The following is a 56338-nucleotide window of genomic DNA, read 5'->3' on the forward strand; positions in this document are numbered from 1 at the left end:
CCCATGGCCACCACCATCACGGCACCACCCAACCCCGCGGCCGAGGCTGCCACTGCCGCGCCACCCGCGGATGCACTGGCCCGGAATCCGGCGCTGACAGTGAAGATCTGTGACTTGAGGTGCGGCGGGCTAAGCCGGTTCCGCATGAACAGCATGGCGGCAGTCGAGGGTGCGGTGAACGCGCCGGACAAGCCGATGGCCAAGACCGTCCAGAGCGTGCCGAAGTTCAACGCGGCCACCGCAGTCAACAGTCCGGTGGCCAGGAAACCCGCCAGCATCACGAATTCCGGCGAGCGCCGCGTGGGCCGCGCCGTCTCGTAAAGCGCCCCGAGAAGACTGCCCACGGCAAAGGACGTCACCACTGCTGCGCCTTCGCTGGGCGATCCGACGCGTTCCACGGACAACGCGATGGCCGCAACGGCCAAACCGCCTTGCCCCAACTGGGTCAGGGTGGACGACGCCGTCATCACAGCCAGCGGACGATGCGAGAAGATCATGCGCAGTCCCCCTTTGACGGCCTGCCAGGGCGAGCCACCCGATCGGCCATGGGGCCGGAGCCGCACGGCCCGTATCGCCAAGGAACCGAGGGCCGCCGCAACAGCCAACACCCACAGGGCAGCCTGCGCCGGGAGTAATACGGAAATGATCGCTACCAAGGCAGGACCGGCCACGGCGGACACGTTGTAGGACAGCGCGTCATAGGCGAAGGCCCGGCGGCCATCCGGGATGGCACCGGACACAAAACTGGAGAGCCCGCCCATATAGAAGGGCGACACGGCACCGGCCAGAACCAGGAGGACGAACACTACCGCCAGCGGAACCTGTCCGATGAACGCTGCAGCGGCAAACCCGATGGCCGTCAGGACACCGGATCCCGCCACCAACAAGCGCGGGCGGCGGGTCCGGTCCAGGGCAGTGCCCACCAAGGGTGCGGCCAGCACGCTGGGACCCAGCGAAGCCGCCACCAACAAGCCCCCGACGGCGACGTCCCCCAATTGCTGGACGGCCAGGATGGGCAGGGCTACTGCGGCACCGGCACTCGCCATGCGTGGCGGAACTGAAGCGGCGAGATATCCGAGCGCGCCCATGTGTGATGGAACCCCTTGTGAGCCTGGGAAGTGAGTCTTTCCAGCACCTTAGCCCACGCTTGACAGGACCCGTTGCGCGCACGACTCTTGGCGTCGTGAGATGCTTGAAGCGGTCATGGGGGCCTGCGCATCTGACAAAAATGTAGCGGTCGTGGTCGTTTCTACTATTTGGAGTTGTCATGGGTCCGCTGCTTGCCGATGTTGAAACACCGCGCCTCGCGGCCGCGGAGATCGGCAACGATGTTGGTCTCTTGCTGGGGAAGCTCCACGACGCCGGCTCCGCCCTCAACAAGCACACCCTGGGCGACTTCCGCCTCCGCGAGCGCACCTTCTCGGTACTGACACTTGCCTGCAGTGGTTTGGACGCCACGCAACGCGAGATTGCCGAATTCCTCAGCCTCGACCTCAACCAGGTGGCGGGCCTGGTGGATGATCTGGAACACCGCGGGCTGGTGGAACGCGCCCCCGGACAACGGAACAGGCGCTCCAGGGCCATCGTCTCCACGGGTGAGGGACGCCGGATCCACAACAAGATCCGCTCGGAGCTGGACGCTTGCGAACAACAGCAGCTCGCCCACTTGAGCGAGGACGAAGTGACGCAACTGAAGACCCTGCTCCGCAAAGCCCTCTGGGGCTAGGTATCTGTCGGAACTTAGTGCTCACAAAGATGACCACTAAAGCAGTTAATGGTCGTAATTCTGATCATTAGGGTCTAAGCTGAAATCATGGCTATGTCGCGGACCTCCAGCAGAACCCAGCGGACGGCCACCACCATCGGCGAACAGTTGCTTACGTGGCGGAGGCTCTTGGGGCTCACCGCGGCGCAAGTCGCAGATCGGGCCGGTATAAGCCGCAATACACTCCGAAAGATTGAACACGGGGAGTTGGGCGTGGGCTTGGAAGCCTTTCTCGACGTAGCCAGAGTACTCGGCCTAAGCGAGCAACTTAATAAGGCCCTGGATCCCTACGAAACCGATTTTGGCCGTGCCCGCGCCGACCAGATACTCCCTGAGCGCGTACGGCGATGACGAATCCCGTCGAGGTAGACCTTGAGCTGGCCACTGGCCCAATCAACGTCGGCAGGGCCTACATAGTTGCTCGGCGGGGTGTCACCACTACGAGCTTCACGTACTCACCCACCTTTCTGGCCAATGCTGAGTCGTACGCCATCGATCCGGCGCTCCCTGTCACCCGTGGAAGCCACACGGTCAAGGGTCTGCCCGGAGCGTTCGCCGACGCCTCGCCTGATCGTTGGGGCCGGCACATAGTCACCAAGAGAGTCCAAACTGAAGCCAGGAGCCTTGGAAAAAATCCGGGTACGCTAACCGACCGGGACTTCCTGCTAGGGGTATCGGATGTCACGCGACAAGGAGCTCTTCGGTTCCGCCTCGTGGACGGTCCGCATCTGAGCGATGGCACCGACGTGCCCAAGCTCGTCCAACTCCCGGAACTCCGGGCAGCCGCTCATGAAGCCGAGTTGGACACCGGGAACCTCGCTGCACTAAAGAAGCTACTGGACGCCGGAACGGCGAGCCTTGGAGGCGCGAGGCCAAAAGCATCAGTCCAGGACGGCTCCGAGCTTGCCATAGCCAAGTTCGCGCATCAAGGAGATCAATGGAAAGTCATCGCATGGGAAGCGGCGACCCTCAAGTTGGCCCGTGACGCGGGGATCAAGACTCCTGCCTTTAGCCTTCACCATGTGGGCACAAACGACCCGGTTCTTGTGCTGGATCGCTTTGACAGGCTCAAGAGTCAGCGGATCAACTACGTATCGGCCATGACCATGCTTCAGCAGGAAGACGGCACACACGGAGACTATCTTGATCTTCTGGATGTCATCGACGAACATTCGGAAGCTCCTTCCGAGGATCGCGAAGAACTATTCCGGCGAATAGCTTTCAATTACGCCGTCAACAACACAGATGATCACCTTAAAAACCACGGCTTAATCCGAGGAAGCAATGGGTGGCGCCTGTCCCCGGCCTTCGATGTCAACCCCAATCCGGACGTCAATTCCGAACACGCCACTTCAATCGATGGCGCTACGAAACGGGAGTCCGGGCTGCGGGCATTGATGGGCGTTTCGGAATACTTCGTCAGTGCCGACAAACGGGATGCCATTCTGTCGGCCATTCTCCGGTCCGTCACCCAGTGGCGGGAAGCAGCGGTTAGCTGCAGGATTCCTGCAGCCGAAGTTGAATTGTTCACACCGCTCTTGGATGCACGCCCGCATATCTGGTAGACGTCCGGAGAACGCTCTCCCTCACAGCAGCCGCAAGGCTGCGAGGGATTTGGCCTGACATGGATTCTCCAGCGGCACAGCTTGAAGTGCCGACCAGGCCCCCAAAACCCGTGGACAAGTGCACAAGCAAATGCCAGTCCGATATGCATCCGTCCATATCACCGGGTTTTCAGTTATGCAAGGATCAGAGTTCATATCCCTTTAAGCGTTCCAAGGCTGCACCCGTGCGGCCCGCACTTTCCGGAATGGACCCATGAATCTCCCTCTCTTCCACGATCCCCTGCAGAGCTCCGTCACCGTCGACGCGCCCCTGCGTGAACCGAGGACGGCACGCGACGCCGCGTTCCGCCGCAACACGCAGCCGCGGACTTCCCAACCGCGACAGGTCTCGAAGCCCAAGCACCGTTCAGGCGTTCTGACGCGCAGCGCCCGCCAGGACAAGGTTGCCGAAGACCTTCAGGCCCTCATCGCGCGCACTGCAGACCGGCACTGACGGCACGCAACGAGGTTATCCACAGTTCCGCCAACCGCAATTTGCCTGCCCGCCGGAAGCCATGCCTAGGGTGGCCGCATGACTGTGCCCAGCTTCCAAAACGTCGTCGATGACGCCGCCGTCCTGTTCCTCGAAACCCACCAGATGCAGGACAACCGCTTCGAGGAGTGGGAGTACCAGCGCTGGGATACTGCGGACCAATTCGCAAGCCTCGAGTTCCATTTCGCGGGGCACAGCTCCAAGCATTCGGACACCGCCTTCCTGGGAACCGCGGCTCCCGGACCGCAAAGCTTCCTCTGGGCTTGGGCCAATCCGCACGTTGAGGCATCACCCGCCCAGCAGGCCGTCTTGGACCAGATCCTCGATTTCGGCAAGCACCACGGGATTCCGGAGCTGACCACGGGCGAAGTCCCGTTCACTGCGATCGTGCCGGCGTATGCCGATGACGAGGTCCGCCACAACGGAGCGAAGGGCGGGGCCACGCTGGTTGCGTTCAAGATCGCTGCCGCCGCACTTCTGATTACCGGCAGGCCGAACCATTTCACGGCGGACATCGGCCGCGGTTCCATGGCCATAGTCACCTACAACCATGGCAGCCTGCAGTTGGGTCCCGCGTCTGCCTTGACGTTCCAGATGCGCCTGATGGAGGGCATCTCCGGCTTGATGATCGAAAACCATCGGCGCGCCGTCGAGAGTTACGCCAGGTTTCGGTTGGGGAGGCCGGTTACGGACGTCCAGCCGGGCGTCGTTGAACTGACGTTCGACGACGGCAAAGTCACCATCGATTTCGACGAGGCGAACCGCGTGGCCAACCTCCATGCATCCTTGGGTGGCGGGAAGTAGGCCAGTGAATGAAAGCCATGTGACAAGACCCATGTCCGCCGGCCCCGCTAGGATCTCTGGTTGGGGCGTCGCCTTGGCGCCGTATGGAATATCGAAGGGTGCAGCGATGGAATTGGGGGCCACACGCGTTGAAGTGTTCGCCGACGGCCGGGTAACAGTCGGTGGAGAATCCATTTCAACCACCGAGGGAACGGATCCGTATTCGGCGGCCATCACCGTCCTTGCGGGCTATGCCCAGGCGTCCGGCGCTCCGGTCCTCGCTGAGGCCATCGACCACGTCAAGGGACAGGAAGGCCGCTTTCACGTCCACCCGGATGGCAGGGCGGAGGCTCTGGGAAGTTTCCCCGTCGCCGAAAAGACCATCCAGGCGCCGTCCGTCCCCGTGGCAACCCCTTCGGCCCACTTGGAGACCCAGTTCGTGCGGCCTGACAAGCCGCGTCCCAGCACCGGGTTCCGCAGCGTCCTGTACTCGGCAACGGGCGGCTTCGTGAACCTTGGCCCCAGCGCGAAGGACCAGGACGAGGCCGAACTGGAACGCCGGATTGCCCGCCCGCTGTCAGGGAGCTTCAACACAGCGATCCTGAGTTTGAAGGGCGGCATCGGAAAGACCTCCACCACCGTAGGCGTCGGCATGATCCTGGCCGAGTACCGGGGAGACCATCCCTGCGCCATTGATGCGAATCCTGACAGCGGCGATCTGGCAGAACGCGCACTCGGGGAGATGCTTTACCAGAAGGTCAAACCGCGCACCATCACGGATATTGTCCGCGACATCGACCACATCAACTCCCTGACCATGCTCACCGACTACATGCACCACGCCAACAGGCTCCACCTGGTGGCCGGCGAGCAGGACCCGGCCTTGTCGGATGCGCTGACTGCTGGGGAATACCTCCGGATCAAGCAGCTCGTTTCGCAGTATTACTCGGTGACGCTCACCGACTGTGGCACCGGCGTCTCACACCCGGCCATGGCAGGCGTCCTGCCCGAGGCAACCAACCTGGTCATAGCTTCCGGGTACGCCGTGAGCGGCGCCAAGCGGGCACGGAACACCTTGCAGTGGCTTGCGGACCACGGCTATGAAAACCTGGCCCGCAACGCAATCGTCGTCGTGACGGACAAGGACCAGGTTTCCAGCCGCGTCAACAAGCGCGCCATTGAGGAACACCTCGCGGGGTTCTGCCGGCAGCTCATCACGGTGCCGCACGATCGCGGGGTAGCCGATGGCGACCGCATCTCCCTGGATAAGATCGCTGCGGGAACCCGGCGGGCCTACAAGGAGATCGCAGCGGCAATCGTGGATGGCTACGTCTGAGCAACGGCTCCAGGGAAGGCAGCAACCAAGTGCTGGAACGGGGCCCGGCCGCGCAGCTCGACGTCCGCGTCCAGCTTTTCCGGTAAGCCACGGTGCAGTGAGGGACCCAATACCCTGAGCCGGGGTTCCCTGAACCGTTCTCCCCCGACTCGTACAAACCCGTCCACCAGCCCGTAATGACCGTCGATGCCGATTTCCTGGGCGTTCGCTTCCACGGCCGCGTCTGCCAATGCCGGTGCCGAATCTGCTTCCGGTAGCCCGGCAGGCAGCAGGACATCGAAGTTTTCCACCACGCCGGCCTCAGTGCGGTACGCGCTCACGGTGCCGGAAAACCCGTCGCCGGACACCAAGGCGACCCCTTTCGGTGCCTGCCTCTTCAGCTCAGCGGTCAAGGCATCCATGTCCCACGCTTGGTGCAGTGGCTCCGTGAGTCCCATGTACTCCGGACTCAGGGAGCACGCCCCAAGCATCCGCGTCGTAAAGGCGCCCACGGGAAGGTCGCCTCCTTCGGCGTGGAGCACACTGCCGAAAAGCACGGCGGCGGTACTCGCCGCTGGAGCCTGGTCCCAGCCGGCGACGGGGTCCAGCAGCCCATTCCTGATTTTTCCGTGAGGCCCTTCCACCAGCCACAGGATTGCGCTCGCTCTAAGGAAAGACACCAGCGAATAGCTCAGGCACGCCTCGGAAGATGTCTGAAGAGCCAGGGCATAGCGTTCCGGGGCGTTGGCCACGGCTTCGGCCAATTGCCTCCGCAGCCCGGTCCCCACTGAAGGCCGTGGGCCGTGTACTGCGACTGTAAGCAGCGGCGCCGGTTTCACGATCCCCAGTCCGCGTTGATCACCTGCTGGGATTGGGGATCGATCAGCACGCCCTTGGTGCCGATCACGGCGATCATCAGAAAGGCCCGGACCGACTCGGCATCTTCCTTGTCAAGTGGAATATTGACGTCGGAAACCCAGCCCTGCCCACCCAACTGCGTGGCTACGTCGTCGCCGAAGAGCCGACGGAGCTCGCTCTGCGGAACCGGGATGGGCTCGGTGATGAGGCCCAAGGCTTCTCCAGCGAGGCTCAGGATCAAGTCTTGGGAATCCTTGGCTTTCTCATAGGTGAACTTGTTCTCGAACTCCCCCGCGGCATAAGCGAAGCGCTCTTTCCGCGGATCTTCTTCGCAGATCAGGTGGAAGTCATAGCTCATGGGTTTGCGCCTCGTTGTGGTGGAAGGACTGGATGGTGGTTGGTGGGCGACCAGTCCGGACAACCCTTGCCCGGCCGGTTGGCAGGGGCACGGGCCGGATGCCGCTGGCCACCGCGCCTTCGCTGCGGTCCCCGGAGAACATGATCACGGGAGCACCGGACGCCCTGGTTCCGGCGATGAAGGTGTCATGGATCAGCAGGCTGCTCCCGCTGGTCCTGGTGGTGACCATGGCGTGGTAACCAATATCAGCTCCGGACGGCAAGTAGCTGGCCAACGCGTGGAGCGGTTGGTTGCCGGTGGCTACGAGGATGTCGTAGTCGTCCACCAGCAGCACGATCCTGGGTTTGCGCAGGGGTTCCTTGGAGCCGTCGCCCAACCGTTCCTTTGCCTGGTCCGAGAGGTACACGGCCAGTTCGGAGGCCCGGTGGCTGTTGGCCGCGTATTCGCCCAGGTAGTCGTCCGGGATGAACCCCTGCAACTGCTGGCGCGGGTCGAAGACGGCAAACACCAAGTCACTGGGCTCGTGGGTGGCCATTAATTGGGCTGCGGCACTCCGCAGGAGGTTGGTGCGGCCGGTCTCCGGATCACCCACCACAATGGCTCCCCTGTCCGTGCCGAACAGCTCAAGGTTTTCCGTACCGCCGTCGTGCTCCCTGAGCCCCAGCGCGATGGTGCCTGGCGCAGCGTCGTGGTTCCCGGGCAGACCCACCAGGCGGGGCAGGACCCGCACAGGCGCAGCGCTCGTGGAGGCGTACTTCCGAAGCGTGCCAGCGAGGGCAGCCAGTTCCTGCCCGGCATTGTCGCGGTCAGGTTCGGTCTCCAACGACGGCAGTGCGAAGTGGCCGATCTTCTTTTCCCTGGTCAGTGCCCGGCCGGGGCGATCCGCACCGATACTGCCCGCAAGCCGGCGGTCCATCGAGTCGGCCGGATCGGTCAGGTGCAGTTCAATCCTGTTTCCGAGCAGCGACTGCCGGTTCATCTTGATGTCGGACCAGTTCCGGGCGCTGACAACCACGTGGACGCCCAAGGTGCTGCCGCGCATCATGACGTCGTCCACGGCTTCTTCAAGCTCGGGAAACTCCGAACCCAGGCTGCCGAACCCGTCGATGAAGAGGAAAGCGTCGGTGCAGCTCAGTTCCGGCAATGCTCCCCTGTTCCGCATGGTCCGCATGGCGTGGAGCGAGTCGAGTTTGTACCGGTCGAAAACCGTTTGCCGGGCGTTGAGCAGGCTTTGGACTTCTTCCACGGTCCGCCGCAGCAGTTCCCGGTTCCCTCTGCCTGCAACACCGCTGCAGTGCGGCAACTCCGCCAGCCCCGCCAGGGAGTTACCGAGCAAGTCCACCGCGTAAAGGTTGACCTCAGCCACGCTGTGGCTCAGCGCCAACGACGCCGCGATGGTACGCAGCGCCGTCGACTTCCCGCTTTGCAGGGCGCCGAGGACGGCCAGGTTGCCGCCGCGGCCGGCCAGGTCCAAGTGCCACGGCCCCTGCCACTGGCGGGCGGGGTCGTCCAGGATCCCAACGGCGGGGCTCAGGTACCGGGGCTGGGCCAGCCGTGGTCCCGTGGACGTGAGGTCCAAGGAAGCACCGGTTTCGGAGAAGGAGACAGCAAAGGGCAACGGCGGCAGCCATACAGGCTGGGTCAGGCGCGGCTGCCCGGCCGCGAAACCCACGACGGCGGAAAGGATGGTTGCGCTGTCGGCGTCACGGGGCTCGGAGTGGCCAGGCGACGATGGCACGGGGGTAGCCTCCGCCGGCACGGAAAGTACCGGGGTTGAGTCACCCGACAAGCGAAAGGTACGGACGGGGACGGCCTCGGGAACCAAGCTGCCGGCGTCGTCGTCACCCGAAGGCAAGGGACCGGAAACGTAAGCTGCGCGGAACCGTTTGAACACCGAGGTATCCACCTTGAGGATGCCATGGCCGGGGGTGCTGGGAAGGTGGTAGGCGTCCGGGACGTCGATGATGGTTCGGCTTTCCATCTCCGAGTTGGTGTGCAGGGCGATCCGGTAGGCGAGGTAGGTGTCCAGACCCCGCAGCATGCCCTGTTCCACTTTCTGCGACGCCAGGAGCAGGTGGATTCCGATGGACCGCCCAATCCTGCCGATGGACAGCAAGAGGTCGATGAAGTCGGCTCGGGCGGTGAGGAGTTCGCCAAACTCGTCGATGCACACGAACAGGTAGGGCATGGGCTCCGCGAGCGCGGGGTCTTCCGGACGCCGTTTCCGGGCCTCGCGGTAATCGTTGATGTGTGCGAAGTCGCCGCCGTTCTTCAGCAGCTCCTGCCGCCGCTTCACTTCTCCGGCCAGGCTGGAGTAGATCCTGTCGATGAGGCCCGCGTCGCTGACCAGGTTGGTCACCAGCCCGGAGACATGCGGCGCCTGCTCGAAAGGCGCAAAAGTAGCTCCGCCTTTGTAGTCCACCAGGACCATGGTCAGGTCTTCCGGCGGATGCGTCGCGACGAGGGAGAGCACTATGGTTCGCAGCAGCTCCGACTTTCCCGAGCCCGTGGCACCCACGCACAATCCATGTGGTCCCATGCCCTGCCGGGCCGGTTCCTTCAGGTCGAGGTGGACGGGCGTGCCGTCCTCGTCCTCGCCGATGGCCACTCGGAGGAAGTCAGCACCCCGAGGTGTCTTCCACAGGTTCAGCATCTCCTCAACGGTGTAATCGGCCAAGCCCAGGGCTTCGGCGTAGCTCCGCGAAGACCTGTGCTCCCCGAATTCGTGGGACAGTTCGGACAGCCGGAGCGGAGCGAGCGCCCGGGCCACGGAGTCGGCCACCACCGCCGGGACTTTGTCCGCTGTGCCACGGATGGTTTGGCCCGTAGCCGTCCATTCAAGGGTGACCTCGTCCGGAGCGGCCCGGAGCCGCAGATCCACCCGTTCCGGCTCCTGCTGTTGTTCGGCCAACAGATGGATCCGGGTGACGGCCAGCCTCGCCGCAGGCATGTCCGACGGCATTCCGGGAAGGGAGGCGGCGTTGTGCCCCGGACGATCCGAGATAACGATCAAGCGGGGAAGGGCGTCGGGAGCCACCTGTTGGAAATTGCGTGCTGCGCTGTTCATGACGGCCAAGCGGGCGGCCAAGGGACCTTCCAGGAGAAGGGCCAATTCTGCTGGAGTGGACGCCCGGCGCAGCGATCCGCGGTCCTGCAGATGGGGCAGCCACTTGGCCCACTCCCAATCCTCGGCCTCGTGGTTCCCGGCCAGGATGGCCAGCTCAACGTCCTCCGGTGATTGCGCTGACGCGAGGTGGCACAGCAGGCTGCGGCAGATGTCGAGGGCCGTTGCCCTGTCCCCCACGATCGATATTTCAGAGGCCGCGGCCAGTGGCAAGGTGAGGGGCATGTCCGGATTGGCCGCGAACCGCCCGCGGAGCTGCTCAGCTTCGGACAGCATGAAGGCATCGGGCCGTTCGACGGCGTCTCCGCTGTCCTGGACGGTGATCCTGCGGCGGGGCACGCTGCCCGTTCCAAAGCGGGTCACGAGGAAATCCGGACTTGTCCGTCGCCGTTCCCACAGCCGGTGCGGGTGGTTCACCACGGCCTGGACAAGCACGTCGGCCCGTGGGTGGGCCGCGTTTGCCTTGGTCCGGGCAGCTTGTTCATCTGCCTCGAAGTCGCTGCGGCGGCGTCGAAGGTAGTCCATGTACAGCCTGCGCTTGGAGGCCCGTTGCCGGGTGGCCTTGCCGCGCTGCGAGAACATGAGGACCACGGAAGCCAGCACAGTGGCAACCATCATGAGCGCACCGATCCCGGCCAAGGACGAACCACGGAACAACATCATCACTGTCACTGAGGTAGCCGCGCCGAGCATGGGCACCAGGGCCAGCAGGTTCATTCCTCCGGCACCGCTGGCCAGCTGGGGAGGTGCATCAATGACCGCGGCTTCGGGCGGCTGTTCCGGGAGCGTGGTGCGGGCAGGGCGGTGAACCAGGCGGGTGGTCATGGGGTCACGCCCCGTTCGCGGCCATGAGTGCCTTGCCGGCGAGTTCGGTGGCTGCGATCCTGGTCCGCGCTCCGAGTTTGCCAAGCTGCAGGGTTCCTGCTGAGGCGAGGTGCCGGTCAAAGGGCAGCACGCCGTCGGCGAGCGCACCACCGTGGCCTTGCCGCGAGTGCACGGTGACGTGCACCTGTTGCACGTCGGGATAGGAGCCCATCAGGTCTTCCCTCATCTCCTGCAGCTTGGCCGGGTCCGCGCCCACCGGCGAAACAAGGACCGCTGCGTGCGCGCTGTCCAGCAGGGCCGCGGCGTGCCGTGAGAAAGGTGAGGCACCGCCGTCGACGATCGTGACGGCCATGAATCGCGAGAGCGTGGCCGAGACGTCGGTCCATTCCTGCAGGCCAATCGGCGCATCCGCTGCGGCTGGCACGTCGCCGCGTCCCACCGCGAAAACCCTGTTTCCACTAGTGCCGGCGGCAGCAACGGCATCCGGCAATGTCCTGACGGGTTGGGCCGTGTATTGCCGCATCAAGTCAGACAGCAGGGCCGTTTCCTCCACACCGAGGTATTTCAAGAGACGGCCGTGGAGGTCTGTGGCATCCACGGCCATGACCGGTTCCTGGCGAATGCTTCCCAGGAGCTTTGCGAGCAACGCCGTCACGGTGGATGTGGCGGCTCCCCCGGCCGTTCCCAGGACCACCACCCGGCGCCCGGTGGTGATGGGAGCTTCCACGGCCGAACTGGCCCGGATCAACCGTTCGGACAATGATCCGGAGGTCACGGCATCGGTGACCTCGAAACGAACGCGTTCCCACCAGGTATCGCCGCCTTTCCTGGATGCCTTCGCCATGGTGGCTGGCTCGGAAGGAGCAACGCCCGACGGCGGCAGCGAACCGGACGCTGTGAGCGGCGGCAATGATGGGGCTGCTGTCGTCACGGGCGCTTGCGGCGGCGAAGCCGGGGCGGCTGTTGAGGGGCCGGGTGCGTCGTCTACCGCGAGCCGGCTCGCAGGAGAGCCGGCCATACCCGGAAAGCCGCCCGCCGTCGTCGTGCGTGTTCTTTTGCCGCCCGGTTCCTGGAACGGGAAGCCGGTGCGTGGTTGTTCAGCCAAAGGTATGTCCCAACTGTGTGTAGGCGCCTGAGAGACCCAGGACCAGCGGCACGGCGGCGAGGATGCAGATCAGTTCAAGACGCGACGCCACGACGCGAAGGCTGGCGGCAGTCTGTTCGCGGACCGTGAGCATCGAGGCAAGCAACACGAGGAGGGCCACCGCCGCCGCAGCGGCCAGCACGAAGGGTTGTTTGGCAGCCACAGCCAGAACATACGTGGTGCCCCAGCAACCTCCTGCGGCCGCGAGGTAAACACCGGCACGCTGGGCAAACAGCGGGAGCGCCAGGCCGCGGAGCGTCAAAGCCCCGAGCAGCGACACCGAGAGGAGGACGGCCCACACGGACCTGTCCCGCGCCGTCGCCACAACCAGTGCGGCAGTTCCTGCGACCACCGCCGCCGTCAGCGTCCAGCCGGTCAGCGTGGCGTGGGCAGCGTGGATGGCATCGAGGGTGGTGTTCCGGGTGATTCGCTTGCCTTGGCGCTGGTCGTCGTCCAGGGCCCCGAGTCCCGTGAGCACTGTTGCCAGCCGGGGCGCAATGCCCAGCGCGAAGATTGCCAGGATCCCCACGATCCCTGCGGAAAGGGGTTGGTCCCGCGTCACGAGGCCCAGGACGGCCCACAAGCCACCCAGGCCAAGGAGCAATCCCGCGCTGGAGAGGAGCGGAGTATATTTTCCTGTCGCCAACGCCCCTGTTGCCATGGCAAGCACCAAGGCCGCTGCGAAGAGCAGCGAACCGGTCGCGAACGGAACCACGATTGAGCTCGTGGCGGCTGCGGTGGCCAAACCGGCCGTCAGCAGGGACAGGCCTCCCGGGGTGGAGCGTGTCCGCCCAAGCACAGCGCCGGCCACCATGAGTGCGGCGGCAATGGCGATGCCGGTCAGTGCTGCCGTGCTATTTCCGATGGAACGAAGCAGCAGTACAAACGAACTGGCCGCCGCCGCCAAGAGCAGGGCGGAGACCGCCGACAAGCCGACGGTCCTCAGCCGCCCCTTCCACAACGCCTGCATGCGTTCCAGCGATTCCGCGGCAAACGAAGGAACGTCGTACACGTCGGGGGCGGCCGGCACGTCACGCTCATCGCGAAGGTAGAGCACCGAGCCGTCCTGGATTCCAGCCTCGCGAAGAGAGCCGGAGCTTTCCAACGTGGAGCCGAGGCTGGTAGTGAGGACGGACGTGGTCACCACCTGCAGGCTTCCGGGCGAATGCTGGCTTTCGCCGTCACCGGGGTCCGCCATCATGGTGATGATCTGCGGCAGCAGGGTTGCAATGGGTTCATCCGACGGAAGTCGCAGGTCCAGGTGACGGTGCGCGGCCATCACCGTCACCCTGCTGAGGGCGGTGCTCATACGGTTCCTTCGGTCATGGTCACGGCTGTAGCTGAGGACGCCGGGGGCTGCTTGGCTGCTTGCTCGCTGAGGAGGTGCTGGACGAAGCTGAAGCCGACGCAAACGGCCGCGACCAGCGCGGCAATCAGGAGCGACTGCATCAGCCTGGCGGTAGCGGACTTGTAGGTGCGTTCCTGCGGATTCTGCCCGAACAACAGCGCATCATCGAGCCTGTGCTTACGCACGCGTGCGGACTCCAGCAGACGGGAATCGTAGTCTTCAGCCAAGTACACTCCCCCATTCGGGCATCGTCGTGGCTACCGCTCAGCTGCGGTGCCACAGCCCTTAAACCTATCCCGCCATTGATCCGCCAGCGCAAGTCATGGCAACCCGCCCTGTGGAAATCCAGCCGTATGACTATTAAGTCATCATGTTTATGGATCATGTTTACTTCATCGACTGGACATAACCAACGCTTGTCACCATGCTGGTTAAGGTCGTCCGCTGGTTCAGCGGAACAGAACTGTCTTCAATTGGGGGACCTCATGGCTATTTTCGATATGGGTGCGCAGACGCTCGCCACCCTGGGTAAGCAAACGGATGCTTCGCATCAGGACCTCGGTGCGTTGGTGCGCCGCTTCGTGGACGCCGTGACCCCGCTGGAAGGAAAGTTCAGCGGCGCAGGCAAGGCCGCGTTCGACTCCTTCAAGAACCGCTCCGACCTGGTCGCCTCGGAGTTGAACACCGCACTGGGCGCGATCGTGCAGGGCCAGTCCGGGATGGACACCGCCTTCACCCAAGGCGACATCGCCGCCTCCGACACGGCCCGCCGCTCAGAGGGGTCCGCGAACTTCGACGCCGCACGCTTCCAGGGAAGGGCCTAACCCATCATGAGCCGCATTGCCTACGACACGAACGTCTCCGCCCAGGTCCAATCCGACATCCAAGCCCTGGCTGCGCAGTTGGAGAACCTCATCACCGCCCGGCAGCAGGATGTCAACCACGCCATGGCCGACTTCCGCGCCGACGGCGTCGACGCCGAATACCAGGCAGTCGAAGCCCGCTGGACCTCCGCCGCCTCCGAAGTCCGGTCCATCGTCGCACTGGTCCGCTCCACCCTCGCCCAAACCGACGAGACCGCCACCACCGCTGCGACCGCCGCACGGAACGCCGTGCAAGGCATCGGCTGATCCACCGGATTTCTGATGGCTGTCTGGAACATCGACATGGCCGGCGCCGCCTCAACACTGAAGGCCGCCGCCTCCCACGTCGAAGCTTCACAACCCTCCCTGGAGGGGATGGGCAAAGCACTCGAGCAGGCCGCTGCGTCGATCCCTGGTGACGCCGCTGTGGTCCTCAATGCACTCAACGACGTGGTGGTCCTCGGGCTCACACCGTCCGCCGGAGAAGTGGCGGCCCGCTCCGAGACCATCCTCACGTCCACCGCCAAGGCCCTGGCCTTCTACCAGCAAGGCGACTTCTCCATGGCCAGCGCTGCACAACGCAACGCCGCCTTGGCCGAGACCACCGCACCCGCTCCCGTGCACGGCGGTCCGGCGCAAGCCTTGAAGGAATAGGACAGATGGCTCTAACCCCTGAAGTGTGCGTCCAGACGGGCTCGTCCGGGCTGGATCCTTCCGGAGGCTTTCGTCTCCCGGATGTTGATACTCTCGACACCGAGTCCAAGTCACTGCGCCAGCACGCAGAGGACTACCTTGTCAGTTTCACCAACACCACGGGAGCGTGGCGGGGCCTCTCGGCCCACTACACCGCCGACGAATCCGCCACTGTGCTGTCCGCTTTTGACCACCTGATGCCGACCGCGCAGCGGGTACAAAGCACGGCGAGCTCCACAGCCGCAGCACTCGAGACCTTCTCCGGTGTCTGCAGGGATTTGAAGCTGCGTTTGGAGGCCTACGGCCGGGCCGTACACGCTCTGGACGCCGACATCGACGCGTTCCCAACGTCGGTTGAAAAAACGACCATCACCCAGGGTGGTCAGCAAATCACCACTCACGAGCAGCGACACTGGACTGGTGACTCAGACCTCACGGCGCGACGAAATCGGTTGTCTTCCGACGTTGAGGCCATCCGCTCTGAGTACTTCGCCGCCCAGAACACTTGCGCAGCGTCCTTGGCTGAAGTCTCGGGCGGACAGGTTCACCGGGTGGACCTCCCCGAGGAGTCCGACCTTCGGTCCGGAAGCGTGGTGGATGAAATCCTCTACGACGCAGGTTCGTTTTTTGGAATCCAGCATGACGAGCAACGTCCCTGGGGAAATAAAACCGTTGTGTACCGGCCTCACGATGTCCTGGGATTGATGCAGGGCATCGGTGCAGGCGCAGTCGAACTGGTCGACGGCATCTGGTCGTTCAATCCATGGACCAACGAAGACAAACGTGATGCTACCTATGGCGGCATCAATGCCATGGCTGGCGCAGCGGGGACCCTGATCGCCTCGCTCTGGCACTTGGACGATAAGGAATACCAGAAGCGCGAGGGTCAAAAGATCCGGGAAGCACAAGACCTTTTTGGTTCCCTTCCTTCCGCGTTCATCCATCTCAAGGATGGTGAAACCAACGTCGGTTGGGCCATCGGCGGTGCCACTTTCAACATCGGCAGCACGGTTATCGGCGTCGGGGCCGGCGCAGCGGTGAAGGGCGGAACTTTGGCCAGCAAGGCAGGGCTCGCCGCCGAGCACCTGAGCATCGCAACGATGGACAGTGCACGCTTGGCGGCCTTTTCTGCCAGGCTGAGTGCCACGTCCAGTGTGCTCCTCAAGACCGGCCAATTCCTTGACAAGCCCGGCTCCCTGGCTCTGAAAGTCTCCGACATCCTGGCCCCCAACACCACGGCGAAGGTCCAGGGAGCGCTTACCAAGGCCAGCGTGGGTAGCTGGAACCTTGTCACCAAGGCGCAGGACGGATTGGTCTCCGGGGTGAAGAACACGGCCGCCAACAGCCTTTCTGGCGCTGCCCACGGTTTCCGGAGAATGGACGAGGCCTTCTCCCGAGCCGTGATTGCCAATCCCGACGGCGTCCTGATGCGCACCGGAGGCCACACCGCAATGGCCGACAAGCTGGATAGCATCGCGGGTTCAATCAAGGAGAACAACCAGCCCGCGTTCACCCCGCCAAGGACATCCGGGAGCCACGCACCCGCAAGTACATTCACCTCCACCATGGAGACGAAGTTCCCCAAACCAGAGCACATCACCGACACCGTGACCTTGCGGCACGGCGATATCGAATTTCCCATCCACCGCAAGGAAAACTTCGCTGCTCGCACCAACCTCAAGCCGAACACCGAGTACGTCATTGAAAACCGGCGTTTGATGAAGGACAACACCGGCGAAGTCAACGCCGCAACCATCGAGAAGTACTACACCGACGAAACAGGCAAAGTGACCAGGGTGGACACCTACGCGGGCGTGAAACGCGCGTGGTCACCGGAACTGATGAAGCCCTTGCCCAACGTGACCTACAACGTTGTTGCCGAAGTCGACGGCGGCTTACAAAACACCTTCACACTCGTCATGGATCAAAACGCCCATCTTGCATCGGCAAAGGGCCACATCGTCTCCACGCTCGCCGGAAACTCCAACCGCAACGGCTACCAGCAACTCAAGGCCGGGCGGTTGGGCGGCCAAGGCTACGACGGCGGCCACGCCAGCCCCTCGGCCCTCGGCTTCATCGGCGAGAAAGCCGGGCTGTTCCCCCAGCATGAGTGGCAGAACCGCGGCAAAGGCACACCCAATGAGGTCAACGAGAGCAACAACTTCCATAAGGCCGAGATGAAGGTCATCACCGAAGTGAAACGCCAACTGCTGTCCGGCGAGCCAGTGGACCTCACATGGGAACTGAAACTCGAACCGGGCCCTAGGAGGGGCGTACCAGGACGCACACGGTTGCAATACACCTTCGCCGGACAACGATCCATCTCCGGTAGATTCAACAACCAATCTGAGCCGGAAGTAGGCTAAAGTGGTGGATTCTTTGAGAATTAATTCTGATCCGTTTGTCGTTGCGGGCCTTGAGCGCTTGGCAGATGAAGCTTACGGTTCCTCAGGTTTTGCCCTCGGGACGGATGAGGTAGTCCACGTTTTGGTTCATTACCGGACACACACGTTTGGTTACGGTCATGTGGTTACTGAAGGTAAGACGACGTACAAAAACAACAGCTTCGACGAGGATTTTTCGACTCCAGCACTCGACGATTGGCTGGACGAGTGTCGAACGAGGGCCTACTTTCCCGGTATTGGAACTTGGACAACAGCAGAAGTTCATGTGTTCCCGAGTCAACCCGGACGACTGCACATCTTCGATGAGGAACATCTTGAGAGGATGACCAACGGACGCTGGTATCCGGGTGGTGAACCGGCAGATGCCGCCACTTGGGCCCAACAACTCCTCGCCTACCCGCGAACCGTGGACAACATCCCGGCGTGGATGTGGGACATATTCAGGGCAGAAGGCGTGACGCCGCCGATCTACAACCCGGAATTCAAGTCCGTAGACTGGAAGAACCGGCGCCGCCCTGTCACTGACCGCGGCACGGACTTCTCCGTCGAAGCAACAGTCATCGACCCGACTTTGGAACCCGGTGTCTTGTCAAGGATCGGCAAGAAACTCTTCGGCAGCCGCTCCTGAGGGGCTAAACCCGACACGTACAAGCTCTGCACTTGTCGGCATCCTGGGCGGATGCGAGTCCACTTGGAGTAAGAGTTAGTGCAGGAAAGTGACCAGGATCGACTCCTACGCGTGCGTGATACGCGCATCGTCACCGGAACTGATGAAACCCCTGCCGACGGCGACCTACAACGTTGTTGCTGAAGTAGACGGCGGCTTACAAAACACCTTCACACTCGTCATGGATCAAAAGGCCCATCTTGCATCGGCAAAGGGCCACATCGTCTCCACCCTCGCCGGAAACTCCAACCGCAACGGCTACCAGCAACTCAAGGCCGGGCGGCTGGGCGGCCCAGGCTACGACGGCGGCCACGCGAGCCCCTCAGCCCTCGGCTTCATCGGAGAAAAGGCGGGCCTCTTCCCCCACCACGAGTGGCAAAACCGGGGCAAGGGCACACCCAACGAAATCGACGAGAACAACAACTTTCACAAAGCCGAAATGGATGTCATTGATAGAGTGAAGTCGGACTTGCGTACCGGCGACCCAGTCGACCTCCAATGGATTATGGACCTATCACCGGGAAAAAGCGCAGGTCTACCAAGCGATGTTCGCCTCCAGCACACGTTTGGAGATGACGACTGGCAAAAGTTTGTCTTCAACAACCTGGCCAGGAGGGAAGGCTTACAAAATTGACGACTTATGATCTCGAATCCCGGCCCATTATCATCGAAGGCCTGAGGGCGCTCCACCAAGAGGCGTTCGGACCATCCGGCTTCGCTTCAGGAATTGACGAGGTGGTCGACATCGTCATTAAGCGGCCAACGTCTACATATCGACGAGGCCACATGAAGGCGGGGCAGAAACGGATCAGGCGTGAACAGAACGCCGAATATGCGGAGAGTTCCTTGGACCCGTGGCTCGACGAATGCCGAAACGCAGCCTACGTACCCGGGTACGGTACATGGACGACAGCACAGGTACACGTATTGGCCAAAGGGCAGAGCCACGTCGATTTTTCCGACGAGGAAGTTCTGGACCGAATGCCAAATGGAAATTGGTACCCAGGTGCCCACCCTTCCGGAGCGCAGACTTGGGCGCAGCAACTTCTTGCCTATCCTCGTACTGCAGACAATATCCCTTCCTGGATGTGGAACATCTTCCGCGCGGAGGGGGTGACTCCCCCGATCTACAACCCGGAATTCAAGTCTGTTGACTGGAAGAACCGGCGCCGCCCCGTCACTGACCGCGGCACCGACTTCTCCGTCGAACCAACAATCATCGACCCGTCCCTGGAATCCGGTGTCTTGTCACGGATCGGCAAGAAGCTCTTCGGCAGCCGCTCCTGAGGGGCGAAACCCGTCGCATACAAACTCTGCACGTTTCGGCATCCTTGGCGGATGCGAAATGTGGATAGCCGCAGGGTCGGCGATCCCATCTATCAGGTCCGTTTCGGAAAGATCGAAGCTGACATCTTCAAACAAGCGAAGCAGCGCCTAGCTGCTGGCAAACGGTAGATTTGGACTGGGAAATGGGAGTGACTCCAAGTCCAACGCCGGGTCTACCACCTCGATTGACGCTTGACCATCGCTTCGATGGCGGTCCGCTAAAGACGCAAAGATTCAACAATCTTCCGAGGGATTAGTGACAACGTGAGAAGCAGTGTGGTGGTTGATAGCCCCTTTGTTGCCGAAGGCTTATAGCGTTTACAGTCTGAGGCTTTCAGGGAAGGCGGCCCTGGCGATAAGGCCCAGGAACTCGTGAGCACCTCGGTGATCCAGCAGAGTATGTCGCGGAGGTGCGAAGACGTTCGGCGCGGCTCACAATGGGGTTTCTTGGACTTCTCCAACCGTTTCTCCACAGAAACGATTGATGACTGGCTGCTTGAAGTCCGGTCGCGTTGCTACTCCCCGGGCGTCGGCACATGGGTGAGCTATAGAGTCTTTCTCTATCCGGACGCCCCTGGTCGTCTTGAAGTCTTTGACGAAGAGATACTCACGGATGGACTCTTTTCTGCGTCGGGATGGAATGATCCATCGGACGCTGACACGCTGAGATCCGAGCTAATTGCATTCCCAAGGACGGTAGACAACATCCCTGAGTGGATGTGGACCGTATTCAGGGCGGAAGGTGTCACCCCGCCGATCTACAACCCCGAACTCAAGACCGTGGACTACGACAACAGGCGACGCCCCGTCACTGACCGCGGCACCGTTTTCTCCGTCGAACCCACCGTCATTGATCCGTCCTTGGAATCCGGAGTCCTGTCACGAATCGGCAAGAAGCTCTTCCGCACCCGCTCCTGAGGGGCGAAACCCGACACATACGAACTCTGCACGTGTCGGCATCCCGGGTGCATGCGAGTCCTTTTGGTGACCAGGATCGACACCTACGCGGGCGTGAAACGCCTGCAACGTCGTCGCCGAAGTCATTGGCAAGAAAGCCGGGCTGTTTCCCCCAACATGAGCGGCATAACCGAATTAAAGGCACACCCATTGAGGTCAACGAGGCCAATAACTTTCATAAGGCCGAAATGGATGTCATTGGTCGCGTGAAGCGCGACTTGAAAGCTGGCAAGCCTGTAGATCTGGGGTGGGAGATGAGCCTGGCATCTGGAGATCGCGCTACACCTGATTCGCTGGATTTGGTCTACACGTTCGGAGACGAGCTTCCTGTGCGAAGGGAATTTGATAATCTCTCCGAACCGACAGATAGGCTGACACAGTGAGTGCCCTCGAACTAAATGAAGACCCCTTCGTGCTTGCTGGCTTGGAGAAACTAGCCAAGGAAGCTTTTAATCCCACGGGATTTGCACACGGCATGGATGAGGTCGTTCACGTCCTTGTAACCATGGCATCCGGGTCATTTGGGTACGGGCACAAACTCTCCCGCGACAAAGTGATCTACAAGGGACGAACCTTCGAGGACGACTTTTCGCGCGACGCTTTAGACAAATGGCTGAAGGAAGTCAGGGGGCTCGCATATAGTCCCGGACGAGGAACTTGGACCTCAGCAGAGGTGCATGTACTGCCCGACCGGCCTGGGTACATTCGTTTTTCCGACGAAGAGCAACTACCACGGATGAGCGACGGTAGTTGGTTCCCGGGCGGTGAGCCGGCCAACGCAACCGCGTGGGCCCAACAACTCCTCGCCTACCCGCGAACCGTGGACAACATCCCTTCGTGGATGTGGGACATCTTCCGCGCGGAGGGCGTGGCTCCCCCGATCTACAACCCGGAATTCAAGTCTGTTGACTGGAAGAACCGGCGACGGCCTGTCACTGACCGCGGCACTGACTTCTCCGTCGAACCAACAGTCATCGATCCCGCCCTGGAGCCCGGTGTCTTGTCACGGATCGGCAAGAAACTCTTCGGCAGCCGCTCCTGAAGGCGAGACCCGACGCATAGCAACAATGACCTTTAGAAAGCTGGGTAACTGCAGAAGTGACGGATTCAGGATTGCAAGGGAATTCCTACGTCAACGCGGGTCTTGAGAGGCTGCGTGAACAAGCATTCGGTGAGTCAGGTTTTGCTCACGGCGTCGACGAACTCTACTACCTGCTGATACATCGGGGCTCGAACACTATCGGATTTAGGTATGCAGTCGTAAACGGCCAAACTCGAACGCGGGGCATGACCGAGCCGGAGAGCGAATTCACCTATGGGGCCTACGATGAATGGCTGGACGAGTATCGGAACGCAGCCTATGCTCCGGGCCTCGGTACCTGGACTACAGCGGAAACGCGTATTTTTCCGCACAAGCCAGGCATCCTCCATGTCTCAGACAACGAGCACCTCAGACGAATGAGTGATGGAAGCTGGCACCCGGGAGCGGAGCCAGCGGACGCGTCCACGTGGGCCCAACAACTCCTCGCCTACCCGCGAACCGTAGACAACATCCCTCCCTGGATGTGGGACATTTTCCGGGAAGAAGGCGTGACTCCCCCGATCTACAACCCGGAATTCAAATCCGTGGATTGGAAAAACCGGCGACGCCCCGTCACTGACCGCGGCACCGACTTCTCCGTCGAACCAACAATCATCGACCCGTCCCTTGAACCCGGCATCTTGTCACGGATCGGCAAGAGACTCTTCGGTGGCCGGTATTGAGGGACAGAACCCCGCTCGAGTAAGCAACACACGGCGACCTGGGGGCAGCAGCGAGTGCAAGTTTGCGCGAGCCGAGTATGGGGTCGCAGCTAGCTGGCCGTGGCCATCTTGTGCAGGAACCACACGGGAAGCTCCGTGCGGTCGGCCATGCGTTCGGTTTCCACCAAGTAGTCCCCGGCTTCGGGCCGATTCATCCACCCGGGTTCCCGGTAAATAAACTCCGTTTCGTAGTGACCCGGTTTCGCAGGGTTGAGCTCGGCTTTGCATTCGAACCACGTGCTGCCGCCGGGACCCCGCGTCAATTGCCGGACTTCCGATAGCTGGTCCATCAACTGCGCGGGAACGTCGTTGGTGTAGCGCCCACCGTCCACCTCAAAAACGAAGAGGCCTTCCCGGTGGGTACCGATCTCCCTGAACTCCAACCACGCGGCAGACCACTGTGGCTGCAGCATGGGGAAGAGCTCCGCGAGCACTTCACCCACCTGGCCAACGGCCGCAATGGAGTTTTCACTCACTACTGCGGAACCCCCAGGTTGAGCCACTGCCACGACTTTCGGAGCGTGCTGCCTGAAGCACCAGGCGGAGAAAATGGCCACCAGCGGACCAAGCACTTGCGTCAATAGTGGGAAGACTCTTTCCGGGCTTCGGGCGCAGCGGCATTGTCTTGAGTATCCATGGATCCCCCATCGTCTGGATTGGCCGTTCCAGCCTAGGAGGCACCACCACCCGAACCAAACGGGCAGAGCCGAGCTGTGGATAAACCACGAAGAGCAACTACCATCCAAACCATGGCCATCCACATCGGCACTTCCGGCTGGAGCTACGACCATTGGACCAACGTGCTCTACCCGCCGGGCCTGCCCACAGCCAAGCGGCTGCAAGCCTACGTGGAGCGGTTCAGCACGGTGGAGCTCAATGCCAGCTTCTATCGCTGGCCGAGGGACACCACGTTTGCAGGTTGGCGCGACCGGCTTCCACCCGGCTTCGCCATGTCCGTGAAGGCACCCAGGGGCCTCACCCACGGCAAGAAGCTCTACGCCCCGGAGGTCTGGCTGGAACGGATCGCCCGGTGCTGGCACGAACTGGGAGACAAGAGGGCCGTCCTTTTGGTTCAGCTCCCGCCTGACTTTGCCCGCGACGACGCGCGGCTCGACTACTTCCTCACAGCCGTTCCCCACTGGATCCGGGTGTCCGCGGAATTCAGGCATGAGTCCTGGGACCATCCTGACGTTTATGCGATCCTGGAGCGCCATAAGGCCGCCTACTGCATCATGAGCGGCGCAAAACTGCCGTGCATCCTGAAGGCCACGGCGCCGTTCGTCTACATCCGCCTGCACGGACCGGACCATCAGCACCTCTATGGCGGCTCCTATTCGGATGACGACATGCACTGGTGGGCAGACCGGATCCTTGAGTGGACCGGTACCGGCAGGGATGTGTTCGCGTACTTCAATAACGACGGCAGTGGGAACGCCGTGCGGAATGCTGACACGCTGCGGGGGCTGCTTGGCGCCGGTTGACGCGAAGCAGCCCCCGCGTACGGCATCAGGACAGTCGGGAACGCACGATTTCGCTGACGGTCTTGCCGTCGAAACGACCCGCGACCTTGGCCGTCACGGGCTTCATGACAGCCCCGAGGGACCGCATGGAAAGTTCCTGTCCGTCCGCCTTCAGCGCGGCAACCTCCTCGTCAACGATTGCTTCAACTTCCTCGCGCGTCAGCGGCTTCGGAAGGTAGGCCTCGATGATTTCTGCCTCGGCAACCTCGGCGGCGGCACGGTCCGATTCTCCGGCTTCCGTGTAGATCCTGGCCGTGTCGCGGCGCTTGGCGGCTTCCTTCTGAAGCAGTGCCGTTACCTGCGTATCGTCCAGGTCCACTGGGGTCTTACCGGACTTCTCACGCGTGGTGATCTCGCCCAGCACATTGCGGACAGTGGTCAGCGCGGTCTTATTGCCGGCTTTCATGTGTTCAACGACGTCTGCTTTGAGACGATCCTTCAGTGACATGGTCCTCCTCGCTAGGGGTTCTCCCCCCCAGCCTATTACCCGGTGGACCCCGACCCTTCCGGACCAGAGACCCCGGACGTACCAGAAGAGCCAGACGGACCAGAAGCATCAGGTTCCCTATCCACCGGACCACTGACCACCACCTGCGCGGGACTGTGAAGGACATACCCGTTGAGCCAGGAGAACAGTGCGCGGGCTTTCTGCTGCAGGCCGGACAACAGCGCCAGGTGCACCAGCAACCAGGACAGGAAGGCGAAGGTGCCCTGCAACTGGAGACGCTTACGGCCAAGCTCGGCCACCGCTGCGCCGCGTCCCACCATTGCCATGTAGCCCTTGTCTACGTAGTGGAAAGGCTTGCGGGTGCCACCGTTCAGGTCCGCAAGCACGTTTCCTGCTGCCCACTTGCCTGCTTGTTGGGCCACCGAACCCAGTTGGGGCAGCTTGTTCCCGGCAGCGTCGGTGATGTTGGCGGCGTCGCCGAGCACATACACCCCGTCAACGTCCGGAGCAGTCAGGTCCGGACGGACGTCAATCCGCCCGCCCCTCCCTTGCGCCAGCCCCGAGTTGGAGATGAGATCGCCGGCCTTCAAACCGCCGGCCCACACCACGATCTGCGCGGGAATGAACGTGCCATCGGCCAGCGAGACGCCGTCTGCCCGGACCTCTGTCACACCGACACCCATGTGCAGTTGAACCCCCACCTTCCCCAGATGGTCGGCTGCATAGTCCTGTGATTTCTTCGAGAATGCGTTCAGGACCACCGGAACCATGTCCACAAGGTGCACCCGGCAGCGGGCGGCCAGTTCAGGCGAGAAATACTTGCGGACCACGTACTTGACGTTCTCGGCCATCGCCCCGGCTGTTTCCACGCCGGTGGGCCCTCCGCCCACAACCACCACATCCACCATGCCCTCGGAGCCACGGTCGGCCTTGTCCAGGAGACGGGTGAGCCCCGTGCCAAGTTTCGTGGCATCAGTGACGGAGTAGAGCGGGTAGGCGTACTGCTCGGCTCCGGGGGTGTTGAAGAAATTGGGAACAGCGCCCACGGCAAGAATCAGGATCCGCCCATTAAAGGTCCGGCCATCCTCGATGGTCACGCTCTTGCCGGCGGTATCAACGGACGCGACTTTGGCTGTCAGGACCTTGACGCTCTTGAACCGACGGAACACGGACCGCAACGGACGCGCAATGGCCGAGACACCGATCTGCGAGGTAGCCACTTGGTAAAGCAACGGCTGGAACTGATGGTAGTTGTTTGAGTCGATCAGCAGGACCCTGACGCCCTTGCGCCCCAGCTCCTTGGCTGCTGCAACGCCAGCAAATCCGCCACCGACCACAATGACTTGGTATGTGTCGTCCATTCCAGCAACTTACTTCACCACGCGCGGCGGCAACAGGCCTTGACGACGACGGCAGGTCGCCGTCGGGCGTTTGACTCCAGCACGATTGGGTACTGGGCGAATAGGTTTCTGCTTTCGGCCAGCAAACAGACGGGGTGGTGCCGGATGAACGACGACGGGCTGACAGATGCGGTGCAGGAAGCGGGCGCCGTGGAGCTGCTGCTGATCAGGCACGGCGAGAGCGAGGGCAACGTGGCTGCCACCGAGGCCCGCGAAGCCGGCCGTGAGGTCATCGATGTCCCTGCTCGCGACGCGGACGTGAACCTCTCGGGCACCGGGCAGGAGCAGGCCAAGGCACTCGGGACGGCGCTGGCAAAAATACCGGAAGATTCCCGGCCGGACGCAGTGGTGTCCTCTCCTTATGCAAGGGCCAGGCAAACCGCGGGCATAGCCTGCGAGGCGGCAGGCTGGCAAGCAAACATCCTCACTGACGAGCGGCTTCGGGATCGCGAGTTGGGCATCCTGGACCGGCTGACCAGCCGAGGCGTCCAGGCACGCTTCCCCGAGGAAGCGGAGCGCAGACTGTGGTTGGGGAAGCTGTACTACCGGCCGCCAGGGGGCGAGTCGTGGGCTGATGTAGCGTTGAGGCTGCGTTCCGTGCTCACTGAACTCAACACCCTGAACAGTGGACGCCGCGTCATGCTGGTGTGCCACGACGCCGTGATCCTGCTGGTTCGCTACGTGTTGGAAGGGATGTCCGAAGAGGAGATCCTGGACCTGGCGTCAACCACCTCTGTGCTGAACGCCTCCATCACAAGGTACGTCCGGCCGTCAGGCGCCGGCCCTTGGACCTTGGAGAGCTTCAACGTGGCGGACCACCTCACGGAGCAGGGAGTCACTGTAACCGAGCATGCCGGGGATGCCAGTGTCCATCCACAGTGAAACTCCAACACCCGTCACACCGTCACTGCTGCGTGACTGGCCGCTGCCGGCGCCAGGCGAAGACAAGTATTCGCGTGGTGCAGTGCTGGTCATAGGTGGTTCGCGTTCGACGCCGGGGGCTGCTTTGCTGGCGGGGATCGCTGCCCTCCGGGCCGGTGCCGGCAAATTAACCTTGGCGGTTCCCGAATCGGTGGCCGTCCAACTGGGTGTTGCTTTGCCGGAGTGTGGGGCGGTGGGTTTGCCGGAAAATGGCGAGGGCTCGATGACGGGCGAAGGACTTGACCGAATTTCCTCGTACCTGGACCGATCGGACGCCATCCTGGTCGGGCCCGGCCTGGACAACCTTGGGCTGACGGAGCAACTGCTGGCCGCCCTCCTTGACCGGGAGGAATCGGAGAGCACGGGCAGCGGTCCCGCCGTCGTACTGGACGCTTACGCGCTGGCCTCGGTAACCAAGCTCGAGGACCGACTGGATCCGTGGCGCGGCAGGCTGATCCTCACTCCCAATCCCGTGGAGGCAGGAATCCTGCTTGGCCGCGACACCAATGACCTGCAGCAGGACGTAGCCGACGTGGCGCGGAGGTTCGACGCGGTCGTCAGCTGCCAGGGTTTCATTGCCGCTCCGCCAAGCGCTTCACCGGACGACTCCGCGCTGTGGAAGATCACCACGGGATATGGCGGCCTGGGTACCTCCGGCAGCGGCGATGTGCTGGCCGGAACGATTTCCGGCCTTCGCGCGCGGGGAACCAGCCATGCCCAGGCAGCCTGCTGGGGAACGCACCTTCACGCAGCTGCCGCGGACCGTTTGGCAAGCAAGCTTGGTCCTCTCGGATACCTCGCACGCGAACTCGCCGAGCAACTCCCTGCATTGATGCTCGAATTGAATACCTAGGCCGGTTTCAGGAGTTCATTCTCCACAACAGCCGAGCGGGAAAGGGTCTTATAGCCCTCCCGTTCGAACAGCACGGTGATGACGTCATCCTCATACCGCATGACAAGACCTGGACCCCACTCCTTGTGGACCACCGAGGACTGCAACGGGAAGGGACCATCAGAAGGTGACCCACCGCCGTCGTGCGCTCCTGAATCGGTGAGCGGCCCTTCGGCGCGCCGGGCCGCCGCCGAGCAAGCATCGCAATTCCCACAGGGTTCCGGGAGTTCCTCGCCGAAGTACCCCAGGAGGAACTGCCTGCGGCACCCATCGGTCTCCGCATACGCGCGCATCATGGTGAGGCGGGATTCGTCGACGCGCCGCCTCGCCTCAGCGAGCTCAACAGCGTCATTCACCAATACGGAAAGCTTGGCCTTCGAAACAAGCCTGACACCGCGCCTCCCGACCCGTACTGCCTTGGATTCCTCCAGCTGGTTCACCAGCGCCGTGACACGGCGCGCCTTCAAACCGGTCAACTCGGCGATGGCTGTCTTAGGCGCAGCCTCGCCGGCGTGCTTCACCACCTTCAGAACGGCCAGCAGTGCTTCCTCATCCGGCGCGTGGGTGCCGAAGAACTTCCGCAGTCCAAGATCCTCGGCACGATAGTGCAGCACGGCTTTCGCTGGCCGACCGTCCCGGCCGCTGCGGCCAATCTCCTGGTAGTAGGCGTCCAGCGATTCGGGAATGTCCGCGTGCACCACAAACCGCACGTTGGGCTTGTCGATGCCCATTCCGAAAGCCGTGGTTGCGACGACAACATCCAGTTCATCCGCCAGGAATTGCTCGTGGATGCGTTCGCGGTCGGCAGCTGAGCGGCCAGCGTGGTAGGCCTCGGCACTCAGACCGGCGTCCGCCAACTTTGCGGCGTACTTCTCCGTGTCCTTGCGCCTGGCCGCATAGAGCAGCCCCTTTTCCCCCGCCCCCGCCAGCCTGGCAACCTGCTCCAGGAGAGCCGACCGCTTGGCTTTGTCGTCCTGGTGACGGACGACGTCCAGGCTGATGTTGGGCCGGTCGAAGCCTCGAACCAGGACCAGGGGGTCCCGCATGTTGAGCCGTTGCAGGATCTCGTCCCGAACCGGTGGCGATGCCGTGGCTGTAAGTGCTGCCACGGGAGGGTTCCCCAGCCGCTCCCGGACGCTGCCGAGTTCCAGGTAATCGGGTCGGAAATCACGGCCCCAGGAGGATACGCAATGGGCTTCATCCACGACGAAAACAGAGAGGTCCAGCTTGCCAAGCCTGTCCACAGTGTCCGGTTTGGCCAGTTGTTCGGGGGCCAGGAAGAGGAACGCCGCCCGCCCGGATTCAACGGCATCCCACGCGGCCTCGACGTCAGAGTCACTGCGGGACGAATTGATGGCCACGGCAGCACCATCACCCAGCTGCTCAATCAGCGCCTCCCGTTGGTCCTCTTGCAGCGCAATGAGGGGAGAAACCACGACGGCGGGACGTGCGGTCTTGTTCTTGCCCTCGCGTTGGTGGAGGTACCACGCCGCCACTTGGTAGGTGGCTGACTTGCCATAGCCGGTGGGCATGACGGCCAGGACATCACGACCATCGGTGAGCGCGCCCATGGCATCGAGTTGCCCGTCCCGGAGTTCGGGAAGGCTGAACGCCGAGGCGGCGGCGTCGATCAGATATGAGTAGTCCGGCATTGAAGCAGCTCCGCACAGTTGTGACTGTGGCCGCTTGCTTCAGCCGAGAATCCACCCTATCGCCACCATGCTCATGATCGGGAATTAGGGCTTGTCCATAAAAAGATAAGTATGCTTAGCTTATCGGAGAGGCGGCCCTTTACGATACGGCAGCCTCAACCTCCAAGTTTGAGGGAAGGACCCGGCATGCCGCTCTCCGATCAAGAACGCAGGGTGTTGGAGCAGCTGGAACGCCAGCTATTCATTGAAGATCCGGCACTTGCCAGGCGCCTGGAGTCCGGAAAGATTCCCCATCACGCCACCGCCCCCAAAGCACTCAACGTCGTGGCCGTCATCCTGGGGGTTGCGCTCATTTTGCTGGCCATCCCCATCTATCCTTCGCCTCTGGGTTTCCTCGGTTTCGTTCTGCTGGCGAGCGGCGTCACGGCGCACTACGTCCAGCGTCGCAAAGAACGGCGGCGCCGCGGGTCAGCCTGACCCACCGCGTCGGAGCTCGGAGTTACGCCTTCTTTGCCGGAACTTTGGCGGCCGGCGCCTTCCTGCGAAGCAGCGCAGTGATGGCTGCCGCTGCGGCGAGGACCAAACCGACGATCAGTCCAATGGTCCATCCACCCAAAGCAGTAGTGCTGGTGGACTGCGCGGCCTGCTCTGCAGAGGGAACCCCGGCAAGCGCCGATTCTTCCGACGCTGCCTGCGGTGACGGGACGGTGATGATCGGCAAGGGGTTGGCTGATTCATCGACCGGCGGCTGTGCGCCCGGATCGCCGAGCGGAACCGCAGAAGAACCCATCTGGGGCCACGGCATGACGATCGGGGCAGAGCCACGCGCAGCGTCGAAGAACGGCGCATTCGCTGACGTACCGGCCGACTGGCGAGCGGCTTCAGCGGCCTTGGCGGCTTCAGCCGCGCGCGCAGCCTCTGCTGCACGGGCTGCCTCAGCAGCTTCAGCCGCCTTGGCCGCCTCAGCCGCGGCACCGGCGTCGAGCCTTGCCTTGTTGGCGAGGGCCGTCAGCTCCGCAATCAGGGAGTCGATGCGCCCAATGTGCGTGGCAGTAGCCGCATCACGATTGGCAGCGGTGGATTGTCCCGCAGTCGCGAAGGCCTGCTGATCCTCCCGGTTGCCACTTAAGGCCACGTCCGCGGCAGTGCGCTCTTCCAGGCCACCGTTCGCAATGCTCCTGTACGCGAAAATGGAGTTATCCAGCTCCGCGGCTTGAGCCCATCCGTACTCCAGGAAGTAGCGGACATCCGGGTGGCTGCCCGTTTCCAGCGCCACCTCCGCAGCCTTTTGGACGGTGGGACCACCCGTGCCGAGGGCGTGGTAGGCGCGCTGACGGTCGGACTCGAACTCCGACCCGCCGGCCTCCCTGGCGTCATCCAGCCCCGTAGCAATGAACGTCTTGACAGCTTGGTCACCGCCCACCAAGGCGTCCTTCGCAGCCTTCTGTACCGTCGGAGTTTCAACCAGGGAGACGTACAACGTCGCTTGACGGGCCTTGGCGATGTTCTGGTCCAGGTCCTCTCCGGCCAGCGCCTTCAACAGCCCAGGGAGCTCTTTCGCGGCATTGGCAAACGCCTCACGCGCCGGCTTTTGCCGGGCGAGGACAACGCCCTCCAGCACAGCCCTTTTGTTGGCCTGGGAGACGAGAACCGTCCTGTCCGCCCCCAGCCTCGTCTGGTCTTCGGTCCTCGCTGCGGCAGCGATGGTTTTGGCCTGCCCGACGGCGGCTTCCGCCCTGTCAGCCACAGCTGCGGTTCCAGTTGGGTTGCCTGCAACGTCGGCCTTGACCTGCTCCAGAACCTTCGCCACAGAGGCTGCCTCCGCATCGCGGTCGGCGGCCACATGCTGGCCGTAGCGCAGGAAATCCGCCAGCGCAGCCGGCTCATAGGTATCGAGGGCCGCCTGCGCCCCGAGGGTGACGCTGGGCGAAGAGGAATCCGTCAACCAAGTGACTTCCACGCGGTCGTTGGTGGCCGCGACCTTCTTCCAACCGTTGAGCACGAATTCCTCCACAGCGTCCTCGGACGTATCCAAGCTGGTGGAGGCAGCCTTCTGCACGCTCCCCACTCCGTAGTGGAGGAAGTTGGTGGCCGCTATCCGCAAGTCAACCTGCCAGGCGCGCTCCCACCCTGTGGCCAGGAAAGCGTCAATCTTTGCGGGATCGCCCGTGGCCAGCATCTTCGAGGCGGACGAACGCACGTGTTCCGTGCCGCTCTGCGACAATTCGGTCACCAATTGCTTCCGGTCAGTGGCGAGCGCCGCGTCCTGTCCGCCGTCGATGAAGGCCTGCACGGCACCGGCGCCACCCGTCAGCGCCACGCCTGCGGCCTTCCGCGTGGCCGGCCCGCCCTTGGTCCAGAGGTCCAGGACATCGGCTGCATCAGCAGCCCGGTCAATGTAGGGCAAGGGCTCCTGCGAGGCATCCGGCACGTCGAAGACAGGAGCGTCGTAAGCCTGCGCGGGAGCTGCGAAGAGGAGCGACGCGCCCACTCCGGCGGCAAGAATGGCAGCAGAAACGTGGCGCCGGCTACGGCGGAGTACAGAGCTCAAGAGTCCCCCAATAAAGATGCGAAGACAGGGTCCGAAGGTGTCCGTAGGCGACGCTGGAAGCGAGGGATGCCTACCGGTACAACCGCCTGTCCGCGGCTATCTTATCCGACCGCAGGCACCACCCAGACCACGCCCCTCACGTACCGCGGAACCGGGCGCTTGGAGGGCCGCAGGGCCATCGTCACGGGAGCAGACTCAGGCATCGGGGCAGCAACTGCCATCGCGTTCGCCCGTGAGGGTGCCGACGTCGTCCTTTCCTACCTGCCCCAGGAAGAAGAAGATGCCAGCCGCATTGCCCGCATCATCGAAGCCGCAGGCCGCAAGGCCGTCAAGGTTCCCGGCGACCTCAAGGACGCCGAAGCCTGCCGCAACGTTGTGGACACCGCAGTGGATTCCCTGGGCGGGATCGACATCCTGGTCAACAACGCCGGCAAGCAAGTGGCCCAGGAAGAACTGGAACAAATCACTGACGAGCAGTTCGACCACACCATCAAGACCAACGTCTACGCCATGTTCTGGCTGACCAAGGCCGCCCTCCCCCACCTGCCCGAGGGTTCCACCATCATCAACACCACGTCCATCCAGGCCTACAACCCCTCGCCAACGCTGGTGGATTACGCCACTACCAAGGCCAGCATCAACAACTTCACCAAGGGCCTGGCGCAGCAACTCGCACCGAAGGGAATCCGGGTGAACGCTGTTGCCCCCGGGCCCATTTGGACCCCACTCCAGGTCAGCAGCGGCCAGCCGAAGGAAGCATTGCCGGAGTTCGGCAAGGACACTCCCCTCGGCAGGGCCGGGCAGCCGGCCGAACTGGCACCGGCGTACGTGTTCCTCGCATCGCCGGAATCCAGCTATGTGGTTGGCGAAACGCTGAATGTGAACGGCGGCAGCCCCACGCCATAGCAAGACGTACGACGACGGGACTCACCACCAGCGGTGAGTCCCGTCGTCGTGCGGTGTCCTTTGAGGCGCCCGGGTTTTTATGGCTCCTCGCGAGCCGTGGCTGTAGCTTTGGATTACTCTTCCTTCAATGCGGCGGAGGTACCGCTGATGCAAGGCTTATCAACGTCACTGGTGGTCATCGCCTTGCTCGCTGTCGCAGCGCCGCTGGCCGTCCGTTCACTGGACCGGGTGGTGAAGGTTCCACTGGTGGTGTTCGAGATTGCGCTGGGCATCCTTCTGGGTCCCAGCGTGCTCGGCTGGGTCCAGTCCGTTCAATTCACGGACACGCTGGCCGATTTTGGGCTGGCCATGCTGTTCTTCGTCGCGGGCAACGAAATCGACTTTGCCCTGATCCGCGGCCGGCCGGCGTCGCGCGCCGGACTCGGCTGGCTGATCTCCTTGGCCGCAGGCATAGGGGCCGGCCTGCTGCTGGGACCGAGCGTCGAAGCTGCGGTGATTATCGGCGTCGCACTCTGCTCAACCGCGCTTGGCACTCTGCTGCCAATCCTTCGGGATGCCGGAGAGTCCCGCACGCCGGTTGGCATCGCGGTGACCGCCCTCGGAGCAATCGGGGAATTTGGTCCGCTGGTGGCAATCTCACTCTTCCTCAGCGGCAAGCAACTGGGGCCAGCCACCGGCGTGCTGCTCGGTTTCGTGGCCCTCACCGGTCTGGCCGTCTTCCTCGCATCCCGCTCTAAGCACCGGTTCCTGCACGCCCAGGTGACCCGGACCCTGCACACCAGCAGTCAATTCGCCGTGCGCTCCATCATGTTCATCCTGACCATACTGGTGGTCCTGAGCATGACCCTGGGACTGGACATGCTGCTGGGTGCGTTCGCGGCCGGGATCCTCTGGAAGGTAGTGATCGCCCGCGCCCCGGAGCAGGACCGCTCAGTCATCGAGGCCAAAGTCGACGCGATCGCCTTCGGATTCCTGGTCCCGATCTTCTTCATTGACACCGGCATCGACTTCGATCTCGGCGCTCTGACTGCCAGCCCACTGACTCTTGCCTTGGTTCCCCTTCTCCTCTTGCTTCTCCTGGTCATCCGCGGCCTGCCGTCCGTGCTCGCCGCACCCAAGGGCTCCACATTTGCGGAGAAACGGGCTGTTGCCCTGTTCGGCGCAACCGGATTGCCCATCATCGTGGCCGTGACCGGCATTGGGCAGGATACGGGGATCATCCCCAACGGCATAGCGTCGGCCTTGGTAGGCGCAGGGATGCTTTCAGTGCTGCTGTTTCCGATGCTGGCCCTGCGGCAGCGTGGGCGGAAAGCCGCGCGGATCCAGGAACCGGCGTGAGGCTTTCGTTCTCCTACGGCGTGTAGAACGGGTGGACGCTTTCGCGGACAGGTCCCGGCGTAGTGACCACGGGTTTCATCCGGAGCAGGCGGATAGCTTGGATAAGGAGGGCAACGTTGATGAGGATGGCAGCCACCGCGGGCATCCTTCCCGTCGACATCAGCGCATCGACGCTGTTGATCACGGCGAAGGTCAGCGTGAGGGCGGACAAAACCAGCGCGATGATGATCGGCGCGATCGACGTCCCGCGTCGGGCCACAATGTTCCATATGCCGCAGGCGAGCAACGCGGCAAGAAAAAGGACATTGAGCGCCAAAGCGCCGATTTCAATGATCTTGTCCGTCTCGTCCAAGGTCGCCATGAGGTGCCAGCTGTTGACGTAGCCAATGGTTAGGAACACGGCGTTGATCGCACCCACGACTATCAGCCCCACCCCTAGGCTTCTCCGCCCCTTGAGGTATTTGTCAGCATCGAAATCGGGCTTGGCCGCGGGCAGTTCGCCGGGACTGGGAATGTGCAGGCTCATACGAGGATCCTTGGAGATTACAGGGAGTACCCTGTGCGCCCCCAACGAGAACTATCTAGGACCGCGGCTGCCGTCGTCAAGAGTTGGCAATGAGCCGCTGGCCCCCTGAGTTCTCCGCCCCTTCGCGTTCCACCAATTCACGACCCGCAAGTCCCTGAGTCCGAACTTTCCCTCCGGCAGGGCAGACCTGATGCGGTCCTCCGTAAACGGGAGCTTCGGCTTGAGGTCCTGCGGAAGCGCGGAGGCGTAGGGCGCTGGGTCGCTCACTCCCTCGTCGAGCATCCGGGCTTGTGCCTTGGCCACGAGGGGAACAACCATCAGCCATTCTGTGAGCTGCGCCAAGGCCCGGATGGTCCACACGGGCACCGGCACGAACAATGGCTTGCGATCCGCAACCCGGGCAATCCTGCGCACGGCCGTCCCCAACTCGAGTTCTTCCGCGCCCAGCAAGGCTACTGTGGCGTCCGGCAGCCGACCATGGAGGGCCGCGATCAGAACGGACACCGCTTCCTGTACCAACACCGGCCTGACCGTCCGCTCGCGGAAACCCACGGTCGCGAAGATTGGCCAGGTCCGCACCGCCTTGGTGACATGATCCACCATGTGATCTCCCTGCCCGTAGATCATGCCCGCCTTGATGATCGTGTAGTCCAGTCCGGACGCGCGGACCAACTCCTCGGCTGCCCACTTCGTTTCGTGATAGCCGGAACCGCAGTCCGGCCTGGCCCGAAGGAAGCTGAGCATGACAATCCGCTTCACGCCGGCGCGCCGCGCTGCCTCGAGCACTGCCTTGGTGCCTTCCACATGCACCTTTTCAAAGGTTTGTCCGCCTATTTCCCGGTTGATGCCCGCACAGTGCGCCACGGCATCAACCCCTTCGAATGCTGCGGTCAAGGCCTCCACGTCATCGATGGCCACGCCCGTTCGGCGTGAAACGACAACTGTGTTGGGACTGGCCAACCGTTCAGCCAAGTGACTTCCCACGAATCCGGTCCCACCAGTAATAGCTACCCGCATGTTCTTGCTCCTTCGCTTATTAGCAATGAAGCTAAACTGTATATAACTAATGTGCTATATTGCAAACATGGCAGATACAGCGTCCGAGATCTTCGCCGCCTTGGCACACCCCACCAGGCGGCAGATCCTGCAGGATCTCAAGGATGGGGAGCTGGCCGCCGGGGAGATCGCTTCCCGCTTTAATGCCACCGGACCCACCATCTCCAGGCACCTCAGCGTGCTGCGTCAGGCCGGGCTCATCACCGAGCGCCGGGAAGCCAACCGCATCCTGTACTCGCTGGTCGGCGAGCGCCTTGCACTCTCGGTCGGCGACTTCCTCTCGACGGTCTGCCCGGAACAAATCGTTCTCCGCGAGATCCGAAAGCGTCCCGCCAAGCCGGCAAAGGAAGCCCGCGCCCAAGCATGAGGCCCGCGGGTGCACCCACTCCCTCCCCACGCACCCACTCCCGCACCACGCACCACCAAAGCCCACCCAGCGCACCCACTCCCGCCCCACGCACCCGCGAGAAGCGTGGCCCAGGGCGTCAGCGGGCGCGACGCATTCATGACTGGCGCCACTCCCCTCCGAATTGAGACCCCCGAGCACTCTTGACTGAAATTTCAGTCAGGATCTATAGTGATTGCATTGCATCAACGTGATGTAGTTCACGAAAGGCTCTGACATGTTCAGCACGCGCTTCCGCAAAGACGCGGATCCCGTCGGTGCCGAGTCCTCCCCCAAGGACAGCTTCGGCCGCATCGAATCAGTCGGCATCGAGTACATCCCCGACGAACAACGCACTTCCCGCCCACGTAACCTTTTCTCCGTCTTCTTCGGCGGAAACTTTGCTTTCTCGGTCATCGTTTTCGGCTGGCTTCCCATCACCTTCGGGCTCGATTTCGTAGGTGCCGCAACGGCCAGTCTTACCGGACTCGTCATCGGAACCATCCTCATTGCACCCATGGCACTCCTTGGCCCCCGGACCGGCACCAACAACACCGTATCCAGCGCCGCACACTTCGGCACCCGGGGAAGGCTGATCGGTTCCGGACTGACTCTCCTCTTCGCACTGGCCTATGCAGCCATTGCCGTATGGACCTCCGGGGACGCGCTCGTGGCAGCTGCCCAACGGCTCCTGGGCATACCCCTGGACAGCACCACGCTCGCCATCGGCTACGCCGTCATCTCCATCGAGATCGTCCTCGTCGCCCTTTTCGGCCACGGCACGGTGGTCGCCATGCAGAAGTTCGTAGCGCCGGTGGTCGGACTTCTCCTCATCGCAGGGATCGTGGCCTTCGCCCCCACGTTCAGCCCCACAACCGTGCACGGCGACTACCTCCTGGGCGACTTCTGGCCCACGTGGATTCTGTCCGTGGTGATCTCCATTGGCGGCCCGCTGTCCTATGCGCCCACTCTGGGTGATTACAGCCGGCGTATCTCCCGCAAAGCCCACTCGGATCGCGCCGTCCTCGCCGCAACCTGCTTTGGTGTTTTCCTGGGCCTGTTCGTCACAGCGCTCTTCGGCGCGTTCACCGCCTCCGCCATTCCAGAACTGGGCGGCTCGTACGTCGCTGACCTGGTGCATGCTTCGCCCGTTTGGTACCTGCTGCCCATCCTGATCATCGCGTTGGCGGGCGGCCTGGGCCAAGGGGTCCTGAATCTCTACGCGAGTGGCCTCGACCTTGAAGCCCTCTTTCCGCGGCTCCGCAGGATCCACACCACGCTCATCACCTCGGCAGCCGCCGTCGGGCTTCTTTACCTTGGCGTCTTCGTGTTCAACGCCGTCGACTCCATCACAGCGATGACGCTGGTACTCAACGGCTTTGCCGGTCCCTGGGTGGCCATCAACGTGCTCGGTTTCCTTGTTGCCCGCCGGGGAAAGTACAGTCCCGCAGACCTCCAATTGTTCAGGGCAAACGGTCCTTCAGGACGCTATTGGTTCACAAAGGGTTGGAATCTGAGGGCAGTCATTCCGTGGGCACTCGGTTCCGTGTTTGGCGTGCTCGCCACGGACACCTCCCTCTATACCGGCCCCCTCTCGCACCTGGGCGGTGGCGTGGACCTGAGTTTCGTGGGATCCACGGTGATCGGATCGCTCGGATACCTGGCAGCCCTGCGGCTTTGGCCGGAGGCTCCGGCTGTACAGGATGGCACGGCAACGGAGCGGGGTGAGCACGTATTACTGTCAAACCATGACTGACAAACTAGCCAAGATCCTGACCGCCGCCACCACCTGCATTGCCAGGAGCGGTGTGCGGGGACTGCGGGTCAACGATGTTGCGAAGGAAGCCGGCGTCTCCTCCGGACTGCTGTACTACCACTTCACGGACAGGGCCGGCCTGCTCGCCGCTACCCTCGAGCACATCAACAAGCAGGTCAGCAAGGACGACGCACCCTCGGCGAAGGCCACCCAGGACAGCGGCAAGCACCTCAGGCATCTCCTCCTGAACGAAATCAAGGACGACGCCGACGTCCGCCGGAACTCGGTGGCGTGGAACGAACTCCGGGCCTGTTCCATCTTCGAACCGGAACTGACCGAGCCGCTTTCCCGCACTACGTCCGAATGGAACCGTGAAATCGCCGAGGCCATCCAGGCAGTCCACCCAGGCACCAACAACCAGGAAGCAGCCGTCACGGCAGAAATCCTCACCAGCCTGGTGGAGGGCATCTCGGGACGCTGGCTCAGCGGCTTCATCACCACGGAACATGCACGTTCCCTGGTGTCCGGCGCCATCGACTCACTGACCGCTCCCCTGGGCAAGGTTTCCGGACAGGACCTTGGCTCATGAACAACCACAAGCACCACAACCACATACCGGGTTCCTCGAGAACCCCACGAGACAAGGACCCCTAGGTCCAGTCAGGACGATCCAACCATGGACATCATCAGCAACACCACGCCGCCCGAGTCGTTCGCCCGAAGCCGCGAATCCAGCCGCCAACCCCTCCGCGTGGCACTTGTCCAGCACCGCTGGCGGAATGACGCCGCCGCACTCCGATCAGTGTTGACCGAGGCCATCGGCAAGGCAGCCGCAGCGGGCGCCACGTCCGTCTTCCTTCCGGAACTGACTCTCTCCAAGTACCCGGCCAACGTCCGTGCGGGAGCCAACCCAGCGCAGGACGCCGAGGACCTCCTCACCGGCCCAACGTTCGATTTCGCAGCCGCAGCGGCCAGCAAACATGGCGTCACTGTCCATGCTTCCCTCTACGAACGGGCCGACGGCGACGACGGGCTGGGCTTCAACACCGCCATCCTTGTCTCGCCCACCGGAGAACTGCTCGCGCGGACACGCAAGACGCACATCCCCATCAGCGCCGGCTACTACGAGGACACCTACTTCCGGGCCGGACCTGCCGACGACGCCTACCCGGTGTACCGTCCAGCGGAACTGGACCATGCCGCCGTCGGGCTTCCTACCTGCTGGGACGAATGGTTCCCCGAAGTAGCGCGGCTCTACTCACTGGCCGGTGCCGAGATCCTGGTATACCCCACCGCCATCGGTTCCGAGCCGACGTTCCCGGACTTTGACCACCAACCGCTGTGGCAGCACGTGATCACCGGCCACGGCATCACCAACGGCACCTTCATGGTGGTCCCCAACCGCACAGGCGACGAGGGGGACATCACGTTCTACGGGTCCTCGTTCATTTCAGATCCCTACGGCCGAGTCCTGGTACAGGCACCGCGGGACAAGGAGGCTGTGCTCATTGCAGATCTGGACCTCGACCAGCGCAAGGACTGGCTGGACCTGTTCCCTTTCCTGACCACGCGCAGGCCTGACACCTACGCGGAACTCACGCGCGAGGTGGACGTCGAACGCCCGTACGGCGCCGAGACCGGCGTGCAGAACGCGGCACGGCCATGACCTGGCGCATGCCCAGCGAGACGGCTCCACAGGAGCGCGTCTGGATGGCGTTCCCGCCCGAACGCTCCTCGATCGGGCACACGGACCAGGAAACCCACGAGGCACGGGCGGCGTGGGCTGCGGTTGCCCACGCCGTGTTGCGGTTCGAGCCAGTCACCATGGTCGTCGATCCGCCGGATATGGAAGCCGCGCGCCGCTACCTTTCCGCTGATATCGAGTTGGTGGCAGCGCCGCTTGATGACGCGTGGATGCGGGACATCGGGCCGACTTTCGTGATTGACGACGGCGGCCGGCTCGGTGGCGTGGATTGGGTCTTCAACGGGTGGGGCCAGCAGGATTGGGCCACGTGGGGCAAGGATTCCGCCGTCGGGGCCGAAGTAGTGCGGCTGGCCGGCGCGGGCCTGGTGGACAGTAGTTTGGTGAACGAAGGCGGCGGAATACAGGTTGACGGACTGGGCACGGTCTTGGTCACCGAGACCGTGCAGTTGGACAAGTACCGGAACCCGGCGCTGAGCAAGGCCGATGTCGAGGCGGAACTGCGGCGCACCATCGGCGCCACGCACGTCATCTGGCTACCGCGCGGCCTGACCCGTGATTCAGAAGCTTTGGGAACCCGCGGCCACGTGGATATCGTCGCAGCGATTCCCTCGCCTGGCGTGTTGCTGGTCCACTCGCAGCGCAACCCCGACCATCCGGACTTCCAGGTCACCGCGGACATCATTTCCCTGCTCGCCACGACGCACGATGCCGAGGGACGTTCCTGGGACATCGTCGAGGTGCCCGCCCCGGAGATACTGCGCGACGAGGAAGGGTGGGTGGATTACAGCTACATCAACCACCTGGTGGTCAATGGCGGCGTCATAGCCTGCAGTTTCGACGATCCCGCAGATTCCGAGGCCAAGCGGATCCTGGAGCAGGCCTATCCGGGCCGCGAGGTGGTCATGGTGGACGCCCGCCCCATTTTCGCGCGGGGCGGCGGAATCCACTGCATCACCCAGCACCAGCCCGCCGTGTAGGCGTTCTGGCTGAAGGCTCGACGGCGGCGCCTCCTTGGGGTGCCGCCGTTCAGTCCGCGCCGGCGAAGGCCGCCACAAGAAGTCCAAGCGGAGGCGGCGCTTCACCGTCCGGCAACGCCTCCACCAGCAGCCGGGCGTACCTCACCTTGTTGCCGCTCCGTCCACCGAAGAACCTCCTCAGCTGCGCCGCGACCGGTCGGTCCCGTAACGAGGGTTGGCGTTGCAGGAGCCGGAACGAGGCAAGTTCGCCCTGTTGTTCAATGACATCCAGCACGCCTTCCGTCCCCAGGGCACGGATCAGCTCGTCCTCGAGGTCCTCGTGGCAAACATAGAAGCCCAGCTCATCCAAGGAACCTGGCCCGATGCCCACCCGGCCGAGTGCCCGGGCAATTCCGGGAGACTCGCCGGCGTCGCATAAACCCAGCAAGCGGTGGTTTGCACCCGTGGGCCCGTAGCGGTCGAGGAAATGGATGATGCTGGTGGCGCCACCCATGGGTACCACTGTCACCCGCTCGGTAGCCAGATGATGCCCCAGGCGTGCAGCCAGCACCTCCACGGCCACCTTGTCGCTCTCCCCTTCGACCAACACCGTCGTTTCCCGCATATGGCCAGTATGTAGGACCAGGCTGCTGCATGCAGTGCTGAAAGTTGCCCGCTATTCCCAGGCCGCAACCACTACCAGATCGGAGTTGCCGGCGAGGTGCGTCCCTTTATGGCCTGCGTCCAGGTTGCAAAATGCCGTGAAGCCCAAGTGGTCTGTCTCTGCCGGGCAAGCGTCGTCGTTGATACCCAACAATTCGGTGGGCAAATTGTCCCCAACCTTGAATGTACCCATCCCAGATCCCCCATATCTTTGTGATGTTTGGTTGAGTCTAGCCTGTGGGCTTCCCTGAGCACCCTTCAGTGGGTGCTTGAGCCAAGCGGCCGCCCATGCTCGTCAAAGGGTGATCCGTCCTCGGTCACCAGGAAGTCCTCGATAACCTTGCCGGATGTGGTGTCGATGATGACCACCGAGTTTGCCGGCCATGCGGGGTCCGGCACCACCGCGTAGTCCACGTCCGCGACGGTCGTCACTTTGCCGGCTTCGTTCCTCGTACGGTTGAAGGCGTCGACGATCTTTCCCGTGCGGGTGTTCACCGCGACAGTTTCCCGCGGCAATCCCTCGGCAGATCCTGAGACGGGCGTTGCATTCCACCAGCCTTCGTATCCACCAGTGATGATGTGCCCGGCCTTTCCCGATTCACTGTCGGCCGGTGTCATTTGGCCCACCACCGTAGATCCTATGGCCGCCACCGCGACTGCGCTGATCACTCCAAGAACAAGTTTCATGCTTTTCCCCCTTTTCCGGCGCGACAGCAGAAGGCTGGCGCGGTGTACAACTTCCATGAATCTAGCCCGAACGGATGAGCACAGGGCACCGATCAACAACGATGAGGTTGAGATGCCGTACGCTGGCCCATCCCTGAGGTCGGCACGCCATTGTTCCTCACGCACGGCCCGCGAATGTTGCGGAGTGACCAGAAGGCACATGTGGAGCACTGTTTCCCGGGCTCGTGACCGCAGCACTAGCACGCCCCCATTGCCCACTTGGAGTGCGGAATCGTCGTCTGCTTCTTGGCCGCCTGAGCGCTCACATAGGCCAATGCCAATGGACGGGCGTCGGCAAGCAGCCTGTAATATCTGCGCCTGGGCCCTTTGCGAACATCGCTGGTATCCCACTCCCCCTGAATCCAGCCAGCTGCTTCAAGGCGGTCCAGTATCGGGTAGACCGTCCCGGGCTTCTTTCCGGCGTCCTTGACGATCTGCAAACCCCACACGCTCTCCGCCGATAACAGCGACTCGAGAACCAGCGTGGTGGCTGGTGTAACGCGCCCGAGATTCTCCATGCGCCTAAGTCTACCTATATAGATTTAGGATGAGGTCCGCACGGCCCGCCACCGTGCCAGAAAAGCTGAAACCCCAAACGTGCCTAATGTGGCCGCCGCACCCGCGGCAGCACCTGCGAATCCTCCGAGGATGAGCGCGGTGCCCCGAAGGTCCAGGCCCCGTCCTCCCGCGAAATGCTCATCGTACGGTGGAGGGAAAAGGCGCATTGCGACAATGCCGCCGAAGGCGCAATAAGCGATGCAGGCAAGAAGTCCGGCAACCAAGAACCGGGCCATCCATCGTCTTGGCAGTTTGGCGTGGATGACTGCTCCGGCGATGATCAACAGCACAGAGGGAGCCACTGCCAGCACCCAGAACAGGATGAGTTCCAGATCGTCGTAGTCCATGACTTGATGCTAGCCGGGTGTAGTGGAGCCCCCTGCCGGATTCGAACCGGCGACCCCCTGTTTACAAGACAGGTGCTCTGGCCAACTGAGCTAAGGAGGCGTGCGAAGAACGCTAGTCAAGGTTAGCCCAGACCGTCCCCCACCACGAAATTCAAAGGCCCACGGCCGGGCGGGGAAACAACAGCGGCCGGTTGCCTTCGGGAAGAAGGCAACCGGCCGCCGTCGTACTTACCGGGAAATCAGCCCTTTGCGGTGATCGCGGTCTGGATCTCTGCGTTCAGGTCGGTTGAACCATCCCACTGCTTACCGTCGACGAAGACAGTCGGGGTGCCGGTGATGCCAATCGCCGCAGCTTCCTGCGTGGCAACCTTCACATAGGGCCGGAACTGCTTGCTGTCGATGCAGGAGTCGATGTTGGCCGCACCCACTTCCGTGGCCATGGCCTTGAGGTCCTTGTCCGAGATACCGGCGCTGCCTTCGGCGGGCTGGCGTTCGAAGAGGAGGTTGAAGAAATCGGCGTACTTCTCAGGCGAGGAGTTCACCACGCAGGCCGCGGCGTTCGCTGCGCGCGAGGAGTAGTTGGTGGTGGACTGCTGGTCCAGGAAACCAAGCGGGCGGTACTCGAGGGAGATTTTACCTTCGTTGCGCAGGTTGGTCAGGGACTCACCGTAGGTGGTCTCGAACCGCTTGCAGACGGGGCAAATGAAGTCGATGTAGGCCACTACCTTCACCGGCTTGCCGGCCTCGGCTTCGGCGCCGGGAGCCGTCACGGTTGCGGGCTTCGAAGCTGCCGGTGACGGAACGTCGGCGACGTTCACTGTTGCAGCTGCTGACTTCACGACTTCGCTGTTTGCCAGAAGTGTTACGCCACCGTGTACGTTGCCGTTGGCGGGCGTCGGGCCGCTGTCGGCAATGGGGGCGTTGTTCTGGATGTTGGTGACCACCACCAGGGCGATGACCACGAGGATGGCAACTACCGCAACCACGATGCCCCAGAGGACCAGCATCTTGTTGCGCTTGTCCTTCTTCAGCTGTTCTTCGCGGATTTTGCGCGCTTGTTCCCGGGCCTGGGCGGTCTTCTCGGCCTTGGACAGGCGCGGTTCGTTTGCGGGGCTCATCAGTTCCTCGTGGTTACTCGGCGTCGTAGTGCAACGGGGTCAGTTTACGGGAGCAAACCTGAGGATTTGCCGCCAGCACAATGACCCGGTTGTTGAACGATCAACTGGCGGCGATGATTCCGCCGGTAGGCTGGGATGTGAGTCACAGCAACCCCAGGGAGCAGTAATGCAGGATTTGGCAAGCGAAAAACTCAGTACCGAGGAAGGCGTCCGGGCATCGCCAACCAGGAAGCCGACGGCGAGCAAGTTCGACTTCATGGTGGTGTCCAACCGCCTGCCCGTCGACAGGTCCGACGACGGCTGGCGCCGCTCGCCCGGCGGCCTGGTCACTGCCCTCGCACCGATGATGACCAAGTCCGACGGCGCGTGGGTGGGTTGGCATGGCGCCCCGGATGAGACGGTGCGCCCGTTCAGCCATGAATCCATGGACCTCGTCCCGGTCCAGTTGAGCAGCCACGAAGTGGAGCTGTACTACGAAGGCTTCTCCAATGCGACTATTTGGCCGCTCTACCATGACGTGATTGCGCCGCCCGAGTTTCACAGAACCTGGTGGGACTCCTACCGGCAGGTCAACAAGAAGTTCGCCGACGCCGTCATCCGCCATGCCTCGGACGGTGCCACCGTGTGGGTCCAGGACTACCAACTCCAGCTGGTTCCCCGGATGCTCCGCACGGCCCGCCCGGACCTGAAGGTCGGATTCTTCAACCACATTCCCTTCCCGCCGCCGGAGATCTTCGCGCAGCTCCCGTGGCGCCGCGAGATCATTGACGGCCTGCTGGGCGCGGACCTCCTGGGCTTCCAGCGGCCCAGCGATGCCGGCAACTTCATGCGTTCCGCACGACGCTTCCTGGGGGCAAGCGTCAAGCAGCAGCAAATCCATGTGAAGGGCGCGGACGGCCAGGTCACCCACATCGCCCGCGCCCAGGCTTTCCCCATTTCCATTGACGTGGACCAGATCCGCGAACTCGCCAGCCGCCCGGACATCATCGAGCGGTCCAAGCAGATCCGCAAGGACCTGGGCAATCCCAAGACAATCCTCTTGGGCGTCGACCGGCTGGACTACACCAAGGGCATCGGGCACCGCTTGAAGGCCTTCGAAGAACTCCTCGCCGATGGCCACATCAAGGTGGAGGACGCCACGCTGATCCAGGTGGCCAGCCCCAGCCGCGAGCGGGTGGAGCAGTACCGGCTCCTGCGGGAGGAAATCGAAGGCACTGTGGGCCGGATCAACGGAACGTATGACACCATCCAGAACACCGCAGTGCGCTACCTGCACCACAGCTATCCGGTGGAGGAAATGGTGGCGCTGTACCTTGCGGCCGACGTCATGCTGGTGACCGCGCTGCGGGACGGCATGAACCTGGTGGCCAAGGAGTACGTGACAGCCCGTTCCGAAGACGACGGCGCCCTGGTGTTGAGCGAATTCGCCGGCGCCGCGGATCAGTTGAAGCAGGCTCTCCTGATCAATCCGCACGACATCGACGGCCTCAAATCGTCCATTCTCCGTGCGATCAACCTGGACCCGAAGGAAGCCCGACGCCGCATGAAGTTGATGCGCAAGCAAATCCTTGACCACGACGTTGACCACTGGTCGGCCGAGTTCCTCGACTCCCTTAAGGAAAAGGTGGTCCGCGATGACAGCTGAACAGACGCCCCTAACGCTGTCGCCGGAATTGCTGGACGCCATTCGAGGCATCGCGGGAACGGAACACCTCCTGGTGGCCCTGGACTTCGACGGCACGCTCTCACCGATCGTCGACCGCGCGGAGGACGCCCGCCCCCTCCCGCGGTCAGCTGCGGCCCTGGAAGAACTCGCCGGGCTGCCGCGCACGACGACGGCTCTCATCTCGGGCCGCGCACTGGACAGTTTGCGGCTGGTCGCCTCACCACCGGCAAACACGTTATTGATAGGCAGCCACGGAGCTGAAGTCTGGATGGGCGAAGGCTCGTTGGGTTTGGAGTTGGACGACGAGCAGCGTGAACGGCTGGCTTCGGTGCGCGAAGTGTTGGCCGGAATCGTCAACGTCGCCCCGGGAACCCTGCTGGAAGACAAGCCCGCGGGCGTTGTGCTGCACACGAGGCTTGCCGATGATGACGTGGCGGAGGACGCCGTCGAGGCCGCCCGGATCGAGTTGCAGGACCGCCCGGGCGTGTTCCTGAAGACCGGCAAGCGCGTGCTGGAGACGTCGGTGGTCCACGCTTCCAAGGGCGAAGCAGTGGAGTTCCTGCGCCAAGCGACGGGAGCTACGGCCATCCTGTTCGCTGGCGACGATGTGACGGACGAGGACGCGCTGGGCCGGCTCCTTGGCGACGACGTGGGCATCAAGGTGGGTCTCGACTTCACCCAGGCCGCGTTCCGCGTGGAAGCTCCCATGCACGTGGCCGAGCTCTTGGAGGCGCTGCTCCGCGAACGTCGTCGGGCCACCACCAACGCCTAGCGTGTGACGAACGCAATATGTGATCTTTGCAACAAATTCGACAGAGGGTCGAAGTGTCTGTAATACTCTTGCTTGTGACGTGACGCACATTATCGTGCGACGCCACGCATAACTCCTCGGCTTTGGCCGAGGAGTTTCAACTGAAGAAAATGAACCATTCACAACGGATCGTCCGGCACGTACCTGCCGGTGAAGGGATTGATAACTGTGGCTACAGTTACTTTTGATAACGCTACGCGTCTGTACCCGGGCACAGATAAGCCCGCCGTCGATAAGCTCAACATCGACATCGCCGATGGCGAATTCCTGGTCCTCGTTGGACCCTCCGGTTGCGGTAAGTCCACCTCCCTGCGCATGCTCGCAGGTCTTGAGGATGTGAACGCCGGCCGTATTCTGATCGGTGACCGCGACGTCACGGATGTTCCGCCGAAGGACCGCGACATCGCAATGGTCTTCCAGAACTACGCTCTCTACCCGCACATGACCGTTGCGGACAACATGGGCTTCGCACTCAAGATTGCCGGCGTTTCGAAGGAAGAGCGCGCAGAGCGTGTCCGCGAAGCAGCCAAGCTCCTCGACCTTGAGCAGTACCTGGACCGCAAGCCGAAGGCACTCTCCGGTGGTCAGCGCCAGCGTGTTGCCATGGGCCGTGCAATCGTCCGTAACCCGCAGGTCTTCCTCATGGATGAGCCGCTGTCCAACCTTGACGCCAAGCTCCGTGTCCAGACCCGTACGCAGATCGCATCCCTGACCCGCCGCCTCGGCGTCACCACGGTTTACGTGACGCACGACCAGGTTGAGGCCATGACCATGGGTGACCGCGTTGCAGTCCTCAAGGACGGTCTCCTCCAGCAGGTCGACACCCCGCGCAACCTGTACGACCGCCCGCAGAACGTCTTCGTTGCAGGCTTCATCGGCTCCCCTGCCATGAACCTGCTGGAACTGCCGGTTGTTGACGGCGGCGTCCAGTTCGGTGGCACCGTCTACCCGGTCAAGCACGACGTCCTGGATGACGCTTCGGGCAAGACCGTCACGGTTGGTACCCGCCCCGAGGACCTCGAAACGGTCGGCCAGGGCGAAGGCCTGCAGGTTGAGGTTGACGTGGTTGAAGAACTCGGTGCCGACGCTTACGTCTACGGCCACACCACCCTCGATGGCAAGAGCCACGACATCGTTGCCCGCGTCGACGGTCGCCGTCCTCCGATGAAGGGCGAGTCCATCTTCGTCCGTCCGCAGTCCGGCCACGTGCACCTGTTCGACACCAAGACCGGCCTCCGCCTGGGCGACTAGTCACCCTCGCCTAACCGGCCATCAGCAGATAGCGGCCCGACCCTCACCGGTCGGGCCGCTCTCTCGTTAACCCCTTCTCTGTCGGAAAGAACGGTATGAACTCCACGGACAACCTGATCCCCCGGCCCCAACACGTCACTGCCCTGGACGGCACGGCCTTTGCGCTGACGGCGACCACCCGCCTTGCCGCCTCCGCCGGAGCGGAACCGGTCGCCGAACAGCTCGCCACGCTACTCCGGCGCGGCACCGGTTTCGACCTTCCACTGGCCAGTGACTTCCGCCCCGGGGACATCGCCCTGGAGCTGGACCAAGCGTTCGACGGCGGCCCGGAGGCTTACGCGCTCACCGTCACCGACGCTGGCGCCCGGCTGAGGGCATCAACACCGGCAGGGCTTTTCAACGGAATGCAAACCCTCCGTCAGCTCTTCGCCCCTTTCATCGAACGCTCTCTCACCGAATCGCCCGATTCCACGGACGCTCTCGCAGGGGAACGCACCTGGGCGATTCCCGCCGTCGAAATTCACGACGCACCGCGCTTCCCGTACCGCGGCCTCATGCTGGACGTCGCCCGCAGCTTCTTCACGGTGGAAGAAGTCAAGGAACAGATCGACGTCATGGCCCAGTTCAAACTGAACGCCCTTCACCTGCACCTGACCGATGACCAGGCCTGGCGCATCGAAATCGTCATGCCGGAGAACAACCCGTCGGGGCTGGACTACGCCAACCTCACCGCTGTTGGCGGCGCAGTGAACCATCCGGGCGTCGGGCTCACGCCCGGGCACACCGGTTTTTACACGCAGCAGGATTTTCGGGACATCCAGGCCTACGCCGCTGCGCGGAACATCCTGGTGGTATCCGAAATCGACCTTCCCGGACACGTCAATGCGGCGCTGGCGGCGATCCCCCAGCTGAACCCGGACGGCATCGCCAAACCCGCCAACACCACGGGGGACGTGGGCTACTCCACGCTGACCGCCGACCTGCCGGCCACCTACGAGTTCGTCAGCGAAGTCCTGGGCCAGGTCGCTGCCATGACGGACGGTCCCTACATCCACATCGGCGGGGACGAAGCCCACGTCACCGGGCACGACAACTACGTGGCCATGGTGACGGAATTCGCCAGGATCGGCGCCGCAACGGGCAAGACTGTCGTGGGCTGGAACGAGTACGCGGAGGTGGAACTCCCGCGCGGCAGCGTGGTGCAGTACTGGTGGGGCGATCTCGCGCCCGTCGTCCGGCAGGCCCAGGAGACAGGCGCGGGAGTCATCATGTCACCGGCAGCCAACACGTACCTGGACCAGAAATACGATTCCGGCAGCCCCATCGGCCTGTCCTGGGTGGAGGGCGGCCCCTTCACATGGTCTGAGTATTACCAATGGAATCCGGCCCAGGGCGGCCTTGAGGACCAGCACTTGCTCGGTGTCGAAGGTCCGCTCTGGACCGAAACCGTCCGTGGCAACCAGCAGGCCTATTGGCTCATGTACCCCAGGGCCATCTCGCTGGCGGAGGTGGGTTGGTCCCGGCAGGAGGACCGGGACCTCGGTGACTTCCGACGTCGGCTTGGTGCCTTTGGTGAGCGGCTCGCCAAGCAGGGCGTCGGCTTCCAGGCCGCGTCCGACGTCGAATGGTCCGCCACAGCGGCGGATCCGTTCACAGAACTGAACAGCACCCCTGAGTACGGAACAATTGAGGCATGAGCGAGCAAAACGGAGCCCAGTGGCACGACGAACCAACCGACTACGGGCAGATCGGCAAGCTCCCCCGGACGGAAGCGGCCAGCGCGCAGGACTCGGCCCCTCCGGCCAGCGTCATTGGCTCGCTGAACATCACGGCTGCTGCCGCTGATCCTGAACTGTTGGACCTTCCCTGGCACATCGCCTTGGAGGAATGGCCGGCGGAGTACCTCGCCGCGCTCCCCCGCGGTATCTCCCGGCACATTGTGCGTTTCGCCCACTTGGGCGGCTCGGTCATTGCCATCAAGGAAACGTCAGAGCACGTGGCGCGGCATGAATACCACATGCTTCGAAAGCTCGCCCGGCTGGATGTCCCGTGCGTGGAGCCTGTGGCGGTCATTACCGGACGGACCACCGCCGACGGCAAGCCGCTGAACCCGGTGCTGGTCACCCGACACTTGAAGTTCTCCATGCCCTACCGCGCACTGTTCTCCCAGATGCTGCGCAAGGACACCCTGACCCGCCTGATCGACGCACAGGCCCTGCTCATGGTCCGCTTGCACCTCATTGGTTTCTACTGGGGCGATGTCTCGCTCTCCAACACGTTGTTCCGTCGCGATGCGGGCGCTTTCGCCGCTTACCTGGTGGACGCCGAGACGGGCGAACTGTACCCGGACCTGTCCCAGGGCCAGCGTGAGTACGACCTCGAAATTGCCCGCGTGAACATCGCCGGCGAGCTCATGGACCTCCTGGATGGCGGGCTCATCGAGGAAAAGGTGGACCCCGTGGCCACCAGTGAGCTGATCATGGACAGCTACCGGCGGCTCTGGGCGGAGCTCACGGAGAAGGAATCCTTCGAACTCGGCGAACGCTGGCGCGTCGGTGCCCGCATCCGCCGGCTCAACGAACTCGGTTTCGACGTCGAAGAATATGCCATCAAGACCACCGCCGACGGTTCCACCATCCAGCTCCAGCCCAAAGTGGTGGACGCCGGACACCATCAGCGGCGTTTGCTCCGCCTCACGGGCCTCGATGCGCAGGAGAACCAGGCGCGCAGGCTCTTGAACGACATGGACCAGTTCCGGGCGGACAACAACCCGGACCTGGACGAGGAAATCAGCGCCCATGCCTGGGTCAGCCAGATCTTCGAGCCTATTGTGCGGTCCATCCCGCGGCACCTGGCCGGGAAGTTGGAACCGGCGGAAGTGGTCCACGAGGTCCTGGAGCACCGCTGGTACATGAGCCAGAAGCAGGACCGCTACATTCCGTTGGCCGAAACCGTCCAGTCTTACATCGACACGGTCCTGCAGCACCGCCGTGACGAGGCAGCGATCATGCTGAACCCGGACACGGAGATGCTGAAGATCCTGGAAGTGGAGGTTGAGGAGTCGGGCCGCTACGACGACGAGGAATACCCCGACGCCGACGACTAAGGCCCATAACGTGAACCCGACGTCGGGTTCGACCGAAAGTATGGCCATGGTTTTTCATGCATCGGCTCCCGGTCGCACCCCGAGTCGGGGTAGCTCATCGGAGGTTCGTCGGGCGTTTTCTCAGGTTTATGAGAAGGCCTCGGTTACCCGGCAGGTGCGATCGTCGGCATTTCTTTCTTCAGCCCGGATGCAACGTCAGAGAGGAACCAGCGATCCACCTTGGTGAGTGTGGAAAGCACGCGTTGGTCTCTGGCCATGCGCACGAGCATGGCCACGACGTCCTCGATACTCTCGCCGTGCAACCCTAGGTTTGCGAGCTTCACGCCTACGGGTATGGGCAGTCCGTAGTCCTCCAGTTCAGCGATGAATGAGGGCAGGTAGAGCGACTCGATCTCCCGAATGACGTACTCGTAATTGGAGACTCGTTCGTCTCGGTCCTGGGCGACCTCCCGTTGGATGGAGCTTGCGGCGCGCAGCATGGAGGGTATCTTGAAACCCATCCAGTTACGCTGAAAACTCAACACATCATCAACTACGTTGCTGCGCGTCTGGCCGCGTCGCATATACGGTAACGCTGCATCAACCAGTGCCTGCACATCGCCTTGTGCGGTCCTCGCCGCGTTCAGCTTCGCGAGTATGGACCTGGCGTTCTCCCCGCTTCGATCGCGTCCGATGATGAGCTGGTCGTATCCGAGCGACACAACCGCAGCGAACTGCTCGCGAGTCGGGATACCGCTCCAAGACAGGTTCCGGAAGTCGCCCGGCCTGGCCTCCCGCATGCGGCGCGCCGCACCGATCTGGAGCGTTGGATCCAGTCCCCGATTCCGGCGCATCGTCTGGACGGAGAGTGCGTCCTGATCTAGGACGTGGCGCAGCCTCTCAACGGACTCTTCGGTCAGCTCGGCAGAATCGAGCTGAATCAACGTTGCGAGGGATGCTGCCGGGGACTGCGATTCGATAGGGAGATCGACTGTTGAGACCTCGGGTTCAGGCTGATCAGCGTAGGAGACGACTCGGCCGACGAAGTGCTTGAGCATCCGTCCGGCCCGGCCTCGGATATTAGAGAAGGTAAAGAAGTCGATCGGTTTCCGGTCGATCTTCTTGTCGTAGATCACGACGTTCCTTGCCACGGTGTTGACGCCCTCGATCAGCGTTGTAGTGCAAACGAGCCGATCAATCTTTTCCATCGCAAATAGACGAACCATCGCTCGCTGTAGGCTTCGGGGCATCGGACCGGTGTGCGTACCAACCCCACTGCGGAGTGCTCTTGCGACGAACCACTCCGGATCGTAGTGCTCTGCAATCCAGTCGGCGATTTCGATCACGAGTGGGTCTGCCGCTCCTGTACCGAGCTCGAAGGCTATGTCATTCGCCCGCCCCGGGCTACTCACGAAGATCAAGCTCGGACCGTCAGCCTGTTCGTCTAGAAACGTCTTCATATCTGAGAGTCGGTCCTCTACGTGGGACCGGTCTTCGACATCGACCACTACAGGATTGAAGTCCGATGTGATGAAGGATTTCGACAGCTCGCTGTCTGAGCCGAATTTCAAAGCATCGATGTTGGGCCCAAGAAGGTAATACTGGGCCCCGGTCCTGCGGAGGAGACGCCAGGCAATGTTGAGGTTCGATCGACGCTTCTCATCAGTCTCGCCGTCACCGAGCTTGTAGAACTCATCGATGATGAAGAAGTCGACACTGGGTACTGGGTCGAGCTCCAAGAAGCGCTCTTGGGTGAGTACGAAGATGTTCTTCAGGGTAGGTTTCTGGCTGGGGTGCGAGACGATCGTGTATCCAGTATCGAGCGCCACAAGTCGACGGCGAGTCTCATCGATGAGCGAGATCGTAGGAACGATGATGACGAAGTTCGCCCATTTTTCCGACAAGACCAAAGCGTCAACGATTGCGGACTTACCGAAGGATGTCGGAGCGGACAGGATCACACTCTTGCCGTCCATGAGTTGTTCGTAGATCTTCTGCTGCTCCGCGTGGAATGTAAATCCGTGCTTCTTCAACGACTCCGGAGAGTGGTAGGCAACAGTGAGTGCCTCTGCATCGCTGATCTCCTCGAGGTTCGGAGACATATAGGGGAAGAGGCCCAGTCGCGCCGCCAAAGAATCGACAATGACGCTTAGGGAGCCGGTACCAGAATACTGATCCAGAAAACGGATGAAGCGGTCACGGGCTTCTTGTTCATTTTCATCAGTCAACAGCATGTTGGATATCTCGCGCAGCGCAGCGAAGTCATCGGTCGCCATTAGATACCCTGAAGAGCTTTCAGTTTTGCATGCATCAGGTCCACCAGCCTTGCCTTCGACTTCAACGGAAGGAGTATCAACCGAATCTCAACCTCCATCGGTTTCGCCAGCCGCGACTCGAACCTCAATAGTGCGCCTGCTGTCTCATCAGTCATGGCAGCAATGTAACCGTTGCTTACGACATTATGAGTGTCAACTGCGTCACTGTCGTAGGTCAGGAATATCGGCATGACAATCGAACTTGATATATCGTCCAGGCTTCGAGCACGCGCGATCAAGCCTTTGAACTGCTGAGCATGCGGCCAGGAAGCGTCCACCTTGCGGGTGATAAAGACAAACTCTTTGCGCAGAAAGTCAGTGGCTAGGTGCGCCTGAATGTCTTGGAGCACGCTGTCCATTGCATCGTCGAGTCTTGAGTAGAATTTCGCCTCCCCTAGCCAGATCTTCATCTCTCCATTGCTGTCGGCTACAACATGGACACTGTCGAACCCCTTTACGACATCGTTTGAAGAGTCTTCATAGTAGATCTTGCTAACCGCTGGCTCCGCGCCATAGAAATCCACGAGTGCAGAGTGAAGGAGGAGTTCACCGAACTCTCCACGTCGACGATATTTATCAGTCGTATACACGGAGACTGCTGCGTCCCTAATCGATTGCAGGGCCGTCCTGCTGGACACGCTCTTCGCCTCTGTATAGGTGAGAGCAAAATCTAGCAAGTGGCGATCAAAGATGTCTTCGACGAGTTGATCTGCTCGCCACGCACCCAGCTCGTAACCAGCACATAGCGCATTGACGCTGACGGAGTTGGGCACGAGTTCGACCCGCACCTGCAGTATTGGCATGCTCAGCCTTCCTGCTCGCTCGGCCAAACCATATCAAAAGCGGTGCCCTCACATGAGCTGGCGATCCTTGCGCCACCATCCCTAGCCGATCTTGGTTTGATCGTCGCCCGCTTATTCATGCGGGTCCTCCTCGACATAGAGTCTCGCCCATTCATAAAGCGGATACTCCGCGCTGGTCGAGCTCGTCTCTTCCCACAACTGACCCGTTTGGTTCCATCGCAGATGAGCAACTTTGTTCGCGAGGACCGGCTCAGCAAAAGCCAGGCAGGCTTCGAGCAGGTCAGAGAAGCTCACCGGCGTCGATTTCTCGAGTCGCTGCTTCCTCCGCCAGACCTCCCACTTGCGTTGCGCCAGCGAGGGCATCTCAGAGAGCATCGGTCCGAGTGGTTCAAGGACTATCTGCCGGTAGCGGGCAACAACACCGATCGCTTCCTGGAGGTCTGTCCCTTCAACACTTCGCGTGCGGGCGATCGCAGCGATGTCGGTAAAGTCACGCCAGCGCGTGTTCTGATCGCCACGTTCAAGCGCCGTGATGATCTTTTCTGCGAGTACCATATGGTCGGGGTACCCAAGGAGCCGGAGCGTGCCTCCCAGGAGTAGTGGAAGCACGGCCTCAGTCGGGGCGGGCCAGATCGGATCACCGAAGTTCACATCAATATGCAGCGCGACCTGCGCCGTCGCCAACCGTGCGGTTACCTTGACTCGGACGCCGTTGTAGTCTGTGTCGTCGCGAATCTGTTCACCGCTGACAGAGTCCTCGTCGAACTCGAGCCCATCATTCCCTGGGATGGCAAGAATACTGCGGACACGCCTTTCAACCGCTGGGATGTCATTTGCGAAGCCGCGTGCAGCGAAGTCGATATCCCGAGTGGGCCTGCGTTCTGCAAACGCTGCCATCAGCACGCCACCCTTGAGCACGAAGTCTCCTGCGAACTCCGAGGCTGCGAGCCTCGCGAGGACGCCCTCGAGCGCGTACACCGTGATGTACTCGGCGGGATCGCGTTCCTGTTTTCGAGCGAGGTTGCGCAGGTCGTTATACGCGCGCCCTGCCAGAGTGTCTCTGGACGGTGTCGGAGGGGTCACAGGAGCACCTCCAGGGCTTGGCGGATTCGAGGCAGCGCCTTAGGAAACAATCCTGCGATCTTGAGTAGTCGTGCCGGGGTGTTCCCGCTCCTGCGGAGCCAGCGTCTGAGCGCCTCGTGCGCGACGTCACTACCTTCCTGATGCATGAGCCGGAAGCAGTCGACGAGGGTCCGCTCCGCTGAGTAGATCGCGACCTTGGCTCCTTGTCCTGCGTCAGCGCACTCGCGTCCGATCTCAAAGGTCCGCGGATCGAAGCTGTGCCAAGTCACGTTCGCAAGACCCGTCGGATGGTGCGTGCCGCGCGGTAGCGCGATATCGGAGGCGAACGGAATCGCATCGCTCAGGTCATGATGCACTAGAGCGCTCGTCAGGCACAGCGTTGCTTCTTCACGTAGCGTGGTCGCTGCTGCGAGCGCGGTGAACGCAGGCGGGATCGCGTCTGGGCGCACGTAGACGCCCCGGCCAACGCGCTCAATCTCTTCCCGGTCGAGCAGGGAATAGACCTGATCCTTAGTGAGACCCGCTTCGCGCGCGCCTTGGAGCGTGAAGGCGGGGGCAAGCTCACGTCCTGGCACGCACGCCTCCTAATTCTGTACACATCCAGACTATCTGTAGGCAGTTAGGCGGGGCAAGAGTGCAACGAAAATCATGAACAGTGCGACGCGGATGGCTTGCCTCACGGAAGAAACGCTCGCGAAAACACCGGCCGCTCCGGACACGATGGCGACGATGAGGTAGACGGATCGGTAGCAACACGCAGGGAAAACACGACAAAGTACTCAGCCGATTACGCCAAGTCTTCAAAGAACACCAAGGAATTGGTCCCAGACGAAGTGGCAGCCTTCAAGTCATTTGACCCTAGGGCTCCAGGGTCTCCGCCAGCCCGGCCAGGACGGGCTGGCGGCCCAGTTCAATGTGCGAGTACGCCAGGGAGTACGCCAGCTCGGGACGCCCGGCCAGGATCGCGTTGCACAGTTCAGTGTGCTCGTCCCGCTGGAGTTCGTTGCTGCGGTTGTGCGCCAACCCGAAGATCCAGCGCATCCGCCCGAACAGCGGCTTGACGGATTCGATCAGAAGGCGGTTGCCGGAGAGGCGCACGATTTCGGCGTGCAGTTCGGCGCTGATAAGTACGACGTCGTCAGTCCGGTCTTTGTCGATGGCCGCCTTCGAGGCTTCCATCAGTTCCTCGAGGCGCCCTCCGTCGCCGCTTTCGGCGACACGGGTGGCCGCCATCTTCGCTGCAAACGTCTCGAGGCAAAGCCGCACATCGAAGAGTTCGTTGACGTCGGTCAGGGTCAGTTGGCGGACCACTGCGCCACGCCGGGGGAACGTGGCCACGAAGCCGTCCTGCTCCAGGCGTTGAATGGCCTCCCGGACAGGGATCCTGGACACGCTGTACATCTCTGAGAGTTCGCGCTCCCGCAGCCGCGACCCCTGGGCGAAGGAACCGGAGACGATGCCCTCCAGGACCAACTGATAAACGTACTCCGCACGGGCTTCGTCATCGCGGACATTGCCGGCTTCCGGGATCGCCTCTGCCACTCTCAAACTCCCCTTCATGCGTGCGCC

At 62.5% G+C, this 56338-nt stretch carries 57 protein-coding genes and 1 tRNA gene (1 of these 58 only partly in view); 32 read left to right on the forward strand and 26 right to left on the reverse strand.

The features are described 5' to 3' along the window. Positions 1–1088, reverse strand: the 5' portion of a protein-coding gene (locus tag ACIQT2_RS18045) for an MFS transporter (RefSeq protein WP_402949121.1). Its footprint begins 58 nt before the window's first position; only the first 1088 of its 1146 coding nucleotides appear in the window; it begins with the start codon at positions 1086–1088; the stop codon falls past the left edge of the window. 179 nt (positions 1089–1267) lie between these two features. Between ACIQT2_RS18045 and ACIQT2_RS18050 the strand changes: the two genes are divergently transcribed. The 6 genes from ACIQT2_RS18050 (at position 1268) to ACIQT2_RS18075 (ending at position 5981) form a co-directional block, all read left to right on the forward strand. After that, on the forward strand, positions 1268–1726 hold the full coding sequence (locus tag ACIQT2_RS18050) for a MarR family winged helix-turn-helix transcriptional regulator (RefSeq protein ID WP_397323236.1): 459 nt from the start codon (positions 1268–1270) through the stop codon (positions 1724–1726). A gap of 93 nt (positions 1727–1819) precedes the next feature. Continuing rightward, positions 1820–2116: a helix-turn-helix domain-containing protein gene (locus tag ACIQT2_RS18055; protein ID WP_397323322.1), complete on the forward strand. Its 297-nt coding sequence runs from the start codon at positions 1820–1822 to the stop codon at positions 2114–2116. Continuing rightward, positions 2113–3330 (forward strand): type II toxin-antitoxin system HipA family toxin, encoded by a 1218-nt coding sequence (locus ACIQT2_RS18060; RefSeq protein ID WP_402949124.1) that lies wholly within the window; start codon positions 2113–2115, stop codon positions 3328–3330. Before ACIQT2_RS18055 ends, ACIQT2_RS18060 begins: the two co-directional genes overlap by 4 nt. Positions 3331–3583: 253 nt before the next feature. Beyond that, entirely contained in the window at positions 3584–3823 is a 240-nt protein-coding gene (locus ACIQT2_RS18065) for a hypothetical protein (RefSeq protein ID WP_402949127.1), read from the forward strand. A 78-nt stretch (positions 3824–3901) separates the two neighbouring features. After that, positions 3902–4666: a DUF6882 domain-containing protein gene (locus tag ACIQT2_RS18070; RefSeq protein ID WP_402949130.1), complete on the forward strand. Its 765-nt coding sequence runs from the start codon at positions 3902–3904 to the stop codon at positions 4664–4666. Between the two features lie 106 nt (positions 4667–4772). Further along, complete coding sequence (locus ACIQT2_RS18075) at positions 4773–5981, forward strand: MinD/ParA family protein (protein ID WP_402949133.1); 1209 nt, start codon at positions 4773–4775, stop codon at positions 5979–5981. Here the strand turns inward: ACIQT2_RS18075 and ACIQT2_RS18080 are convergent. From ACIQT2_RS18080 to ACIQT2_RS18105, 6 genes are all read right to left on the reverse strand, one after another. Beyond that, positions 5972–6724 carry a DUF6177 family protein gene (locus ACIQT2_RS18080; RefSeq protein WP_402949136.1) on the reverse strand — a complete coding sequence of 251 codons (753 nt, stop codon included), beginning with the start codon at positions 6722–6724 and terminating at the stop codon, positions 5972–5974. The genes ACIQT2_RS18075 and ACIQT2_RS18080 overlap by 10 nt on opposite strands. Positions 6725–6795: 71 nt before the next feature. After that, positions 6796–7176, reverse strand: coding sequence for a hypothetical protein (locus ACIQT2_RS18085; protein ID WP_400333839.1), 381 nt, complete (start codon positions 7174–7176; stop codon positions 6796–6798). Further along, a complete protein-coding gene (gene eccCa / locus ACIQT2_RS18090) occupies positions 7166–11125 on the reverse strand; it encodes a type VII secretion protein EccCa (RefSeq protein WP_402949139.1) in 3960 nt (1319 codons plus the stop codon). The genes ACIQT2_RS18085 and eccCa overlap by 11 nt, the downstream gene beginning before the upstream one ends. A gap of 4 nt (positions 11126–11129) precedes the next feature. After that, on the reverse strand, positions 11130–12230 hold the full coding sequence (locus ACIQT2_RS18095) for a hypothetical protein (RefSeq protein WP_402949142.1): 1101 nt from the start codon (positions 12228–12230) through the stop codon (positions 11130–11132). Beyond that, the gene (locus ACIQT2_RS18100) at positions 12223–13578 is read right to left on the reverse strand and encodes an EsaB/YukD family protein (protein ID WP_402949144.1); all 1356 of its coding nucleotides are present in this window, start codon (positions 13576–13578) and stop codon (positions 12223–12225) included. The genes ACIQT2_RS18095 and ACIQT2_RS18100 overlap by 8 nt, the downstream gene beginning before the upstream one ends. Beyond that, a complete protein-coding gene (locus ACIQT2_RS18105) occupies positions 13575–13844 on the reverse strand; it encodes a hypothetical protein (RefSeq protein WP_400333828.1) in 270 nt (89 codons plus the stop codon). The genes ACIQT2_RS18100 and ACIQT2_RS18105 overlap by 4 nt, the downstream gene beginning before the upstream one ends. A gap of 258 nt (positions 13845–14102) precedes the next feature. Between ACIQT2_RS18105 and ACIQT2_RS18110 the strand changes: the two genes are divergently transcribed. The 10 genes from ACIQT2_RS18110 to ACIQT2_RS18155 all read left to right on the forward strand — a co-directional run bounded on the left by ACIQT2_RS18110 (position 14103) and on the right by ACIQT2_RS18155 (position 22292). Next, positions 14103–14441: a hypothetical protein gene (locus tag ACIQT2_RS18110; RefSeq protein WP_400272356.1), complete on the forward strand. Its 339-nt coding sequence runs from the start codon at positions 14103–14105 to the stop codon at positions 14439–14441. Positions 14442–14447: 6 nt separating this feature from the next. Next, a complete protein-coding gene (locus tag ACIQT2_RS18115; protein ID WP_402949148.1) occupies positions 14448–14747 on the forward strand; it encodes a pore-forming ESAT-6 family protein in 300 nt (99 codons plus the stop codon). Positions 14748–14762: 15 nt separating this feature from the next. Further along, positions 14763–15134 (forward strand): DUF6507 family protein, encoded by a 372-nt coding sequence (locus ACIQT2_RS18120; RefSeq protein WP_402949151.1) that lies wholly within the window; start codon positions 14763–14765, stop codon positions 15132–15134. A gap of 5 nt (positions 15135–15139) precedes the next feature. Further along, the gene (locus tag ACIQT2_RS18125) at positions 15140–17539 is read left to right on the forward strand and encodes a hypothetical protein (protein ID WP_402949154.1); all 2400 of its coding nucleotides are present in this window, start codon (positions 15140–15142) and stop codon (positions 17537–17539) included. A 4-nt stretch (positions 17540–17543) separates the two neighbouring features. Then, positions 17544–18206, forward strand: a complete 663-nt coding sequence (locus ACIQT2_RS18130) for a hypothetical protein (protein WP_402949156.1) — start codon at positions 17544–17546, stop codon at positions 18204–18206. Positions 18207–18294: 88 nt separating this feature from the next. Continuing rightward, positions 18295–18879: a hypothetical protein gene (locus tag ACIQT2_RS18135; RefSeq protein WP_402949159.1), complete on the forward strand. Its 585-nt coding sequence runs from the start codon at positions 18295–18297 to the stop codon at positions 18877–18879. Between the two features lie 101 nt (positions 18880–18980). Beyond that, positions 18981–19532 carry a hypothetical protein gene (locus ACIQT2_RS18140; protein WP_402949161.1) on the forward strand — a complete coding sequence of 184 codons (552 nt, stop codon included), beginning with the start codon at positions 18981–18983 and terminating at the stop codon, positions 19530–19532. Between the two features lie 756 nt (positions 19533–20288). Next, positions 20289–20489 carry a hypothetical protein gene (locus ACIQT2_RS18145; protein WP_402949164.1) on the forward strand — a complete coding sequence of 67 codons (201 nt, stop codon included), beginning with the start codon at positions 20289–20291 and terminating at the stop codon, positions 20487–20489. A gap of 775 nt (positions 20490–21264) precedes the next feature. Further along, on the forward strand, positions 21265–21570 hold the full coding sequence (locus ACIQT2_RS18150; protein WP_402949166.1) for a hypothetical protein: 306 nt from the start codon (positions 21265–21267) through the stop codon (positions 21568–21570). A 245-nt stretch (positions 21571–21815) separates the two neighbouring features. Beyond that, positions 21816–22292, forward strand: a complete 477-nt coding sequence (locus ACIQT2_RS18155) for a hypothetical protein (protein WP_402949169.1) — start codon at positions 21816–21818, stop codon at positions 22290–22292. An 89-nt stretch (positions 22293–22381) separates the two neighbouring features. On the opposite strand, the gene ACIQT2_RS18160 is transcribed toward ACIQT2_RS18155, so the two are convergent. Then, complete coding sequence (locus tag ACIQT2_RS18160; protein ID WP_402949171.1) at positions 22382–22807, reverse strand: hypothetical protein; 426 nt, start codon at positions 22805–22807, stop codon at positions 22382–22384. Positions 22808–23080: 273 nt separating this feature from the next. Between ACIQT2_RS18160 and ACIQT2_RS18165 the strand changes: the two genes are divergently transcribed. Next, positions 23081–23812 (forward strand): DUF72 domain-containing protein, encoded by a 732-nt coding sequence (locus ACIQT2_RS18165; RefSeq protein ID WP_402949174.1) that lies wholly within the window; start codon positions 23081–23083, stop codon positions 23810–23812. A gap of 25 nt (positions 23813–23837) precedes the next feature. Here the strand turns inward: ACIQT2_RS18165 and ACIQT2_RS18170 are convergent, their stop codons facing one another. After that, positions 23838–24299 carry a GatB/YqeY domain-containing protein gene (locus tag ACIQT2_RS18170; protein ID WP_402949177.1) on the reverse strand — a complete coding sequence of 154 codons (462 nt, stop codon included), beginning with the start codon at positions 24297–24299 and terminating at the stop codon, positions 23838–23840. A 35-nt stretch (positions 24300–24334) separates the two neighbouring features. Next, positions 24335–25660: an NAD(P)/FAD-dependent oxidoreductase gene (locus ACIQT2_RS18175; protein WP_402949180.1), complete on the reverse strand. Its 1326-nt coding sequence runs from the start codon at positions 25658–25660 to the stop codon at positions 24335–24337. A 144-nt stretch (positions 25661–25804) separates the two neighbouring features. On the opposite strand from ACIQT2_RS18175, the gene ACIQT2_RS18180 reads away from it, so the two are divergent. Both ACIQT2_RS18180 and ACIQT2_RS18185 read left to right on the forward strand, forming a co-directional pair. Continuing rightward, complete coding sequence (locus tag ACIQT2_RS18180) at positions 25805–26581, forward strand: histidine phosphatase family protein (protein WP_402949183.1); 777 nt, start codon at positions 25805–25807, stop codon at positions 26579–26581. After that, complete coding sequence (locus tag ACIQT2_RS18185) at positions 26559–27473, forward strand: NAD(P)H-hydrate dehydratase (protein ID WP_402949186.1); 915 nt, start codon at positions 26559–26561, stop codon at positions 27471–27473. Before ACIQT2_RS18180 ends, ACIQT2_RS18185 begins: the two co-directional genes overlap by 23 nt. Here ACIQT2_RS18185 and ACIQT2_RS18190 read toward each other — a convergent pair. Further along, on the reverse strand, positions 27470–29164 hold the full coding sequence (locus ACIQT2_RS18190; protein ID WP_402949188.1) for a RecQ family ATP-dependent DNA helicase: 1695 nt from the start codon (positions 29162–29164) through the stop codon (positions 27470–27472). The genes ACIQT2_RS18185 and ACIQT2_RS18190 overlap by 4 nt on opposite strands. Positions 29165–29350: 186 nt before the next feature. Between ACIQT2_RS18190 and ACIQT2_RS18195 the strand changes: the two genes are divergently transcribed. Then, entirely contained in the window at positions 29351–29641 is a 291-nt protein-coding gene (locus ACIQT2_RS18195; protein ID WP_402949191.1) for a DUF3040 domain-containing protein, read from the forward strand. A 22-nt stretch (positions 29642–29663) separates the two neighbouring features. Here the strand turns inward: ACIQT2_RS18195 and ACIQT2_RS18200 are convergent, their stop codons facing one another. Continuing rightward, positions 29664–31715 carry an ALF repeat-containing protein gene (locus tag ACIQT2_RS18200; protein ID WP_402949193.1) on the reverse strand — a complete coding sequence of 684 codons (2052 nt, stop codon included), beginning with the start codon at positions 31713–31715 and terminating at the stop codon, positions 29664–29666. Positions 31716–31781: 66 nt separating this feature from the next. Between ACIQT2_RS18200 and ACIQT2_RS18205 the strand changes: the two genes are divergently transcribed. Further along, entirely contained in the window at positions 31782–32621 is an 840-nt protein-coding gene (locus ACIQT2_RS18205; RefSeq protein ID WP_402949195.1) for a glucose 1-dehydrogenase, read from the forward strand. A gap of 147 nt (positions 32622–32768) precedes the next feature. Beyond that, positions 32769–33959 (forward strand): cation:proton antiporter, encoded by a 1191-nt coding sequence (locus tag ACIQT2_RS18210; RefSeq protein ID WP_402949197.1) that lies wholly within the window; start codon positions 32769–32771, stop codon positions 33957–33959. A 13-nt stretch (positions 33960–33972) separates the two neighbouring features. On the opposite strand, the gene ACIQT2_RS18215 is transcribed toward ACIQT2_RS18210, so the two are convergent. Together ACIQT2_RS18215 and ACIQT2_RS18220 are read right to left on the reverse strand one after the other, a co-directional pair. Then, positions 33973–34485: a hypothetical protein gene (locus tag ACIQT2_RS18215; RefSeq protein ID WP_402949200.1), complete on the reverse strand. Its 513-nt coding sequence runs from the start codon at positions 34483–34485 to the stop codon at positions 33973–33975. Between the two features lie 51 nt (positions 34486–34536). Then, positions 34537–35502 (reverse strand): NAD(P)H-binding protein, encoded by a 966-nt coding sequence (locus ACIQT2_RS18220; protein WP_402949203.1) that lies wholly within the window; start codon positions 35500–35502, stop codon positions 34537–34539. A 67-nt stretch (positions 35503–35569) separates the two neighbouring features. Between ACIQT2_RS18220 and ACIQT2_RS18225 the strand changes: the two genes are divergently transcribed. From ACIQT2_RS18225 to ACIQT2_RS18245, 5 genes are all read left to right on the forward strand, one after another. Continuing rightward, positions 35570–35908 carry a metalloregulator ArsR/SmtB family transcription factor gene (locus tag ACIQT2_RS18225; protein ID WP_402949205.1) on the forward strand — a complete coding sequence of 113 codons (339 nt, stop codon included), beginning with the start codon at positions 35570–35572 and terminating at the stop codon, positions 35906–35908. Between the two features lie 256 nt (positions 35909–36164). Next, positions 36165–37682: a purine-cytosine permease family protein gene (locus ACIQT2_RS18230; RefSeq protein ID WP_402949208.1), complete on the forward strand. Its 1518-nt coding sequence runs from the start codon at positions 36165–36167 to the stop codon at positions 37680–37682. Beyond that, positions 37675–38271: a TetR/AcrR family transcriptional regulator gene (locus tag ACIQT2_RS18235; RefSeq protein WP_402949210.1), complete on the forward strand. Its 597-nt coding sequence runs from the start codon at positions 37675–37677 to the stop codon at positions 38269–38271. Before ACIQT2_RS18230 ends, ACIQT2_RS18235 begins: the two co-directional genes overlap by 8 nt. An 87-nt stretch (positions 38272–38358) precedes the next feature. Beyond that, positions 38359–39348 (forward strand): nitrilase-related carbon-nitrogen hydrolase, encoded by a 990-nt coding sequence (locus ACIQT2_RS18240; RefSeq protein ID WP_402949213.1) that lies wholly within the window; start codon positions 38359–38361, stop codon positions 39346–39348. Between the two features lie 8 nt (positions 39349–39356). Next, positions 39357–40364 (forward strand): agmatine/peptidylarginine deiminase, encoded by a 1008-nt coding sequence (locus tag ACIQT2_RS18245; RefSeq protein ID WP_402949216.1) that lies wholly within the window; start codon positions 39357–39359, stop codon positions 40362–40364. A 49-nt stretch (positions 40365–40413) separates the two neighbouring features. Here ACIQT2_RS18245 and ACIQT2_RS18250 read toward each other — a convergent pair whose 3' ends face one another. From ACIQT2_RS18250 to ACIQT2_RS18280, 7 genes are all read right to left on the reverse strand, one after another. Beyond that, positions 40414–40968 (reverse strand): TOPRIM nucleotidyl transferase/hydrolase domain-containing protein, encoded by a 555-nt coding sequence (locus tag ACIQT2_RS18250; RefSeq protein WP_402949219.1) that lies wholly within the window; start codon positions 40966–40968, stop codon positions 40414–40416. 51 nt (positions 40969–41019) lie between these two features. Next, positions 41020–41199 carry a hypothetical protein gene (locus ACIQT2_RS18255; protein ID WP_397323282.1) on the reverse strand — a complete coding sequence of 60 codons (180 nt, stop codon included), beginning with the start codon at positions 41197–41199 and terminating at the stop codon, positions 41020–41022. A 65-nt stretch (positions 41200–41264) separates the two neighbouring features. Beyond that, the gene (locus ACIQT2_RS18260) at positions 41265–41693 is read right to left on the reverse strand and encodes a hypothetical protein (RefSeq protein ID WP_402949222.1); all 429 of its coding nucleotides are present in this window, start codon (positions 41691–41693) and stop codon (positions 41265–41267) included. A 236-nt stretch (positions 41694–41929) separates the two neighbouring features. Then, positions 41930–42250 (reverse strand): PadR family transcriptional regulator, encoded by a 321-nt coding sequence (locus ACIQT2_RS18265; RefSeq protein ID WP_402949225.1) that lies wholly within the window; start codon positions 42248–42250, stop codon positions 41930–41932. A 24-nt stretch (positions 42251–42274) separates the two neighbouring features. Further along, positions 42275–42637, reverse strand: a complete 363-nt coding sequence (locus ACIQT2_RS18270) for a hypothetical protein (RefSeq protein WP_402949228.1) — start codon at positions 42635–42637, stop codon at positions 42275–42277. 23 nt (positions 42638–42660) lie between these two features. Further along, positions 42661–42737 (reverse strand) — tRNA-Thr (locus tag ACIQT2_RS18275). A 139-nt stretch (positions 42738–42876) separates the two neighbouring features. Further along, positions 42877–43755 (reverse strand): DsbA family protein, encoded by an 879-nt coding sequence (locus ACIQT2_RS18280; protein ID WP_400333750.1) that lies wholly within the window; start codon positions 43753–43755, stop codon positions 42877–42879. Between the two features lie 166 nt (positions 43756–43921). On the opposite strand from ACIQT2_RS18280, the gene ACIQT2_RS18285 reads away from it, so the two are divergent. From ACIQT2_RS18285 to ACIQT2_RS18305, 5 genes are all read left to right on the forward strand, one after another. After that, positions 43922–45400, forward strand: coding sequence for a trehalose-6-phosphate synthase (locus ACIQT2_RS18285; RefSeq protein WP_397323285.1), 1479 nt, complete (start codon positions 43922–43924; stop codon positions 45398–45400). Further along, positions 45390–46193, forward strand: coding sequence for a trehalose-phosphatase (gene otsB / locus ACIQT2_RS18290; protein WP_400333746.1), 804 nt, complete (start codon positions 45390–45392; stop codon positions 46191–46193). Before ACIQT2_RS18285 ends, otsB begins: the two co-directional genes overlap by 11 nt. Positions 46194–46400: 207 nt before the next feature. Further along, a complete protein-coding gene (locus tag ACIQT2_RS18295) occupies positions 46401–47483 on the forward strand; it encodes an ABC transporter ATP-binding protein (protein WP_402949233.1) in 1083 nt (360 codons plus the stop codon). A 95-nt stretch (positions 47484–47578) separates the two neighbouring features. Continuing rightward, positions 47579–49180, forward strand: a complete 1602-nt coding sequence (locus ACIQT2_RS18300; protein WP_402949235.1) for a beta-N-acetylhexosaminidase — start codon at positions 47579–47581, stop codon at positions 49178–49180. Further along, on the forward strand, positions 49177–50589 hold the full coding sequence (locus ACIQT2_RS18305) for a DUF4032 domain-containing protein (RefSeq protein WP_397323290.1): 1413 nt from the start codon (positions 49177–49179) through the stop codon (positions 50587–50589). Before ACIQT2_RS18300 ends, ACIQT2_RS18305 begins: the two co-directional genes overlap by 4 nt. A gap of 143 nt (positions 50590–50732) precedes the next feature. Here the strand turns inward: ACIQT2_RS18305 and ACIQT2_RS18310 are convergent, their stop codons facing one another. From ACIQT2_RS18310 to ACIQT2_RS18330, 5 genes are all read right to left on the reverse strand, one after another. Continuing rightward, positions 50733–52844: a DEAD/DEAH box helicase gene (locus ACIQT2_RS18310; protein WP_402949238.1), complete on the reverse strand. Its 2112-nt coding sequence runs from the start codon at positions 52842–52844 to the stop codon at positions 50733–50735. Beyond that, on the reverse strand, positions 52844–53686 hold the full coding sequence (locus tag ACIQT2_RS18315; RefSeq protein WP_402949240.1) for a DUF1837 domain-containing protein: 843 nt from the start codon (positions 53684–53686) through the stop codon (positions 52844–52846). Before ACIQT2_RS18315 ends, ACIQT2_RS18310 begins: the two co-directional genes overlap by 1 nt. 111 nt (positions 53687–53797) lie before the next feature. Next, positions 53798–54769 carry a nucleotidyl transferase AbiEii/AbiGii toxin family protein gene (locus ACIQT2_RS18320; protein WP_402949243.1) on the reverse strand — a complete coding sequence of 324 codons (972 nt, stop codon included), beginning with the start codon at positions 54767–54769 and terminating at the stop codon, positions 53798–53800. Next, on the reverse strand, positions 54766–55344 hold the full coding sequence (locus tag ACIQT2_RS18325; RefSeq protein ID WP_402949245.1) for a type IV toxin-antitoxin system AbiEi family antitoxin domain-containing protein: 579 nt from the start codon (positions 55342–55344) through the stop codon (positions 54766–54768). The genes ACIQT2_RS18320 and ACIQT2_RS18325 overlap by 4 nt, the downstream gene beginning before the upstream one ends. Positions 55345–55627: 283 nt before the next feature. Continuing rightward, positions 55628–56311: a GntR family transcriptional regulator gene (locus ACIQT2_RS18330; RefSeq protein WP_402949248.1), complete on the reverse strand. Its 684-nt coding sequence runs from the start codon at positions 56309–56311 to the stop codon at positions 55628–55630. Positions 56312–56338 lie beyond the last annotated feature (27 nt).

The organism is Paenarthrobacter sp. NPDC090522, assembly GCF_044769225.1.
Classification (GTDB): Bacteria; Actinomycetota; Actinomycetes; order Actinomycetales; family Micrococcaceae; genus Arthrobacter.

Excerpts from the sequence above, each read along its gene's own strand:
- ACIQT2_RS18050 (WP_397323236.1), top strand. The coding sequence starts at position 1,268 with ATGGGTCCGCTGCTTGCCGATGTTGAAACACCGCGCCTCGCGGCCGCG.
- ACIQT2_RS18055 (WP_397323322.1), top strand. The coding sequence starts at position 1,820 with ATGTCGCGGACCTCCAGCAGAACCCAGCGGACGGCCACCACCATCGGC.
- ACIQT2_RS18060 (WP_402949124.1), top strand. The coding sequence starts at position 2,113 with ATGACGAATCCCGTCGAGGTAGACCTTGAGCTGGCCACTGGCCCAATC.
- ACIQT2_RS18065 (WP_402949127.1), top strand. The coding sequence starts at position 3,584 with ATGAATCTCCCTCTCTTCCACGATCCCCTGCAGAGCTCCGTCACCGTC.
- ACIQT2_RS18070 (WP_402949130.1), top strand. The coding sequence starts at position 3,902 with ATGACTGTGCCCAGCTTCCAAAACGTCGTCGATGACGCCGCCGTCCTG.
- ACIQT2_RS18075 (WP_402949133.1), top strand. The coding sequence starts at position 4,773 with ATGGAATTGGGGGCCACACGCGTTGAAGTGTTCGCCGACGGCCGGGTA.
- ACIQT2_RS18085 (WP_400333839.1), bottom strand. The coding sequence starts at position 7,176 with ATGAGCTATGACTTCCACCTGATCTGCGAAGAAGATCCGCGGAAAGAG.
- eccCa (WP_402949139.1), bottom strand. The coding sequence starts at position 11,125 with ATGACCACCCGCCTGGTTCACCGCCCTGCCCGCACCACGCTCCCGGAA.
- ACIQT2_RS18100 (WP_402949144.1), bottom strand. The coding sequence starts at position 13,578 with ATGAGCACCGCCCTCAGCAGGGTGACGGTGATGGCCGCGCACCGTCAC.
- ACIQT2_RS18110 (WP_400272356.1), top strand. The coding sequence starts at position 14,103 with ATGGCTATTTTCGATATGGGTGCGCAGACGCTCGCCACCCTGGGTAAG.
- ACIQT2_RS18115 (WP_402949148.1), top strand. The coding sequence starts at position 14,448 with ATGAGCCGCATTGCCTACGACACGAACGTCTCCGCCCAGGTCCAATCC.
- ACIQT2_RS18120 (WP_402949151.1), top strand. The coding sequence starts at position 14,763 with ATGGCTGTCTGGAACATCGACATGGCCGGCGCCGCCTCAACACTGAAG.
- ACIQT2_RS18125 (WP_402949154.1), top strand. The coding sequence starts at position 15,140 with ATGGCTCTAACCCCTGAAGTGTGCGTCCAGACGGGCTCGTCCGGGCTG.
- ACIQT2_RS18145 (WP_402949164.1), top strand. The coding sequence starts at position 20,289 with ATGTGGACCGTATTCAGGGCGGAAGGTGTCACCCCGCCGATCTACAAC.
- ACIQT2_RS18150 (WP_402949166.1), top strand. The coding sequence starts at position 21,265 with ATGAGCGACGGTAGTTGGTTCCCGGGCGGTGAGCCGGCCAACGCAACC.
- ACIQT2_RS18155 (WP_402949169.1), top strand. The coding sequence starts at position 21,816 with ATGACCGAGCCGGAGAGCGAATTCACCTATGGGGCCTACGATGAATGG.
- ACIQT2_RS18165 (WP_402949174.1), top strand. The coding sequence starts at position 23,081 with ATGGCCATCCACATCGGCACTTCCGGCTGGAGCTACGACCATTGGACC.
- ACIQT2_RS18170 (WP_402949177.1), bottom strand. The coding sequence starts at position 24,299 with ATGTCACTGAAGGATCGTCTCAAAGCAGACGTCGTTGAACACATGAAA.
- ACIQT2_RS18175 (WP_402949180.1), bottom strand. The coding sequence starts at position 25,660 with ATGGACGACACATACCAAGTCATTGTGGTCGGTGGCGGATTTGCTGGC.
- ACIQT2_RS18180 (WP_402949183.1), top strand. The coding sequence starts at position 25,805 with ATGAACGACGACGGGCTGACAGATGCGGTGCAGGAAGCGGGCGCCGTG.
- ACIQT2_RS18185 (WP_402949186.1), top strand. The coding sequence starts at position 26,559 with ATGCCAGTGTCCATCCACAGTGAAACTCCAACACCCGTCACACCGTCA.
- ACIQT2_RS18190 (WP_402949188.1), bottom strand. The coding sequence starts at position 29,164 with ATGCCGGACTACTCATATCTGATCGACGCCGCCGCCTCGGCGTTCAGC.
- ACIQT2_RS18195 (WP_402949191.1), top strand. The coding sequence starts at position 29,351 with ATGCCGCTCTCCGATCAAGAACGCAGGGTGTTGGAGCAGCTGGAACGC.
- ACIQT2_RS18205 (WP_402949195.1), top strand. The coding sequence starts at position 31,782 with ATGCCTACCGGTACAACCGCCTGTCCGCGGCTATCTTATCCGACCGCA.
- ACIQT2_RS18210 (WP_402949197.1), top strand. The coding sequence starts at position 32,769 with ATGCAAGGCTTATCAACGTCACTGGTGGTCATCGCCTTGCTCGCTGTC.
- ACIQT2_RS18215 (WP_402949200.1), bottom strand. The coding sequence starts at position 34,485 with ATGAGCCTGCACATTCCCAGTCCCGGCGAACTGCCCGCGGCCAAGCCC.
- ACIQT2_RS18220 (WP_402949203.1), bottom strand. The coding sequence starts at position 35,502 with ATGCGGGTAGCTATTACTGGTGGGACCGGATTCGTGGGAAGTCACTTG.
- ACIQT2_RS18225 (WP_402949205.1), top strand. The coding sequence starts at position 35,570 with ATGGCAGATACAGCGTCCGAGATCTTCGCCGCCTTGGCACACCCCACC.
- ACIQT2_RS18230 (WP_402949208.1), top strand. The coding sequence starts at position 36,165 with ATGTTCAGCACGCGCTTCCGCAAAGACGCGGATCCCGTCGGTGCCGAG.
- ACIQT2_RS18235 (WP_402949210.1), top strand. The coding sequence starts at position 37,675 with ATGACTGACAAACTAGCCAAGATCCTGACCGCCGCCACCACCTGCATT.
- ACIQT2_RS18240 (WP_402949213.1), top strand. The coding sequence starts at position 38,359 with ATGGACATCATCAGCAACACCACGCCGCCCGAGTCGTTCGCCCGAAGC.
- ACIQT2_RS18245 (WP_402949216.1), top strand. The coding sequence starts at position 39,357 with ATGCCCAGCGAGACGGCTCCACAGGAGCGCGTCTGGATGGCGTTCCCG.
- ACIQT2_RS18250 (WP_402949219.1), bottom strand. The coding sequence starts at position 40,968 with ATGCGGGAAACGACGGTGTTGGTCGAAGGGGAGAGCGACAAGGTGGCC.
- ACIQT2_RS18255 (WP_397323282.1), bottom strand. The coding sequence starts at position 41,199 with ATGGGTACATTCAAGGTTGGGGACAATTTGCCCACCGAATTGTTGGGT.
- ACIQT2_RS18260 (WP_402949222.1), bottom strand. The coding sequence starts at position 41,693 with ATGAAACTTGTTCTTGGAGTGATCAGCGCAGTCGCGGTGGCGGCCATA.
- ACIQT2_RS18265 (WP_402949225.1), bottom strand. The coding sequence starts at position 42,250 with ATGGAGAATCTCGGGCGCGTTACACCAGCCACCACGCTGGTTCTCGAG.
- ACIQT2_RS18270 (WP_402949228.1), bottom strand. The coding sequence starts at position 42,637 with ATGGACTACGACGATCTGGAACTCATCCTGTTCTGGGTGCTGGCAGTG.
- ACIQT2_RS18280 (WP_400333750.1), bottom strand. The coding sequence starts at position 43,755 with ATGAGCCCCGCAAACGAACCGCGCCTGTCCAAGGCCGAGAAGACCGCC.
- ACIQT2_RS18285 (WP_397323285.1), top strand. The coding sequence starts at position 43,922 with ATGCAGGATTTGGCAAGCGAAAAACTCAGTACCGAGGAAGGCGTCCGG.
- otsB (WP_400333746.1), top strand. The coding sequence starts at position 45,390 with ATGACAGCTGAACAGACGCCCCTAACGCTGTCGCCGGAATTGCTGGAC.
- ACIQT2_RS18300 (WP_402949235.1), top strand. The coding sequence starts at position 47,579 with ATGAACTCCACGGACAACCTGATCCCCCGGCCCCAACACGTCACTGCC.
- ACIQT2_RS18305 (WP_397323290.1), top strand. The coding sequence starts at position 49,177 with ATGAGCGAGCAAAACGGAGCCCAGTGGCACGACGAACCAACCGACTAC.
- ACIQT2_RS18310 (WP_402949238.1), bottom strand. The coding sequence starts at position 52,844 with ATGGCGACCGATGACTTCGCTGCGCTGCGCGAGATATCCAACATGCTG.
- ACIQT2_RS18315 (WP_402949240.1), bottom strand. The coding sequence starts at position 53,686 with ATGCCAATACTGCAGGTGCGGGTCGAACTCGTGCCCAACTCCGTCAGC.